We start from the raw sequence: 57671 nt of genomic DNA on the forward strand, positions 1-57671 counted from the left end.
AAGGTATTGTTTACGATGTGCAGTATATCCCGTCATGGAAAGAGGTGCACCTGAAAAAGCTGATGCAGGAACGTTATAACATCCCTGTGTATGTGAATAACGATGCTAATTGCTTTGCCGTAGGTGAGTTGTATTTTGGAAAGGGAAAAAGTGCAGATAGCATGGTTGGAGTAACCCTTGGCACCGGCCTTGGCACAGGCATTATCACCAATGGCAAATTGTATGCAGGTTATAACTGCGGTGCCGGTGAAATTGGCTTGTTCCCTTATATCGATAATATTTTAGAGTACTACTGCAGCGGTTCGTTTTTTCATAATGTATACGGCTTGGATGGTGTACAAGTATTTAAGGATGCACAAGCTGGTGATGAACGTGCTTTGCAATTATACACCGAATTAGGGAACCATATAGGAAACGCAGTAAAAATGGTGATGTATGCCTACGATCCGGAATTGATCATTTTAGGCGGATCCGTAAGCCATGCCTTTGAATATTTTAAAGATGCCATGTGGCAGCGGGTGAAAACCTTTGCCTATACAAAAACACTTGAGCGTATAAAAATTGAGATCTCTGAGCTGCAAAATAGCGGCATTATTGGTGCGGCTGCCTTGTATTACGATAACCAGAAATAAACCAGATCTACCATGAAAAAAATATTATTAATGTCGGCAATAACCCTGTTTAGCGCAGGGGCATTTGCGCAGGGGCGGCAGGAAAATTTTAACTTGCTATTGAAAGATGAGTGGCAAATGCAATCGGCAGTTACAGCACCATCTGCGGCAACTGAGATCTCTAAAGAGAAATTTGATACGCAGGGCTGGTATAAGGTTAGTGTGCCTTCAACTATTTTAGCAGGTTTACTGGCTAATCATGTATATAATTTCGACCCTTTTATGGGCAAGAACCTCGAAAAACTGGCCGATCCGAAATTGGACAAACCATGGTGGTTCAGAAAAGAATTTACGCTGCCTGCTGCCGAAAATGGAAAGAATGTGATCCTTCGTTTGCACGGTATCAATTACAAGGCTAATGTTTGGTTCAACGGCGTTAAAATAGCCGATTCAACCAAAATAAAGGGCCCATACCGGATCATTGACCTTGACCTTACTAAAAATATCAATTACAGCGGTACCAACACACTTGCTATTGAAGTGTTGCGGCCTTTTACCCCCAACAAGCGCGATGGCGACCTCGCTATTGATTATGCCGACTGGATCCCGTACCCGCAGGATTATAACGGTGGTATCATCAACAACGTAGAGGTGAAAACCTACAACAAAGTAGGCGTGAAATTCCCGTTGGTTACTACTGATTTTGATTTGCCTTCGCTTGCTGTTGCTCATTTAACGGTAGATGCCCAGGTGACCAATTACACCAGTAAAGCACAGGATGCAGTGATCAAAGGGAAGATCAACGAAAATGTTTCCTTCGAGAAAAAGGTGCACCTGTTGCCTAATGAATCAAAGAATGTTAATTTCTCGCCTGCTGAATTTAAGCAGCTTAATATCAAAGATCCCGCAATCTGGTGGCCATGGCAATACGGCAAGCCCAATCTTAACCGCATTGAAGTTGCTGCTGTTGTTGATAAAAAGCTAAGTAATTCGGTATCCGAAAACTTTGGCATCAGGGAATTTACGTCTAAAATAATTGATGATAACCAATCGCGTGAGTTTATTATAAACGGGAAGCCTATTATGCTGAGAGGTGCGGCTTGGTCGCCTGATATTTTTCAGCGCCGCTCAACTGAAAGGCAGGAGCAGGAGATCCGTTTAGTACGGGATATGAATATGAACATCGTGCGCTCAGAAGGTAAAATGGAAGATGACAACTTTTATGATCTGTGTGATAAATACGGTTTAATGGTGATGAACGGCTGGATGTGCTGCGGTACCTGGCAACACCCCGAAAAATGGGATGCTGCGGAGCGCAAGGTAGCTATGGCGTCAGACAGTAGCGTAATGTACTGGCTGCGCAACAAAGCCAGCCTGTTTGTATGGCTCAACGGCAGCGATATGCCGCCAACAGATACTTCAGTTGAACGTGATTACCTGAAAATTGAAAAGCAATTGAAATGGCCAAACCCGTTGCTGGCAACGGCTAATGAAGGTAAGTCAAAAGTATCGGGCTATAGCGGTGTAAAAATGGCCGGCCCATATGAATGGGTGCCGCCTATTTACTGGGAAACTGATGCTACCAAAAAGTTTGGCGGTACTTACAGTTTCGCAACAGAAATTTCACCGGGGCCATCAATTCCACCTTATGAAAGCCTGGTGAAATTTATCCCTAAAGATTCATTAAACGTAACCTCGGCCGATTGGAACTACCATTGCGGTACAGGCTCATTCGGTACAACCAAAGTTTTTACTAAAGCACTTTACGGCCGTTACGGCGAAACTGCATCTATCAAAAATTATGTAGCCAAAGCGCAGGCCCAAAATTACGAAGCTCACCGCGCCATGATGGAAGCCTACGGATTAAACAAGTATCAGACAGCCACAGGTGTAGTACAATGGATGCTGAGCAACCCATGGCCGGGTATTATCTGGCATACTTATGATTATTACTTATATCCTGCAGGTACTTACTTCGGTATGAAAAAGGCCATGGAGCCGTTACATGTGCTGTACTCATACAAAACAAACGAGGTAGCAATGATCAATTCATACTTAAAAACCTTTACTGGTTTAAAGGTTAAGGCAGATGTTTATAATCTGGATGGTTCAAGCAAATTCAGCAAAACCACTACTGCTGATATTGGTGCAGATGCATCAAAAAGATTATTCGCGCTGCCTGCTATTACGGGCTTATCTGATACTTATTTACTGCGTCTTGAACTAAGCGATAATGCCGGCGAAACCAAAAGTATTAACTGGTACTGGCTGTCAAAAAAGGGCGACGAGCTGAACTGGAAAAAATCAAACTGGTTTACTACACCGCAATCCGCTTATGCTGATTATTCAGCATTGCAATCTTTGCCTAAAACCAAACTGGCCTTTAGCCAGACCAGTAAAACCGAGGGGGATAGTACCTCAAACACCGTAACTATTAAAAACACCGGCAGCGCGGTAGCTTTCTTTGTGCACCTACGTGCTTTAAAAGGCCAGGGTGGCGATGATATTTTGCCGGTGATCTTTAGCGATAATTATATTTCATTAGCGCCGGGCGAAACCAGGGTAATTAAATGTACTTACAGTAGCAAAAATGCAGATAGTGCTGCACCGTATTTCCTAACCTCGGCCTGGAATTTAGATACTGCCGGAAGTACCGGAGGTAGCGGATTTGAGGATGGATTGCCGAAAGAGTAATTATCCAACCTGTAAAAGGAACTGGTAGAAAAATACGACGTTGAAAAAAATAAAGTATTTTTTGTAGAGGCGCATCACATGCGTCTCCCAACGGACAAGCCGATTTAAGAGGTCTATAATCCATCGGAAATTGCAAGCGGGAGACGCATGTGATGCGTCTCTACATCTCAATTAACGAATTGAAGACCTCCGAACAGACTAACATCATACAAAAAACGGCCAGGCAATTTGCCTGGCCGTTTTACTTTCTTAGGGGAAAGGATTTATTTTAATTCAAGTGTTACTACAGATTTTGCTGGCAAGCTAACAACTAATTTGTCACCATCTTTTTTAGCACCGGTAAATGCGTTGAGGTGGATCTTGTTGGCATCTTTAAAAGTATTAACATCGGTTAACTTAGCCGAGGTCAGTACCTGTCCGCTAACGGTTTGCCATTTTACGTCGCTAAGAGCGGTTGTAATAGTAATGGTATTGTGCGGATCGAGGTTCACTAAAGAGATATGTACCTTACCAGATGCATCCTGTGAGGCAGAGGCATTAACTGCTTCAATTTTTTTACCGTCAACCTCGTAATCAGGTACGTTTAATTTAATAGGCAGGTATTTAGCATCCTGGTGCACCTTGTACATATCAAATATGTGGTAAGTAGGGGTAAGCACCATTTTTTCTTTATCGGTTAAAATTAATGCCTGCAACACATTTATAGTTTGTGCAAGGGCAGCCATTTTAACACGGTCGCTGTGGTTATTGAATATGTTCAAAGTTGTTCCGGCTATCAAAGCATCACGCAGGCTGTTTTGCTGATAAAGGAATCCGGGGTTTGTACCTGGTTCAGGATCTGTCCAAACGCCCCACTCGTCAACAACAAGGGCTACTTTTTTTTCCGGGTCATATTTATCCATGATAGCCGAATGTTTGGTAACCAGCTCTTCCATTTTAAGACAGTTAACCATGGTGCCAAAATATTCTTTCTCGCTAAAATCAGTTGCTGAACCTTTTTTACCCCAGTTACCAGTTGGTATGGTATAATAGTGCAATGACAAGCCCGACATCATTCCGCTCGAAATATTTTTCATACAAACTTCTGTCCAGTGGTAATCGTCAGCATTTGGTCCGCTGGCTATTTTCTTAAGTTTAGCGCCCGGATAATCTTTGGCAAATGATGCATAACGTTTAAAAAGATCAGTATAATATTCAGGGGTCATATTGCCGCCGCAGCCCCAGCTTTCGTTACCTACACCCCAAAATGTTACTTTGTACGGAGCAGGGTGCCCATTCTTTTTGCGCTGTTGTACAACAGTGCTGGTACTGTTTGAGTTTAAGTATTCAATCCATTTAGACATTTCATCAACCGTACCGCTGCCCACGTTACCCGCTATGTAAGGCTCACAACCCAGTAAATCGCACAGTTCCAGAAATTCGTGTGTGCCAAAGCTGTTATCTTCGGTAACGCCGCCCCAGTTGGTATTTACCATACGCGGGCGTTGCGCAGTTGGGCCAATACCATCGCGCCAGTGATACTCATCGGCAAAGCAGCCGCCCGGCCAGCGCAGGTTGGGGATCTTTATCTTTTTCAGGGCGTCAACAATATCAAGCCTGATACGGTCCTGTTTTTTTACAGGCAGGGTTTTATCAACCCAAAAACCGCCATAAATGCCGTGCCCCAAATGTTCGGCAAACTGACCGTAAATATGCTTGCTGATGGTTGTTTTTGAATCGGTACTGATATTAAGTGTACCTGTTTGCCCGAAAGATGCCGAGCTCAAAAAAGACAAAGCGATTACGCCGAGTTGTAAAAACGGGTTCTTTTTCATTGAAACTTAGGATTTAACTGATTGTGCAGTAAAGAAAAGAAAAAAAAGTTAATAAGTGTTAAAATAACAATAAAAAAATAACCGATGATTTTGAGGGGGATTACGTTGATTTCGCTGATGCTTAGCGGGAGGCTGATGACTTACTAAAGAATTTACATGGTTAGCTAATCAAAATCAATCTGATGAAACCGTCAAAACATCAGCGAAATCAACGTAATCAAACAAATCAACGGTTCTCCTGTATAAACTCTTCAAACTTCTTACTGCTATAATCAGCAACGCCGGAGTGCTTGTAAATAAGCTTGCCGTTTTTATTAAAGACAAGGGTAGTAGGGATAGTGCCGTCAAGCAAGGAATCGGGTACATTACTGACTTGGTTGTATAACGGCATTTTGTAGCCGTTTTTGAGCATAAAGGCTTTGGCTTTAGGGAAATCGTTATCTACATCAACCAAAAGGAAGACTACTTTAGGATCGTTCCTGAATTTCTTGTACAACTCGTTAACTTTAGGCATTTCGGCTATACAGGGTGGGCACCAGGTGGCCCAATAGTTTATGAATATTACTTTAGGTTTTAGAGTACTTAACGAGGTAACGTTACCGCTGGTATCTTTAAATTGAATATCGGGAATATTGGCAAAACTTTCGTGCTGTTTATATGCTTCCGGATCCGGCTGGAAAAAGCCAACTGACATTAGCCCTCTGATCACATAACCTTTAACATTTGGATTGAAAATGACCAACAGGGCAAATGCCACAAAGAGGCTGCTGAAAATGTTTGATGCCGATATCTTTTTCCGTTGGATCATAAAAATGATATTTAAAAGCTTTTAACCTGAGCCAAGCTTATTGCTGAAATCTTTGCGTCTTAGCGCCTTTGCGCGAAATTAATTCACTGAGGCAATTTGTCCCTTACTGCTCCATAAACCCAGGTGCCCAAAATGGCACTCAAAAGAGTAACAGAAGTAACTAAAAAACCACTACCTATCTGCGCAAACAATGGGCCGGGACAGGCTCCCGTAATGGCCCATCCCAAACCAAATATCAATCCTCCGTAAACATTGCCCCAGTTAAATTTTTTATCAGGGATAACAATAGGTTCTCCTGAAAGGGTTTTGATATTGAAACGTTTAATGATCAAAACGGAGATCATCCCTACTATAATAGCACTGCCAATAATGCCGTACATATGAAACGATTGCAGCCTGAACATCTCCTGGATCCTGAACCAGGAGATCACCTCCGATTTTACCAGCACTATGCCAAAAAGCAGGCCTGCAAACAGATATTTGATATTGCGCATATTATAAATGTAAAAGGTAAGGTAAAATAAACCAGGTCATGATAAAGCCGCCAGCCATAAAACAGCAGGTGGCTACAAGTGATGGCCATTGGAGGTTCGAAATACCCATAATAGCGTGGCCCGATGTGCATCCGCCGGCATACCTGGTGCCAAAGCCTACCAAAAAGCCACCAATTACCATGAAAATAAAGCCTCTTAATGTAACCAGTTGATCAAAGCTGAAAACATCTTTGGGTAATAAACCACTGAAATCTTTAATCCCCTGCTGTTGTAACACCGCGCGGGTTTGATGGTTAATATCAACAGGATGATTGGCCGCCAGGAATTGTGCCGCAATAAATCCGCCTAAAACAATGCCGGCAACAAAAAACAGGTTCCAGCTTTCGTTTTTCCAGTTGTATTTAAAGAATGAAATATTGGCCGGGATACATGCTGCACAAATGTGCCTCAGTGATGATGAGATGCCAAAAGTTTTATTGCCGATGACAAGAAGGGCAGGCACGATAATACCTATCAATGGGCCCGCCACATACCAGGGCCAGGGCTGGGTTATCAAATCCATAGTTTACGGGTTGATTATCCCGCAAATATACCGAATGTAATTTGGCAAAATCTTAACGGCGCAGTCGTTTAATTGTGATCTGTACAATTTAACTTTTTATTTGTTTTAACAATATTGTTACATATATTTACTGTCAATTATATACCCTAACAGTAATTTCTTTTGGTGAAAAAGTTTATAGCGATACTACTATTAAATGTACATCTGTTCAATTTGGGCGGGTACAATTTAGTATTTCAGTATTTTATTCACCGGTCTGAAGTGCAGATTGTAAAAGAAATTTATGAAAACAAGGTTGATGCCACCAAGCTTGTTGAGATTAAAATACCGGTACATCTTCCCAAAATTCACAGTTGGAATGGCTATGTGCATGATCAGGGGCAACTGCAGCTAAAAGGTGTTTATTACAATTACCTGCGTTATAAGGTTACCCAGGATACGATGTCGTTCATTTGTATAGCCAATAGTGTTAAAACACGTTTGGTTAATGCCAATCTCATTATTGCCAAAGAAATATGCGATGTGCCCTTGAGTAAAAAAGGAGCGCATGATTCATCGCAAAAGAAAATAAACACTGTTGGTGAATATAGCTTTCAGGTTATGCACTATCAGTTCCTGTCTTATGGTAAAATATTAAAGGTACAAATGCGCCCTATAACCTACCATGTAAATTCACCTTTCATTGAGTCGCCTGGCAAACCGCCAAACTCTATCTGCTGATTATTGCCTGTAAATTATTATGAGTTAAAATGATTTGTGTACCTGTATTTTAAGGATGCAAACCGCTTTTATCATTTAGCTGTTTTAACCAGTGCATTTTTTGTGCTGCCCTGTTTAGGGAAATAGCTTCTTTTTATGGCTTTGATCATGCTCCTTAATGCTGATGTATTATCAACAAATCGGTGGTTAAGCGATTTTAGTTGATAATGTTGATCCGGCTTTTGTTTTGCCATATTTATTAATAATTATTACCCTTTATTTAAACGTAATGAAATTTATGTCGCTGTATTTTTACAGATGTTGTATTGTAGTTTCTTTTTTATTGGCTGTTACGCAATGTGCTAAAGCCCAAACCGATGCTGATGCATTGATGATCCCTAAAAATTATTTTTGTGCTGCCGCAGTATATTCCCATGGGAGTTGGGACCATTACTGGGAAGGTACTTTTAAACGGGATAATCAAAATTTGGGCACAGTAAGTACTAACGTTTACAGCCTTGGGGGTAATTATGGTCTTTCAAACCGGATCAACCTGCTATTTATGGTGCCTTATGTAACCACCAATGCTTCGGCAGGTACTTTACGCGGCGAAAAGTCATTTCAGGATCTTAGTGTGTCTTTTAAATGGATGGCAGTAAAAGAGGAGATCGGCAGCGGGTTATTTAGCGTTCATGCTATTGCTACGGGTGTTTTGCCCCTGGCCAATTACCAGGCCGATTTTTTACCTCTATCTGTAGGTTTGCATAGCAAAAGCGCTGCGTTGCGCGCCTTGCTTAATTACCAAACAGGCAGGTTCTTCGTAGCCGGTTCGGGCCAGTATATCCGCCGCGACAATATTACCATCGACAGAACCTCATACTACACTACCGAAATGCACTATACCAACGAGGTTCAGTTGCCAAATGCTACCAACTTTATGTTTAGCAGCGGCTACCGCAGTCTTAAGTTTAATGCAGAAGCTACGTTTACAAAAATTACAAGCACAAGCGGCTTTGATATCCGTAAAAACGATATGCCGTTTCCAAGTAACCGTATGAACAGTACCGCTGTTGGTTTGATACTTAAGTATAGCTTCCAATCGGTAAGCGGACTTGAATTTACCGCAGGTGGTAACTATGTTTTAGACGGACGTAACGTAGGGCAAACCCGCTCGGCCTATGCAGGTGTTTACTATGTGTTTAGTACCAAAAAGGAGAAGTAATAATAGGTTGCACAATCAATGATCAAAGAAATGAAAAAAACTATACTTAATATATTTACAATCACAGCGCTGGCAGCAGCAACTTTTAGCTCGTGCCGAAAGGATGTTTTAGATCGCACTTCACTATATCCTGCACTTAAACCCTCAAATCTGGACCTTAACGCCGATACCTGGAAACCGGTGTTGGTTACAGATTTTAGCACGCTGAATGTAGCTGCTCCTGATGCCTTGACATCGCCTGCTTACGTGGCCGATTTGAATGAGATCAAAGCATTACAGAAAAGCCTGAGCAGTGATCAACAGGCAAAAATTCAGTATTGGAGCGCTGGCTCCGTATTGAGATGGAATGAGATATTGCGCGAGCTTGTAGCCAAGCATAATTTGCCGCCATATCAAAATCCCGATGGTACCTATCCGGCACCAAACTCAGCCAACCCCTTTAATTATCCCGAGTTTCCGTTTTCAAACCCGCCTTATGCTGCACGTGCCTATGCTTATGTTAGCGCAGCGCAGTACGACGCGCTTATTGCTGCATGGCATTTTAAAAACACGTACAAACGTACCGCGCCATATAAAAATGACTCGGGTATAAAAGCGCTGATACCAGCTTCTGAATTGCCATCATATCCATGTGAAGATGCCGTTATTTCCGGCGCTACATCTGAGATTATGAAGTTATTATTTCCGGCAGATGTAGCTTATATTCAACAAAAGGTTGATGAAGAAAGGCTATACAGGATCTCATCCGGAGCTAACACCCGTGGCGAGTTCACCGCAGGCGAATCATTAGGCAGGCAGGTAGCAGCAATATTTGCCAACCGCGCCCGTAATGACCGTGCAGGCAAAGCAATTGGTACCCCCGATATTTGGAAGAACTTTGAAACCATCACAGCAGCCAAAGGCGAACAATTTTGGGTGAGCCTGGAAACCCCCAAAAGGCCGCCAATGTTGCCGTTGTTTTCAAAAGTTCTTCCTTTTTTGTTTGATACGCTTACTGTAGTAGCTATCAGGCCTCCGGCTCCATATGCAACCAACTCTCCCGAATTTAAAAAGGAAACGGAAGAGGTATTGTCGTTCAGTAAAGATCATAGCCGCGAACATGAAGAGTTGGTTGCTTTTTGGGCTGATGGTGTAGCTACTTATACACCTACTGGTCACTGGAACGCCATTGCTGCAGATGAATTTGTAAAACAAAACTACAGCGAGGTACGCTGGGCACGTAACTTAGCATTGCTGAACATGGCCGAAATGGACGCTGCTATTGTATGCTGGGATACCAAATATTTTTACTTTAACCAGCGCCCGTCGCAGGCTAACCCCAATATTAAAACTTTAACCGGGGTGCCTAACTTTCCTGCCTATACATCAGGCCACTCTAACTTTAGCGGAGCAGCGGCAACGGTATTAACTTACTTGTTACCGGATAGGGGGAGCAAATTTACCGATATGGCACATGCGGCGGCTATGTCAAGGCTATACGGAGGTATACACTACCGCAGCGATTGCGAAGTTGGCCTTGTAACCGGCAATAAAGTTGGCCAGTACGCAGTTAACAGAGCTAAGGCCGATGGTGCCGACGCAAAATAACAGGATGTTGAATTGAGGACGAATAAATAATGCGCAGCTTAACAATCGATCAAAAAATATATTACACGCTCAGATTGGCAGCGGCCATGTGCTTTATCGGTCATGGTGCTTTTGGAATCATCACCAAACAGATCTGGTGCAACTATTTCGGCGTTTTTGGGATAGGCAAGGAAATGGCCTATACCCTGATGCCTTATGTAGGTACCGTTGATATTTTGATGGGGATTTCTATGCTGGTTTATCCAACCCGCGCTATAGCCGCGTGGCTGGTGGTTTGGGGATTGGCTACTGCATCTATGCGACCATTGTCGGGCGAGCCTTTTGCCGAGTTTATTGAACGTGCGGGGAATTATGGAGCTCCGTTTGTTTTGCTGTTAATGCAGGGCGGTTTCAAAATCGACAAAAAACAATGGTTTGCACGTATGGACGATAATGTTATTATCAATGCCGATATTTTAGCCAAAGTTATTACTTGGCTAAGGGTATTTGCATTTATGTTGTTGATTGGCCATGGTTGGCTTAACCTCATTCAGAAACAAGGATTGTTGAACCAGTATCACGCACTTGGTTTTGCTGATCCGGCAAAAATGGCGCAGATAGTTGGTTTGTTTGAGGTGTTGGCTGCGCTAATGGTACTTATTCGTCCCTTTAAAAATATACTCCTCGTTTTTATCATATGGAAAATATCCAGCGAGCTCTTCTATCCCAAATATGAAATGTTTGAGTGGATAGAGCGCGGTGGGAGCTATGGCGTACTGCTGGCCCTTTGGTTTGCAGTTAAAAAAGCACCCGCTGGATCTATACTTTGGCCTTTTAAAAAAGCACCGCATTTAAAAGTAAGTTAAGCCATTAAAAACATATAACAATTATTGAACAGGGGCCTGATATGTCCTTGTTTGTCTAAACTATTATCTGAACAATCGCAAAATGCTAAAAAATACCAAACCCAATACTATGAAAAACTTTACTTTGAAACTTCTTTGCACTACCGCAATCGTCATATGTACTACCTATGCAAAAGTAAATGCACAGGGCTGTGTAGCCATCAAAGCCGATGGCCCGTTCAGCAACATGGAGCATACTACGCAGGATACCTTAAACAAAGGCTGGGAACTTACCGCATCGTGGCGCTATTTTAAATCGTTTCGCCACTTTAAGGGCACTGATGAACAAAAACAACGCCAGGTAATAGGTAATGAGGTAATTAACCACCAGCATACTATTGATATCAACCTCACACGTAATTTTAACCAGTATTGGTCAGTTTCAGTTGGTATACCATATCTGGTAAATACCCGCTCGTCATTATATGAGCATGGCGGTAAAGAACGTCATAAATCATATTCAGAAGGTATCGGCGATTCACGTATCATTGTTAACCGCTGGTTGTTTGATAGTCGTAAAAGCAATGGTAATATTCAGGTTGGCTTAGGTATTAAGTTACCTACCGGCGATTTTAATTATAAATCCCATTTTTATAATGTGATCCCATCCGAGCGTCCTGTTGATCAATCTATCCAGTTGGGTGATGGCGGCGTTGGCATTATTGCCGAAGCAAATGGCTACCTGGGCTTTGGCAGCGGATTTAGTGGCTATGGTAATTTATATTACATGAGCAATCCGCGCAATACTAACGGTACGCGCACATATCGCGAAACATTGAGCGCAACGCTTGCTAATGAAGCTATTTCGAGCGTGCCTGATCAGTATTTGGCCCGTTTAGGCGTTAACTATACCATAGCCAACGCATTCACTATATCTGCAGGTGGCCGTATTGAAGGTATTCCCGTTCATGACCTTATTGGCAAAAGCGACGCTTTTCGTCGTCCGGGATATATCATTTCTGCAGAGCCGTCATTGAGCTATGCATTTAAAAGGATGAATATTTTTGCCAGTGTACCAATCGCCCTTAAACGTGATCGTACACAAAGCGTTACCGATAAAGAAAACTCGATAGCTACCGGTACCTATGTTATAGGTGATGCTGCATTTGCAGATTATGCTATCAATTTTGGTGTGTCGTTTAAATTTTGAGATTATATATTCTACTTAGTTGATTTGGTTAAAGCCGGGAGTGAGATCCCCGGCTTTTTTTATTAAACACTAATTCTCACAAATTGAATCGGATTTGCACTAAACATGCTGTTTGAGTAGCAATTTTAAGTACGGTTTTTTGAATTTTAGCTATTGAAATTCGTGTAATTCAAATAAATTCTCCCCGGCTTACAGCATTCGTGCAAAAATATTTTTTTTGATACTTTTTTACTTAAAAACAATAGTTTTACGTTCATGAACACTCCCGAAGAAAACTTTGCAGCGTTAGGTTTAAACCTGCCGCCTGCCCCAAAACCGCTTGGCGTTTATAAACCATGTTTAGTTGATGGTAAATACCTTTATCTGTCGGGCCATGGCCCTGTACAGGATGATGCATCGCTAATAATCGGTCGCGTTGGCGACACCGTAAGCCAGGAAGATGGTAAACTTGCAGCACAACAGGTAGGTTTAACTATGTTAGCTACAATTAAAGCAAACATTGGCAGTTTTAATAAAATTAAGCGTGTTATCAAAGTATTGGGTATGGTAAACTGCACACCTGAATTTGAAAAGCACCCTTTCATTATTAACGGCGCGAGCGAACTATTTGCTAAAATTTGGGGCGAAGAGAATGGTATAGGCGTACGCAGTGCGGTAGGTATGGGATCATTACCTGATAATATCCCGGTTGAGATTGAAGCGCTATTTGAATTAGAATAGATCCGTAATCCTTATTCTGCAGAGGCGCATTACATGTGCCTCTCGCTTGCAAAGCCACATTCCAGGTGGCTCTGTATATTTGGAGACGTATGTGATGCGTCACTACCTATAAAAAATATATAAACCATGACCCCTAACTGGTATATTATAAACGATATCGACAAGTTGGACACCCCGGCGCTGGTGGTTTATCCCGACAGGGTTAAAACAAACATAGCTACGCTTACCGGCATGATCGATGATGTTGCCCGTTTGCGCCCGCATGTTAAAACCTACAAGAATGCTGAGGTTACGGGTTTGTTGTTAGCAGCAGGCATCCGGAAGTTTAAATGTGCTACCATTGCCGAAGCAGAACTCCTGGCCATGAGCAAAGCGCCCGATGTTTTGTTGGCTTACCAACCCGAAGGCCCAAAACTGCACCGTTTTATCAGGCTCGTCCATGCCTATCCGCAAACTCATTTTTCTTGTTTGGTTGATAATTCATCATCGGCAACGGAGATCTCTGAGGCCGCGCTAAGGTTTAAAACCAATATCGATGTGTATCTTGATATGAATGTCGGCATGAACCGCACAGGTATAGCACCTGGGTTTGATGCCCTGCAGCTTTATATGGATTGTGGGGTGTTGCCGGGTATAAATCCGGTTGGCTTGCATGCCTATGACGGCCACATTCATGATGTTGACCTGCAGAAACGGGCCGACAGGTGCAATTTTGCGTTTGATCCGGTAATGAAACTCCAGCAAACCATAAAAAGTAAAGGCTATCCAGAACCGGTTATTGTTGCCGGCGGTTCGCCTACTTTTCCAATTCACGCCAGGCGTAAATACGTTGAATGCAGTCCCGGTACTTTCGTTTACTGGGATAAAGGTTACCAGATGGGCATGCCCGAGCAGGATTTTTTACCTGCAGCATTGGTAGTTACAAGGGTAATATCGCTGCCGGCTGCAACAAAGCTTTGTTTGGATGTTGGTCATAAGTCGATATCTGCCGAGAACGAATTGAGCAAACGTATTTACTTTTTAAACGCTCCGGAGCTTTACCCTGTAAGTCAAAGCGAGGAACATTTAGTGGTGGAGGCCGGTGCTAACCATAAATATAAAGTGGGCGATGTGTTCTATGGTATTCCGCATCATGTTTGTCCTACGGTAGCGCTGTATGAGCGTGTTTACACTATAGAAAAAGAAAATATTAGCGGCGAATGGCTTAACAAAGCCCGCGACCGCAAGATCACTATTTAATAGCCAAATAATATGTTTGTTGTAGATGCTCATTTGGATTTAAGCATGAATGCCCTTGAGTGGAACCGCGACCTTACGCGCCCGCTTGCCGAAGTAAATAAACGCGAAGATGGTTTAACTGATAAACCTGACCGAGCCAAAGCTGTTGTTACCTTGCCCGAATTGCGTAAAGGAAATATTGGCCTGGTGGTAGCTACACAAATAGGGCGTTACGTAGCACCTGATAATCCTTTGCCGGGCTGGCACTCGCCGGAACAGGCCTGGGCCCAAACCCAGGGACAGGTAGCCTGGTACAAAGCCATGGAAGATGCCGGGGAAATGGTGCAGGTGAACGATCTGGCATCTCTTGAAAAACATCTTCAATTTTGGAATGACGGTACACCGACCGAGAAGAAACCGGTAGGGTATATTTTAAGTTTGGAAGGGGCTGATTCGATAGTAACTGTTAAGCACCTGGAACGGGCCTATAACTATGGCCTGAGGGCTGTGGGCCCGGCACATTATGGCCCTGGCAGGTATGCTCAGGGTACCGATGCTACCGGCTATATGGGCCCCAGGGGGCATGAACTGCTTAAGGAAATGGAGCGCCTGAATATCATTTTAGATGCTACCCACCTTTGCGACGATAGTTTTTGGGAGGCACTTGATCATTTTAACGGCCACGTTTGGGCCAGTCATAACAATTGCCGTGCGCTGGTAAACCATAACCGGCAGTTTAGCGATGAAATGATTAAAGTATTGATTGACCGCGGAGCGGTGATTGGCGCTGCTCTTGATGCCTGGATGATGGTACCGGGTTGGGTGAGGGGAGTATCCACACCCAAAGGAATGAACTGCAATATGGAAGTTATGGTTGATCATATCGATCATATTTGTCAGATAGCCGGCAACGCCCTGCATGTAGGCATGGGTACCGATTTGGATGGCGCTTTCGGTAGGGAACAATGCCCTTATGATCTGGAAACCATTGCCGATCTTCAAAACGTTCCTGATCTGCTAAAAAAACGCGGTTATACCGATGAGGATATCCAAAATATGATGCACGGCAACTGGCTGCGGTTTTTAAGGAGTGCCTGGGCATAAGTTCAGTTTGCAGTTTTTGGTTTGCAGTGGGCCGCAGTCTTTCCACAGAGAATGACAAAGCGGTGAAGACTTACGAAGTTTTAAAAACTTCGTAAGTCTGGATTCTTAAGCTGGTCGAAGTTTAGTGATAGCGTAACATCGATCAGGAATCGGGTTTTTGACCAATCATCTTTCATTGGTATTTTATGAGAAAACTTTTCCTGCTGATTCTTGCTGTAGTATTTGTTAGCTGCAATAAGCTTACACCAGCCGGATTCTGGAAAAATTTTGACACCGATCATATCATTGAAAACAGCAGCGACCAGGGACCGCGGGGGTGGACACCGTACTATTACATGGAAAAATCAAACCAATATTTATAATGGTGCAGATGTAATCGGATTTGCCGAAAGTAACGGCTGGAAGTTATCAAATACAGAAATTATTGATACGCTTGCAGATAAAAATGTCTCTATAAAAAATGGAGGTAATAAATTACCGGAAGATGCGGATTTGGCTATTTATGGAGGTAACACTGACGGCGATTTAAGATTTTCGGGTTGTGTTAATGGCGGCTGCACGTTATATGAGTTTGATTCGGGTTGGACGAAGGTAGAGGAGGATGAAACAATAAGCGCAAAAGGCTATATATTAATCAGTGCCAATAGAACCCGGATGGCAATGTTTCATTCGTGGGGTGAATAGTTGTGAGTCCGCAAGTAGGAGGTCCGACAGTCTTAAGCTGGTCGAAGTTTAGCGGTAGCGTAACTTCGACCTAAAAACCGTGGAAGCATCCTGCTTCCGTATCAGGGTTGTAAGCTAATTGATGCCAATCGTCATCGGGTATCTCGGTTAAGCTTTCAGCTTAACCGATTTTGGGACGAAGTTACGCTATCGCTAAACTTCAACCAGGAATGGGACGAAGTTACGCTATCGCTAAACTTCAACCAGGAATGGGACGAAGTTACGCTATCGCTAAACTTCGACCAGGAATGAGCGTTAGGCTTAGCGGATACCGGCCCGGATCGTAAGGCCTGCAGGCGTATGAGCGGATAGCCCGCCCGTTAGCTAACGGGAACGCCCATATTACATAAGTGCTTAATATTTTGAAAGACAAAATATCCCTACCGAGCTACTTTTTGTACTCACTATAGCTAAACGAATAAACAACGTTCAAATCCAGCCTATTATTCATAATATGGTAAAACAAACCTTACGTTAACGTATTTTTAACTAATTAAATCTACTTTGCAAAACGCTTACCTTAAATGGGGATAGTGTAAATTGCCATCTATACTATGAATGCAGAACAATCAAGGTTAAAGGATACAGGCTGGAAAAAGTGGGGGCCTTATGTAAGCGACCGCCAGTGGGGGACCGTACGTGAAGATTACAGTGCAAATGGCGACGCATGGAACTACATTACACATGATATGGCCCGCAGTAAAGCTTACCGCTGGGGTGAGGAAGGTATAGCCGGCATTTGCGACAGGCAGCAATACCTTTGCTTTGCAATTGCATTGTGGAACAAGAAAGATCCTATTATTAAAGAGCGTTATTTTGGCCTCAGTAACCCGGAAGGCAATCATGGCGAGGATGTGAAGGAGATGTACTATTATTTGGATAGCACACCTACACATTCGTACATGAAAACGCTGTATAAATATCCCCAAAACGAGTTTCCATACAGCTGGCTTGTTGATGAAAACAAACGCCGCAGCCGTCAGGAGCCCGAGTTTGAGATCATGGATACCGGTATTTTTGATCGTAATGAATATTTTGATGTTTTTACAGAATATGTCAAAAATGCACAGGAAGATATCCTGATAAAAATAACCATTCATAACAGGAGTGATAAAGATGCACCGCTTAATGTAATGCCCACTTTATGGTTCCGAAATACCTGGGGCTGGGGATATGATTCGCGCAAACCGGATCTTTGCAGCTCGTCGGAAAAAGTGATCAGCATTTTTCATAAGGACCTTGGCCAGATGTGGTTGCATACAGACGGAGAGGGGCAATTGCTGTTTTGCGACAACGAAACAAACTCGCGCAAGCTTTACAATTATGACGATGGCCGTAAATATTATAAGGATGGTATAAACGATTATATTGTTCATGGTGCAGACTCGGTAAACCCCAAAAATACAGGGACCAAGGTTGCCGTTAACTATGATCTGAATATTCCTGCCGGCAAAAGCGTAACCCTGCGCCTGCGCCTTTCAGAAGATGCCAATTATAGTTTTGAAGATTTTGACGAGGTTTTTGCGGTGCGCCAAACCGAAGCCGACCAGTTTTATAATGATATCCACGGTGCTACCATGAACCCCGACCGGCGTCTTATCCAACGGCAGGCTTTTGCGGGGATGCTTTGGAACAAACAGTTTTTTTATACCGATGTACGCCATTGGCTTAGCGGTGATAAAGGAATGCCCCGGCCGCCTGCTCAAAGGCTTAATGCCCGCAACAGCAAGTGGACGCACCTCAACACAAGGGATATTATTTCTATGCCGGATAAGTGGGAATATCCATGGTTTGCTGCCTGGGACCTGGCCTTTCACTGCCTGCCGCTGGCAACCGTTGATATGGCTTTTGCCAAAAATCAACTCATCCTGCTTACCCGCGATTGGTATATGCATCCTAACGGTCAGTTGCCTGCTTATGAATGGGATTTTGGCGATGTTAACCCTCCGGTACATGCTATGGCTGTATGGAATGTTTATAAAACAGATAAGGAAAATAACAATGGCAAAGGGGATACTTATTTCCTGGAGCGGGTTTTTCATAAGCTGATGCTCAATTTTACCTGGTGGGTTAACCGTAAGGATCAATCGGGTAATAACATTTTTGAAGGTGGTTTCCTGGGCATGGATAATATTGGTGTTTTTGATCGTAACATGCATTTGCCTTCGGGGCAACATTTGGAGCAGGCCGATGGTACCAGCTGGATGGCCATGTATTCGCTTAACCTGCTGCGCATTGCTACCGAGCTTACAGAAACTGATAACGCTTATGCCGATATCGCTTCCAAGTTTTTTGAGCATTTCATTTATATAGTTGGTGCTATGTCAAACCTCGGCGAAAACAACGAAGGGCTTTGGGATGATGAGGATGGCTTTTTTTACGATCAGATCCGTTTTCCGGACGATGGTTCTGTAAAAATGCGGGTGAGAAGTATAGTTGGGTTGATCCCCTTGTTTGCTACCGAAGTGCTTGATGAAAAAGATATTATGGAAAGCCCGGTTTTTAAAGACCGCATGAAATGGTTTGCCGAAAACCGGCCTGATCTTGCATCGCTGGTTTCACGTTGGAATGAGAAGGGAAACAACGGCAAGCACCTGATAAGTTTGCTGCGTGGTTACAGGATGAAATCGTTGCTTAAATACATGCTTGATGAAAATGAATTTTTGAGCGACTATGGCATCCGTTCTCTGTCAAAATATCACCTTAAACATCCATATCATGTTTCTGTCAATGGCGTCGAATTTGGCATTACGTACGTGCCCGGCGAGAGTGACAGCGGCCTTTTTGGAGGTAATAGCAACTGGCGAGGACCTATCTGGATGCCGATCAATTACCTGATCATTGATAGTTTGCACAGGTTCCATATGTTTTATGGCGATGAGTTTAAAATAGAGTGCCCAACCGGTTCGGGAAACTTTATGAACCTGAAAGAGATAGCAAATGAGCTTTATGCCCGGGTTTCCAAACTATTTATGAAAAATGAAAATGGTGAGCGGCCCGTATATGGCAAAAATTCCAAATTACAAACCGATCCGAATTTTAAAGATCATATCTTGTTTTATGAGTTTTTTGACGGCGATACCGGTCTTGGGCTGGGTGCTGCCCACCAAACCGGCTGGACGGGGCTAATAGCAAATTGCCTGTATTTGGAGTAACGTTTGTGAGTTCCTGGTATTGATAATTGGAAGGCAATTAACCTGAAAATAACCTAATTTTATAGGTCTAAAATGAAACCAATGGCAAACCACCAGGAAACGCTACCACAAAAGGCTTCGGACGTAGCAGATATAGATTTAGGTATTGAAACCTTACTAAAAGTTACAGCCAGTACCGATCAGCGCCTGAGCGATATGGCGGATAACAAGGCGCAGATCCTGATCACGGTTAATTCCATTATCATTTCGGCCATTATAAGTCTGGTGCTTCGAAAGCTTAAGGATAATTCTTTTTTGATACTGCCATCGTATTTATTGCTTACGGTTAGTTTGGCCACTATGATTTTGGCTATTTTATCAACGCGTCCGTCGATACCGAGGGGGAAGTTCAGCACCAAAGATATTGACGATAAGAAAGCCAATCTGCTGTTTTTCGGTAATTTTTACCGTATGAAACTGGATGACTTTGCTGCTGGTATGAAAAACGTACTGCACGATAAAGAATACCTGTATGATAGCCTTATAAAAGATATCCATACACAAGGCGTGGTGCTTGGCCGCAAATACCGCCTGCTAAGGGCAGCGTATAATGTTTTTATGTTTGGATTGATCATCGCCATTATAACTTTCATTGTATCGTCAATGGTGCATAACAGTCTGCCTGAGATTGTTTGATCAATGTCCTTACAATAGATGATAGTTTATTATTTTAATCCGTTTTTTGCGTTAGGGATAGTAGCGGATACCGGCCCATGAGCGTAATGCCTGCAGGCGTATGAGCGGATAGCCCGCCCGTTAGCTAACGGGAACGCCCATATACTTATTTAAAAAGCAATATCCCGAAAATCGCGAATTGCCAATCTGTTTGAGTTGTGTACCTCCGGCACACTAAAAAATGATTTATTTTATCTACAAACCTTTTGCACCTCTGGTGTAATTTATGGGATTTTAATTAACGCTTTTGTACAGTAAACTAATCATTACGGCTACGCCAACGAATACAACTATTCCTCACATGCAAGCCTTAAGCTTTCCGTATCACGCCTTTGCCAGCTTTGAGCTTTAAAAACTATTGTGTAAAAAAGACACAATAAAATTTCTTTGCTCATCATTAATTAGTTAGCTTTACTGTACCAGTTAATTATTAACCATTATCAGCATGATTTACAGCAGAAGAAATTTTATTAAAGGCACCGGCGCATTGGTGCTTGGCGGCATGGCCTTATCGGGTAAGGCAGCAAGTTTTTTGAGTAATATGGAGCACCATCCTGTAGGGCTGCAATTGTTTACTTTTTTCGGCATTATTGATGAAGATGTTAAGGGCACGCTAAATAAAATTGCTGCTATAGGCTACAAGGAGCTGGAGTCGGCTTTTAGCAAAAAAGGCGGCTACTACGGGATGAAGCCTAAGGAATTTAAAGCGTCGGTAAATGATATGGGCATGAATTGGGTTTCGCATCACGTACTGGGTGCCCCGTTTAAATTACCTCCTGGAGCAAAAATGCCCGTTGGCGCTGATGGCAAACCAATGGTACTGCCACCGGTGCTGAACCTGCGCGATAATATGCAGCAGGTGGTAGATGAAGTTGCCGAGGGTGGTGTTAAATACCTGGTTTGCGCAAATTCACCTACTGCTACACTTGACGAAATAAAATCGACCATTGAGGTATTGAACAAAACAGGGGAGGCCGCAAAAAAGGCGGGTATTCAGTTTGCGTACCATAACCATGATATGGAATTTCATGCTATTGATGGCAAAGTACCCTATGATATGTTGCTAAGCGAAACTGATGCAAATAATGTTAAAATGGAGCTTGATTTGGCCTGGGCCGTTAAGGCCGGTAAAAACCCGGTTGATATGTTTAAGGAACACCCGGGTCGTTTCCCGCTGTGGCATGTAAAGGATCTGGATGCTGCAAGGGAAAATATACAACCCGTAGGTGGCGGTAACATTGATTTTAAACCAATTTTTGCAGCGGCAAAATCGGCAGGCATGCAGCACTTTTTTGTAGAACATGATATGCCTAAAGATGCTTTTGCCAGTATTACCGCCAGTATGGCTTATCTAAAAGATAAGCTGATGGTGTAAATAAATATTAGTACCCCTAAATTACTAACTATTGATTGTTTTTTAATAAAACAACAGCCGGTAAACAAGGTTTTTATCGGCTGTTTTATTTATGGCCGATCTTTTTAGTTTTGATTTTGGTCTGTTTTTATTTTTACTAATTGTTTATGGCATAGTTTTGTTGCAAATCACTGCTTCTTTTGGAAAAACCATGGCTTAACAATTACATAACGCGCCATAATTTTGATTTAACCTGCCTGATGAGTAATTTAAGGCGATAAAACATTATCTATATCGAAGGCCCATGGCAGAAACAGGCACCGAGCAGCTAAAAAAGGTTTTAAAACCTATTCATTTATGGGCAATAGCAGTCGGTCTTGTTATTTCCGGTGAGTATTTCGGGTGGAATTTAGGTTGGGCTGTTTCGGGTACGGTTGGCCTGTTGATAGCTACACTGGTTATCACCTTAATGTATATTACCTTTATTTTTAGTTACACCGAACTTACTGCGTCAATACCTCATGCCGGCGGTGCATTTGCATACGCATACAGGGCTATGGGGCCCTTCGGTGGCTTAGTAGCCGGTTATGCTACTCTTGTGGATTTCCTGGTTGCTACGCCTGCGGTAGCGGTTTCTTTGGGCAGTTATCTTCATTTTCTGTATCCGGCTATTCCGATAACGGAGGCTGCCATGGGTTTTAATATCCTTTTTATTATGCTTAATATGCTGGGTGTAAAGGAATCGGCTACATTCTCGGTATTTATTACCATACTTGCCGTAGTTGAGCTGATGCTTTACCTGGGTATTGTTTCGCCGCACTTTAAAATGGTAAACTACTTTACCAATCCTATGCCTTTTGGCTGGGCCGGTGTGTTTGCGGCATTGCCTTTTGCCGTATGGTTTTACCTGGCTATTGAAGGTGTGGCCATGGTGGCCGAAGAAGTTGAAAATCCGAAAAAAAACATTCCACTCGGCTATATTTCGGCAATTATAACGCTGGTAGTACTGGCTCTTGGCGTAATGGTTATAACCGGCGGCCTTACCGACTGGCGCAAACTAAGTAATTTGGATTATCCATTGCCCGAAGCTATTGGGATAGTGCTGGGTAAAGGTAATGGCTTAACCAAAATATTTGCCAGCATAGGCTTGTTTGGGTTGATAGCATCCCTGCATGGCATTATCCTTGCCTCATCGCGGCAGGTGTTTGCTATGGCGCGCAGCGGGTATTTGCCCCGGATGCTGTCTGATATCAATCATAGATTTAAAACGCCGCATTGGGCGCTTGTAGTGAGCGGAGTGGTAAGCTCTATTTTTATTTATAAGTTTAAAACAGATCAGATCATCATGCTATCGGTACTTGGTGCCGTGGTAATGTACATTATGAGCATGCTGAGCCTGTTTATACTGCGCAAAAAAGAACCTCGTTTAAGCAGGCCGTTCCTGGCCCCGGCATATCCGGTTTTCCCTGCGATTGCTTTAATAATTTGTATAGTGTGTTTAATAGCAACAATATATTTTAATCCTGATATGAGCCTCATTTTTGCAGGAGGATTGGTAATTGTATTGTTAATTTTTACGGCTATGGGTAAACATAAAGTAGCTTTAACCGAGGATATGATGAACGCCCCTGCTGAAGAAGTCATTAATCATTAGGTCATTGAGTCATTTGTTTTACCTCTATGCAATAATGACCTAATGATGCAATGAAATAATGATATAAAAGAATGTACCGCCACAATATACATCACAAGGTTTATAAGTTTCCCAGCCTTAAAGCATTGCTGGGCAAAGCTTCGCCTTACCGCTCGGGCGATGAGCTGGCCGGGTTGTGTGCCGGCGGATATGAAGAACGTGTGGCTGCGCAAATTACCCTGGCCGATGTGCCGCTCAAAAACTTTTTGAATGAAGTGGTTATTCCATATGAGGATGACGAAATTACCCGGCTCATTATTGACCATCATGACGAAGTGGCGTTTAGTCATATCAGCCACCTAACTGTAGGCGAGTTGCGCGACTGGTTATTGAGCGATGAAACCGACTGCGCTACTTTAACAACTATAGCCCCAGGCCTAACCCCCGAAATGGTAGCAGCAGTATCCAAACTCATGCGGAACCAGGATCTGATAGCTATGGCCAATAAATGCCAGGTTGTTACGCGCTTTCGCAATACCATTGGATTAAAAGGTCATTTCAGTACCCGTTTGCAGCCCAACCACCCAACTGATGATCCGCGGGGAGTGGCGGCGAGTATTATTGATGGTTTGTTGTTTGGCAGCGGTGATGCTGTTATCGGTATTAACCCGGCAACTGATAGTCCGGCGGCGGTGAGCAGTTTATTAACGTTGATGGACGAGTTACGGCATCGGTTTGAGATACCGACACAAACCTGTGTATTGAGCCATATTACTACCACATTGCAACTGGTTAATAAAGCTGCACCGGTTGATCTCTGCTTTCAATCTATTGCCGGAACAGAAAAGGCCAATGCAAGTTTTGGGGTTAATTTAGGCTTGATTGAAGAAGCTTACCAGGCTACGTTATCATTAAAGCGGGGCACGGTAGGTAATAATGTTATGTATTTTGAAACGGGGCAGGGTAGTGCACTATCAGCTAATGCCAATTTTGGTGTAGATCAGCAAACCTGCGAGGTGCGTGCCTACGCCGTTGCACGAAAGTTTAACCCTTTGCTGGTAAATACGGTAGTTGGGTTTATTGGCCCTGAATATTTGTATGATGGCAAGCAGATCATCCGTGCTGCGCTTGAAGATCATTTTTGCGGTAAGCTTTTGGGCCTGCCCATGGGTGTTGATGTTTGCTACACCAACCATGCCGAAGCCGATCAGGACGATATGGACAACCTGCTTACGCTGCTGGGTGTAGCAGGCTGCAATTTTGTAATGGGCATTCCCGGGTCGGATGATATTATGCTTAATTACCAGTCAACCTCATTTCACGATGCCTTATACCTGCGTAAGGTGCTTGGATTGAAGCCTGCGCCCGAGTTTGAAGCCTGGCTGATAAAACAGGGGATAGTTGATGATAAAGGGAATATGCTGCCGGTGAGTGAGCACGGGTTGTTGGGGGGATTTTATTAGATAAGAAGATAAAAATATGTCATTGCGAGGCACGAAGCAATCGCACGTAAGTATATCGACTCTGTATAGCAAGCGATTGCTTCGTGCCTCGCAATGACATGGTCTTCAATTAGTAAACTGTTAAATGAAACGAAACATCCCACATGAAATTGGGCCATTGAAGGCTTTGCAGGAGTTTACTTCTGCAAGGATAGCTATTGGCCGGGTGGGGACAAGTATCCCGCTGAAGGAGTCGCTTGAGTTTAAATTGGCGCATGCACACGCACGGGATGCTGTATACTCGGAATTAGATTTGGGCAAGCTAACCGATGCCCTCAAACATTTCGAACTGCCTGTTTTGCAACTGCACAGCCGGGTAACAGATCGCCGGCAATACCTGCAACGCCCAGATCTTGGGCGTAAGCTAAATGAAGCTTCCCTGAACGAATTAAATGGTTATAGCGCAGAAAGCGATGTTGCTATCATGATGGTTGATGGGCTTTCGGCAACAGCGGTAAATGAAAATGCTGTTGGGTTGCTGGATGCACTTATTCCCCTATTGGTTGCCAATGGTTTAAAGCTGGCACCCATAAGCCTTGTTGAACAGGGTAGGGTGGCTATAGGCGATGATATAGGCTATGGGCTGAATGCCAAACTCTCACTGATCCTTATCGGGGAGCGCCCGGGCTTAAGCTCCGCCGATAGTTTGGGGGCTTACCTCACTTATAAGCCCAAACCCGGCTTAACTGATGAATCGCGCAATTGTGTATCCAATATTCGTCATAAGGGCCTTACTTATAAAAAAGCCGCAAAAAAGATTTTCTATTTAATAAACGAAGCTTTCAAACGGAAGCTATCGGGAGTGGAGTTGAAAGATAATGCGGGGTTGATAGAGTCTTAAGTTTCAAGTCGGAAGTCATAAGAAGCTGTCTAATAATAAAAGCGTCATTGCGAGGTACGAAGCAATCCCCGATTGGCAGAGCCGCTATGCAGTTCTCTCTGTATAGTTTGGGATTGCTTCGTACCTTATAATGACGATTCTTCGTAATACTTTCTGACTTTATACTTAAAACTTCGTACTTAAGACTTATTTCCTCCTCGCTTCAATATACCCGTTAAATGATATCGGATCGCGGTTGGTACTGGTTACCTGCAGTGAGCCAAAACCATCATGGGAGATACTTAAGTTGAATGTTTGAACATCGCGCCAGTCGGCCATGTTTTTTTCTTTGGGCTTGATCGTGATATTCCAGCCGCTTCCCTTCTTTGCCGATGAGTAGCTGAATTTTGTGGTATTTACCTTAATACCACCATCAGTTGTTCCGGGAGGAGGAGCTACGTAAGCCCGCCCGAAATAAGGCAGGAATGATACAATGGTATCTTTCCCAACAATCAAATCATAGTCGGAGGTTAAAGGGCGCGTTCCTCCCCGCATAGGCAAGGCAAAAGTTGCTTTAAAAACAAAGTTTTGCGCTTCAACCATTTGTTTTATTTCGGCTTGCTTAGCTGCTTTCTTTTCGGCTTTGGTTTGAGCATTTGTTACGTTAACCCCAATAAATATGAATGCAGCCAAAAGGCTTATTCTGTTTAAGATCTTCATGATATAAATGTTTAAGTGGTTAGACGATAAAGAGTTATTTAGGTTTAAGTACACTCAAATTTAAACAATCTTTTAAATAAAAAGCCCTGTGGGTAATTCGGTAGATTTAAGCACTAAAAAGATATTGGAAAAATTATGTTCCAGCTATTTAACAGAAAAAAATTAAAGCGCCCTGTACAGGATTGGGAATTGGTGCTTACGAAAACGGCGATTTTATCGGGATTGAAAGTAATGGTCAAATCTGCAAAATAACACACGACCCTTTGGAAATTATACCACTTGAAGAAAGCTTACAAGAAATACTTTTAATGTAAAAAGGCCATCCGAAACAGATGGCCTTTAAATAACTTCCTGGTTATTCTTATATCAAACTAACGCTGCGTTTAACAAATTCGGTTAATTCAGCGCCGGTTAATAAACCTTGCGACAGTAAAGCAAGGTCAAATGCCTGTTTTGAAAGCTGCGCTTGTACGGTTTCGTCTTCTTCCTGTAAAATGCGGCTTACCAATTTATGGTTGCCATTCACAATAACTTTATAGTTATCAGGCATATTACCGTAGAAACTCATGCCGCCACCCATAGCTGCCATATCTTTCATACGGCGCATAAACTCGTCCATAGTTACGGTAACCGGTAACTCGTCCGGGTTAAGACTTTCAATTTGAACGCTATAAGCAGGTTTGTTAATGGCCTTATCAAAAATGCCTTTTACTTTGGTTGTCTGCTCTTCGGTTAATACAATTTCAGGGGCATCATCCTTTTTAATCAGCTTGTCGGCTACATCAGCGTCAACGCGTTTTAAGGATGTTTTCTCTAATTTCTGCTCCAACTGACTGATGAAGTGATTATCGATAGGCGAGTTCATCACCAGCACATCATAACCCTTTTTATTGGCCGATTGGATAAATGAATCCTGTTTTGCCGGATCGTTGGTGTAAATATAAACCAGCTGACCGTCTTTATCTGTTTGGTTGGCTTCAACTTTATCCTTGTATTCGGGCAGGGTGAAGTTTTCTTTTTCTGTATTGGTCACCAACACAAAATCTTTGGCTTTGTCATAAAACTTGTCTTCGCTCACCATGCCGTATTTAACAAACAGGCCAATGTCTGTCCATTTTTCTTCATAAGCTTTGCGGTCGGCTTTGAAAAGTTCTGACAATTTATCAGCTACTTTTTTGGTGATATAGCTGTTGATCTTTTTAACGTTACTGTCGGCCTGTAAAAAGCTTCGTGATACGTTAAGTGGAATATCCGGTGAATCAATAACACCATGTAACAGCATTAAAAATTCAGGAACAATATCTTTTACCTCGTCGGTAATAAATACCTGGCGGCTGAATAATTTGATCTTGTTTTTCTGGAACTCGAAATCGTTTTTCAGCTTAGGGAAGTACAGCACACCGGTAAGGTTGAACGGATAATCAACATTAAGGTGGATCCAGAACAATGGATCTTCGCTGAATGGATAAAGCTGTTTGTAAAAGTCAAGATAATCTTCGTCTTTTAATTCAGACGGTGCTTTTGTCCAGATAGGGTTGGTAGTGTTGATGATGTTATCAACCTCAACTGAAGTATATTTTGGTTTGCCTTCTTCGTCAACGCCATCTTCTTCAGATTCTGTTTTTGTGCCGAATTTAATAGGTACAGGTAAAAACTTGCAATATTTATCAAGGATCTCCTGAAGCCTGTGCTCGCTTAAAAACTCAGCCGATTCGTCATTGATAAACAGGGTGATCTCGGTGCCGCGTTCTTCTAAAATGCCTTCACCGATTTCAAATTCGGTGCTGCCATCACAAACCCAGAAAGCAGGCTCTGCGCCTTCCTGGTATGACAGGGTTTGGATCTCTACTTTATCAGCTACCATGAAAGCCGAATAGAAGCCTAAACCGAAGCGACCAATGATCTCGTTGGCATCTTTAGCTTCCTTGAATTTCTCCATGAACTCGGTAGCACCTGAAAAAGCGATCTGGTTGATATACTTTTTGATCTCTTCGGCGGTCATACCAAGACCGTTATCGCTAATGGTGATTGTCTTTTTGTCTGCATCAAAAGCTACCTCAACGCGCAGGTCGCCAAGTTCGCCAGTGTATTGGCCTAATGAAGCTAAACGTTTAATTTTTTGGGTAGCATCTACCGCGTTTGATACCAGCTCGCGCAAAAATATCTCGTTATCAGAGTATAAGAACTTCTTAATGATCGGGAAAATGTTCTCGGTGTGGATCGAAATGCTGCCTTTTTCTTGCATAACTATATTTTAATATGGTTGATTTAATGTTTATTGCAATTGCATCATCAATGTATGTTCCAATTGTTAATGTATTGTCAAAATGGCAGGCATCTCCGCTCGTCATTGCGAGGCACGAAGCAATCCTTAACTTTAAGGAGCGACTATGCAAATGCCTCTGCACTGTTCGCAATTGCCACGCTGCGCTCACAATGACGGTCTTTTGATAAAGCCACTCTTAACAGCTTCTGAGACAAAAAAATAAGGGATAAACATTTAAGCTTATCCCTTACCATATAAAGATTGATTATATCGTTAACTGGCCATCATTTTAATAAATGAGGCTAATTTCTCTTTCATTTCTCTTCTGTCAACAATGAAGTCAAGGAAACCGTGCTCTTGTACAAACTCGGCAGTCTGGAAACCTTTAGGAAGGTCTTTTTTGATCGTTTCTTTAATTACCCTTGGGCCGGCAAAGCCTATCAGCGCGCCCGGTTCGGCAATATTGATATCGCCCAACATAGCGTATGATGCTGTTACACCACCGGTAGTAGGATCAGTAAGTAAAGAAATGTACGGAACTTTTGCCTGTGCCAGCAAAGCCAGTTTGGCCGATGTTTTAGCCATTTGCATCAGTGAAAATGCAGCTTCCATCATACGGGCACCACCAGATTTAGAGATCATCAGGAACGGAACTTTATGCTGAATCGAATAATCGATAGAACGTGCTATCTTTTCACCAACAACAGATCCCATTGATCCGCCTATGAAGTTAAAGTCCATACAGGCTATAACGATGTCCTGGCCGTCAATTTTACCAACGCCAGCCCTTATTGCGTCTTTTAAACCTGTTTTATTTTGAGTTTCTTTAAGCCTGTCTGTGTACTTTTTGGTGTCCTCAAAATGAAGTGGGTCGCCGGAAGTAAGGTCAGGAAAAAGTTCTGTAAACTCGTTATTATCAAATAGTACCGAAAAATATTCTTTTGAACCTATGCGCAGGTGGAAGCCACAGTAATGGCACACATATTGATTTTCTACCTGTTCTGAATAGTGTAAAGGTTTCTTACAATTAGGGCATTTATTCCAGATGCCATCGGGGGCTTCCTTCTTCTCCTCAGTGGTCGTAATTATCCCTTTCAACTCTCGTTTAAACCATGCCATATCTGTGTCTAACTCTTTCAATTGGGTACAAAGAAACAAAAAATATTAAACATGTGGTGCCGGTATATAAAAAGTTATAGAGCTGTAAATTGTTTGCTGAAATTTTAAGTACTTATTTAATGTTATTTTCGCAATAAAAGGATTGGATTATTAACGAATTATATCATATTTTTAAATTAAGCCTATTTTTACTATCGTTTTAATATACTTTGAACAATTCTTAACTCATTTCAATAAATTTTATAACTTCGAGCCCCAAATAAACGCTAATGGATTTAAAAAATTATAGAGGTGTTCTGCACGGCGATCAGGTGCAGGAACTATTTGAAGCAGCAAAAAAGCATCAGTTTGCTTTACCGGCAGTAAACGTTATTGGTACTAATACTATCAATGCAGTTATGGAAACAGCTAAGGCTGTTAACTCACCGGTTATTATTCAGCTGTCAAATGGCGGTGCACAGTTTTACGCCGGCAAATCATTGGATAATTCAAAACTTCAGGCCTGTATTTTAGGTGGTGTATCTGCTGCAAAGCACGTTCACCTTTTGGCTGAGCATTATGGCGTAGCAGTTATCCTGCACACCGACCATGCCGCTAAAAAATTATTACCATGGATAGATGGCTTGTTAGATCATGGCGAGAAATTTTTTGCTGAAACAGGCAAACCTTTGTTTTCATCACACATGCTTGACCTTTCGGAAGAGCCTATTGAAGAGAACATCGAAATTTCGGCCAAATACCTTGAGCGTATGGCTAAAATGGGCATGACCCTTGAAATTGAATTAGGTGTAACCGGCGGTGAAGAAGACGGTGTTGACAACTCTGATGTTGACAGCTCACGTTTATACACCCAGCCAGAAGAGGTTTCTTATTCATATGAGCACCTTTCAAAAGTAAGCCCTCGTTTTACTGTAGCAGCAGCTTTCGGTAACGTACATGGTGTTTACAAACCAGGTAACGTTAAATTACAGCCGGTTATTTTGCATAACTCACAAGAGTATGTTAAACAAAAATTTGGTTTAACTGCCGAAAAACCTATCAACTTTGTATTCCACGGTGGTTCTGGTTCAAGCCAGGAAGAGATCCGCGAAGCTATTTCATATGGTGCTATCAAAATGAACATTGATACCGATATGCAGTGGGCTTATTGGGAAGGCATTAAAGATTACTACAAATCAAAAGAAGGATACCTGCAAAGCCAGATCGGCAGCCCGGATGGCGAGGATTCTCCGAACAAAAAATATTATGACCCGCGCGTTTGGTTACGTAAAGGTGAAGAAAGCTTTGTAAAAAGACTTTCTGCTGCGTTTGAAGATCTTAACTGTATCGACGTTTACAGCAAATTATAATATTCATCAAAAACTAACAAAAGCGCTTGTACATTTGTTGTACAGGCGCTTTGTTGTTTAATGGCAGCAAGGCAGTCCCCCAAAAACAGTAAAAATCTGCTACCATGGTTAAAAACAAAAAAAAGAATTTATTTGAACGCTTTGCCAACTGGGCAACTATAGCCACCGGAAGTTCAGGTGCTTTTATCGGCGCTTTCGCGGTGATCATTGTTTGGGGGATAACAGGGCCTTTATTTCATTATTCTGACACATGGCAGCTGGTTATCAATACAGGTACCACCATAGTTACCTTCCTGATGGTTTTTTTGATCCAGAAATCACAAAACAAAGATTCAAAAGCTATACATTTGAAACTGAACGAACTGCTTGCATCGCACCAGGGAGCAAGCAACCGTATGGTTGATATTGAGGATATTACCGAAAAAGAGCTTGATCAGCTCCATAAGTTTTATGTAGAACTGGCCGATCTTGCCGAGGAAGAGGATGATATCACCTGCACGCACTCGATAGATGCCGCAAGGGAAAACCATACTACTAAACTTAATAATTTTAAAACGAAACCGCATTACATCAATGCCCGCAAAAATCATAGTAAAAAAAGTAACGGAGCAAGCCGAACTTGATATAGTACATGCCATTAGGCACGAAGTATTTGTTGTTGAACAAAACTGCCCGCCTGAGTTAGAGTATGAAAACGAAGATGTATCACATCATTTTTTAGCTACTGTTGATGAAGAACCTGCCGGTGCATGCCGCTGGCGTAAAACCGAAAACGGGTATAAGCTTGAACGCTTTGCTGTATTGAAAGCTTTTAGAGGGTTTGGCTTAGGGGCAGAAATGGTGAAAGCTGTTTTAGCCGATTTACCAGCTGATGCGGATTATATCTACCTTAATTCACAAACTCAGGCTGTTCCTTTTTATGCAAAACTGGGCTTTGAGGCATCAGGGCCGGAGTTTGAAGAAGCTGGCATCAAGCATTACAAAATGGTGAAGAAGTAAGAATGTTGCTATTTCTTTAAGGATAGAAAAAACGTCATTGCGAGGTACGAAGCAATCCCCTATAAGCAGGTCCGCCCTGTATAGTTTGGGATTGCTTCGTACCTCGCAATGACGATTCTTTGTAATTCTGTTGAAGGTTGGTAGCTCCCGAGAAAGAAATTATTTACTTTTCCTCTTTTCAGAAGCCTTGGCCATGGGGTTAAATTCAAGGCACAGGTTTATCCAGTAGTTCAAATCTTTGCTGGTTTGCAGGTTGAAATCTTCAACATAAACATACCCTTTCATTACCCGTTCACCGCTTAACATTTGATTGCAATTGCCTTTCTCAAGTTCAACCTGTGCTTGTTGTTCGCCAATCCGGCATAGAATATCATTGTCGCGCACACAAACGCACAGTTTGTCATCAACCATAAAACAAACGCCCTGAAACATTTTCTTTTCTTCCACTACGGGCAGATCCATCAATGCTTCGCGGATACGATCGGCCATTTTTTCGTTGTAAGCCATAGGATATATTATTTCACGCAAAGGCGCTAAGCCGCAAGGTTTAATCGACTACGGTGCCTTTGCGTGATGCAATTGTTGTTAGTTTCTATCAACGAATTTATAATTAGCCTCATTGTACCTGTCGCCGGTATTTGGGTACTTGGCTAAAACAGTTTCAATATCCTGCAAATCAGCTGCTGTCAATTCTACATCAACTGAGCCTGCGTTATCCAGCAAGTATTTTCTTCTTTTTGTTCCGGGGATGGGGATAATGTTATCGCCTTGTGCCAAAACCCATGCAAGTGCAAGTTGAGCAGGTGTACATTGTTTTTGAGCGGCAAGCTGTGCAAATTCATGCGCCAGGCCCATATTGTTTTCGGCATTTGCATCCTGGTAACGGGGAAGGCTTTTCCTGAAATCGTTATCAGCCAGTTTGGTTACGTCCAATGCATTGGTTACCAGGCCACGTACCAGCGGGCTAAACGGCACAAACGAAATACCTAACTCTTTGCAAACAGGTAATATTTCAGCCTCAACATCGCGGGTTAATAATGAATATTCGCTTTGCAAGGCGCTGATGGGATGTACCGCATGTGCGCGACGAACGGAGTTGGCCGAAGCTTCGGACAAACCAAGGTATTTTACTTTACCTTCTTTTACCAGGTCGGCCATGGCACCAACCATTTCCTCAACCGGTACATTGGGATCAATACGGTGTGCATAGTACAGATCGATCACATCTGTTTTTAAGCGTTTAAGGCTTTTTTCAACTGCTGTTTTGATATAAGCAGGAGAGCCGTCAAATTCGGTAAGTTTGCCGTCTGCACCAGCCCTGAAGCCAAACTTGGTAGCAATGAAGATCTTATCACGATTTGGCACTAATACCTTTGATACCAGCTCTTCATTGCGGCCGTTGGCATACACATCGGCCGTATCCCAAAAGTTAATGCCTATTTCTATCGATTTTTCAAGGGTTGCTATTGATTCATCATCATCCGGCTGGCCATAGGCATGGTTCATACCCATGCAGCCCAATCCAATAGCCGAAAGCTCAACTTCGGTGTTTCCTAATTTTCTGTATTTCATGATGTGGTAGTGTAATGTATAATGTAAAATTAAGTTAAATAGATTGTTGAAATCAAGGTAGTTTTATGATAGAATTGTAAAGTATTCATTGCAATTGATGAGTTCAATTCATATTTTCTAATTACTTTAATAAAAAAATCACGCGCCTGTCCAATTCCGGTTAGCCTGATCGTCTTTTGGTTTTTAACCATTAAATTCAAGAAACATGAACGAGTTCTTATTGATCTTCAGAAGAGATGTAGAAGCCAGCGCGGCACAACGGTCGCCGGAGCAAATGCAAACCATGATGAATTACTGGCGCGAATGGATTGGCGGTATTGCAGCACAAAACAAACTGGTTGCAGTTGGCAACAGGTTGGATACTAACGGCAGCGTAGTTAAGCCAGACAATGTGGTAACCGACGGTCCCTATGTAGAAGTTAAAGAAGCGATAGGCGGTTACAGCATTATTAAAGCGTCATCGCTGGAGGAAGCCACCGAGCTATCAAAAGGCTGCCCGATATTATCGGTAGGGGGTAGCGTTGAGGTTCGTCCTATTATCCCAATGGAAATGTAGAATGATTTTGCAGCCTTCCATACACGGGAGGCTGCTTGCTTTATGATGCAGCAAGATCAGCTTTTACCACATTTATTCCGCTCCGAATATCAAAAGATAATAGCAGTGTTATGCCATTATTTCGGCTTTGAACATATAGAAGCAGCCGAAGATATTGCCAGTGACACTTTTCTCACAGCTGCCGAAACATGGGGGATCAGGGGCTTGCCGGATAATCCCAAAGCATGGTTATATACCGTGGCCCGTAACAAAGCAACAGACTATGTAAGGCGCGGTTCAAAGTTTAAGCAAAAGATAGCCGAAGGATTTGCTACGGAGAATGATTGTGACGATACTCAGATAGATCTTTCCGATCAAAACATCAGCGACAGCCAGCTGCAAATGATGTTTGCCATTTGTCATCCAAGCCTTTCGGCCGAAGCGCAGATTGGCCTTGCGTTAAGGATCCTTTGCGGTTTTGGGATCGATGAAATTGCCGAGGCTTTTTTATCAAATAAGGAAACCATCAATAAACGCCTGTTCAGGGCAAAGGAGAAGCTTAGGGAGCAAAAGGTAAAGATAGTTTTTCCGGAGCCGGCCGATATTGTTAACCGGTTGGGCATTGTACTCAAAACTTTGTACCTGCTGTTTAATGAAGGCTATTATTCCAGTTGCCAAAGTGCCACATTGCGTAAAGACTTATGTTTGGAGGCCATGCGGCTTAACTATCTCCTAGTAGAAAATAAGCAAACCAACCTGCCCGAGGTAAATGCTTTATTATCATTGATGTGTTTTCACGCTTCACGTTTTGATGCCCGGATAGATGATAACGGCGAAATGATCCGTTATGATGACCAGGACAGGAAGCTTTGGAATGATGAGCTGATAGCAAAAGGTAAACACTACCTCAACCTTGCATCTAAAGGTAGCGAAGCAGGCAAATATCATATTGAAGCCGCCATAGCCTATTGGCATACGGTTAAAACTGATAATGCCGAAAAATGGGAAAACATATTGATGCTCTACAACAGATTGCTAATTGCTGCTTATTCGCCTGCGGCGGCGTTGAACCGGGCGTACGCGTTGGCAAAGGTAAGAGGGAAAGAAAAAGCGATTATTGAGGCCGAAAAGTTAAAGCTGGATAGTAATCACCTGTACCATGTATTATTGGGCTATTTGTACACTGATGTTGATAATGAAAAAGCAGTATCGCATTTGAAACTGGCTTTAAAATTAGCAAAGACCCCAGGAGATAGGAGCAGGATAGGGAAGGATTTGGACAGCTTGTTATCAAATGACTGTAAGTAGCCGAAGCCTTGGATTTATATTCTGTTCATCGGGTGGAAAACAAAAAAGCGTCATTGCGAGGTACGAAGCAATCCCAAACTGTACAGGGCGGACCTGCTAATAGGGGATTGCTTCGTACCTCGCAATGACGCTTTTATATAACTATTTCTTTAAACTGCGTCTTAATTAGCTATTTTAAAATCAGCTACCAACTTTTCGTCGGCCGAACTGCTGCCCAATACCAGCTTATAGTTGCCTGGGTAAAGTTTCCATTTATGGGTTGTAAGGTCCCATTTTTGAAGGTCCTGAACGGGGATCTTTAAAGTAACTGATCCTTCTTTATCCTGCTCCAGGCTGATGCGTTTAAAGCTTTTTAACTCTTTAACCGGCATCCTGTCGATATTTGGATACTTGATATAAGCCTGTACCACTTCATCGCCGTTAAACTTACCCGTGTTTTTAACATTTACGGTTACAGCAACAGTGTCTGCTTTTTTATAAGTGGTTTTTAATTTGCTGGCAAGGGTATAGTTAAAGCTGGTATAGCTTAAACCGAAACCAAATGGATATTGCACCGGGCCGGTGTAATAGCGATATGTACGCCCTTTCATATTGTAATCGCTGTAATCGGGCAGGTCGCTCATGTCTTTGTAAAAGGTAAGCGGCAAGTGACCAGACGGAGAAACATCGCCGAAGATAATATCAGCCAATGCGTTACCGCCTTGTTCGCCGGGGTACCAGGCAAATATAATGGCATCGGCATAAGGCTCAATGGCCGATACATCAACATCGCTGCCTGCAGTAATTACAGCTACAAGGGGTTTATTTTTTACGCTTTTACGCAACTCTTTCATAAACGCAATTTCGCTGGCTGGCAGGCTTAGTGTTTTTTTGTCGCCTCCGCTTTCGGCCAGGAACGCATCACCCGCTTCGCCTTCAAGAACAGGGGAGAGGCCAATTACTGCGATAGTTGCATCGGCGTTTCCGGCTGCCCAAGTACCGCCAAAATGGGTGGTATCTTTATAATCGCAACCCAAATCATACTCAACACGGGTAGCTTTATCAACCGCGCCGGTAATGCCTTCAACAAAATTGATCACCTTGCTGCTGGTGCCATGGTAGTTGGCTATCATAGCATCAAGTGAAGCTGCATTTGGCCCAACTATCATAATGCTTGAGTAGTTGCTTTTTTTGAATGGCAAAACATTGTTGTTATTCTTTAACAATACCATGCTTTGCTGAGCGACTTTACGTGCCAAAGCCAAATGTTGTTCATTATGAACGCTGTCGGCACCGTAGCCGTGGTATGGGTTAGCGGCTGGATCATCATAAAAGCCCAGTTTAAATTCGGTGCGTAATATGGCGCTCAGGGCTTGATCAACATCTTTTTCGGTAAGGAGGCCCTGTTTAATTGCTTTGATACCGTCGTTTTGCAAAATAGACGAACAATCCAGGTCAACGCCGGCTTTGATGGCAGCAGCAGCTACTTCAACGGCGGTTGGCAGGGTTTTGTGGGTAAGGTACACATCATCCAATGCGCCACAATCAGTAACTACATGGCCGTTAAAGCCCCATTCTTTCCGCAGGATATCGGTTAGCAACACTTTATTGATAGAGTTTGGTACGCCGTTAACACGGTTGTATGCACTCATTACCGATTCAACGTGGTTTTTAACCAGCTCGTGAAAAGCATACAGGTAAGTTTCACGCAGGTCTTTTTCGTCAACCTTGGCGTCAAATTTGTCGCGGGTAGCTTCGGGGCCGCTATGTACGGCAAAGTGTTTTGCTGTGGCCGATGCTTTCAGGTATTTAGGATCATCGCCTTGCAAGCCTTTAACAAAAGCCGAACCCATACGGCCTGTCAGAAAGGGGTCTTCGCCGTAAGTTTCCTGGCCGCGGCCCCAGCGTGGATCACGGAAGATGTTGATATTAGGTGTCCAGAAAGTGAGGCCCATGTATTGCAGGTGCCTGTCCTGCGCAATGGCCAGGTTATATTTTGCACGGGCTTCGGTTGATATGGCGGTTGATACCTGCTTTAACAAATCATCATTAAATGTAGCCGACATGCCAATGGCCTGCGGAAATATAGTAGCCTCACCGGCTCGGGCTACACCATGTAATGCCTCGTTCCACCAGTTATAAGCGGGGATACCTAAACGGGGTACGGCCTGGCTGCGGTAGCCTAACAGAGAGATCTTTTCTTCGAGCGTCAATTTTGATAAAAGGTCTTTCACGCGCAAGTCAATCGATTGCGAAGCGTCTTTGTAAAAAGGGGCCTGGGCTTTTACGGTCGAAAAATTCAATAGTACCGTTAATAATGCCAAACAGCGCAGGGTAGTTTTTTTTATGGTGGATGCCATTTTTAAAGTGATTTATTTTTTGAGTTTAAAGTTAATATTTATTCCGTAAGTGTGCGTAGGAGGCAGGCTCGCCCCCTCTATTCCTGCATATTTAATATCCGGCGAAAAGCCCGATTCCGGGTCAATATTGTCGGTACGTTTCATAATAGTCCACAAATTTCTTCCAACCAATGAGAAGGTTATACTTTCAAATGGCGTATTCTTTAAGAAATCCTTTCCGAAATTATAGCCAAATGTAACCTGGCGCAATTTAATAAACCTCCCATCTAAAACATTCAATGCCGATACATTTTGAGCCAAAGCCTGGTAATAAGCCTGCGATTGTGCCACTACCATATTTTTTTCGCCGTTTTCATTTACGCCATCACCCAGCACCCCGGTTTCGCGGCCTGCTAAAGTTAATTTATTAAAGCCCCGGTAAATACTGTTATAGTTAGTTGCCGAAAGTATCTTGTTTCCAAACCTGTAATCGATCAGAAAACTCAGGTTGAAATTTTTAAATACGAAGTTATTATTTAAACCGCCATAAATATTGGGTACGGCACTGCCCATTGGTACGCGCGGCCCCCCCATGGGTAAACCGTTTCCATCAAAAATGATTTGTCCCTTGTCATTTCGCAGATAGTCGTTAGCCATAATTTGCGGGCCAGGTAAGCCCTTAACCAGCGACGTAGTGGCATTCAGAGGGCGGTAAGTTCCAAAACTTATATTAGCTGATTCAGGAGTGCCATCTGTTTGAAGGATTTTGTTTTGCACATAGGTGAAATTAAATGAAGGCGACCAGTTAAAATTAGCCGTTTTAAATGGCGTGCCGTTTAATTCAATTTCAATGCCGTTGTTTTGAGTTGAGCCTGTGGGTATAAACCGCCGTGCAAAACCGGCTGCCAGGTCCAGGTCGCCTTTAATAATCTCATTTCTTGTTCGGCGATGGAAATACGCTACATCCAGGCCCAGCCGGCCATTTAAAAATTTCAAGTCCGTACCTATTTCGCTTTCTGTAAGCGTATAAGGTTTAAGAAACAGGTTTGGCAGGCTATCGCTAAAACTGCCTATCGAAACTCCATTTATTGAATTATTAGTTGTATAATACTGTGTTGTTACATAGGCATCGGTAGGTTCGCCACTTGTTTGTGCGTATGATAAACGCAGCTTACCAAGGCTGATAAACGGAATATGGATCAGATCGGTAAAAAGTAAACTTGCAGATACTGAGGGTGTAAAAATACCCCGGTTGTCGCTTGGAAGCGTTGAGTATGCATCGTAACGCCCTGTAGTTGAAATTGTAAGGTAATCTTTCAGCGAAAAATCTATCGAATAATAACTTGAGTGGGTTTCGGTGCTTTTATAGCTGTAGCTACTGTTTTTTATACTCAAGTTATTGAAGCTGTAAAAATTAGGGATTATAAATGGCCCTCCAAATAACCGGGTATATTCATACGTGTTTTTTCTGACATTGGCCCCGGCAGAGAGGTCAAAACTTAAAAGATTTTTTATTAGGTCGTGTTTTACGCCAATCAAAATATCACTGTTAAGTTCAGATCGTTGTGTGCTTGATTGTTCGTCCAATCCCCCCATGCCGCCAGGATAATATGCCGTGCCCGTAGGCGTAATTGTTAATCTTTTATCGTACAAAATATCATCGCCTATTCTGAGTTGTGCGTACAGCCAATTAGTTAGGTTATACTTTGCACTTAATGCAGATATTAAACGGCTGCGGGTGGTATTATTAACAAATTTATTTACAGTGAAGTATGGATTTGTAGTATAAGTATCTCCGTTCCACCTTAATTCGGCACCATCACTGGTGTAGCCGGGTTGTAAAGTGGCCTGGCTCTCGTTGGCAGCAAGATATTGAATGTTGTTTGCGTTAAAAGGGCCATCACTAAGATTAGGTTTCAGGTTAGATGATTCGTTAATATAATTTGCTACAACATTAATCTCAAGCTTTGAGGTTACGGACTGGGTGGCCGTAATATTAAAAGTTTTACGGTTAAGTCCACTATTACGAATAATCGATCCGTTTGAAAGATCAGAAGCAGACAAACGAAAACTACCGGTTTCATTACCGCCGCTAAATGCTACAGTATTGGTATAGGTGTATCCGCGCCGGTAAAATTTATCTATATTATCGGTAACGGCCGAGTAAGGGTAATATTTTCCGTCAAACTGTATAGTTGGTTTGCCATCAAGTTTTTCGCCCCAGCCAAAGTTACCGGAGCTGATAGCACTGGTTACAGTTGTGGGCCTGATGCCGTACAGGCCCTGGCCATACTCAGTTTGGTAATCAAAAGTATTAATGGCTTTATCTGTTTGGTAATTGGTATTAAACTCAACCCCAAACGCCGAGTTTTTTTTTCCTGTTTTTGTTGTGATCAGGATAACTCCGTTGGCTGCCCTCGCTCCATAAAGAGCTGATGCCGCCTGGCCTTTTAATACAGTCATACTTTCAACATCATCAGGATTGATGTTGCTTATCCCGTCGCCAAAATCGGCTCCGCCCCATTCATTGGCTGCACCGCGTTGGGTGTTATCAATAGGAATGCCATTAATGATAAATAAAGGGGCGCTTGCGCCAAAACTGGTAACCCCTCTGAGTAAAATGCGTGCCGATAATGCCGGCCCGCCATTAACGCCATTTATGCTTAAACCAGCCACACGGCCTTCAAGGGAGTAAGCTATATTTGATTCTTTTGCTTTATCAAGCACGTCGCCACCAACAGTTGTTACCGAATAGCCAACTTTTTTTTCGTCCTTCTTTATACCAAGCGCAGTTACAACAACTTCGCTTAAAATATTACTTGCTGTAAGCGTAATTTTAAGAGGATCTGCCCCCGATAGTTTTACTTCTTTTGTAATGTAGCCAACAAAACTTATCAGCAATGTTGACTGGTCAGGAGCTTCGAATGAAAAGGCACCCTGCTGATCTGTAGGAGCTCCCATAGTTGAGCCTTTAACCCTAACTGTAGCACCAACAAGCGGTGCCCCATTTTCGTCGGCAACAATCCCTGTCACTTTAGCTATGTTAACTATTTCGTCAACAGGGGCAATTACAATCAGGTGATTGGCAAGTTCGGTATAGGCAAAGCCCGAGTTGGCTAAAATTTTATCTAAAATGCTTTTAACATCTTCGTTATCAACGTTTAAATCTACCTTGCTTAAAACGGGGATCTTCCTTTCGCTGTAAACAAAATGATAAATGCTTTGATGTTCAATAGTTGATATTATCTTTTTAAAATCGGCTGATTTTAAATTAATAGTGACACGGGTTTGTGAATATACAGTTAATATAGCCAGTAAATTGAAGATTAATATTAACGTAAGCCGTATTTTCATTTATACCAATAACCTAAACCTGTCGTCAACACCTATTAGGGGTGTTTAAATTTACATAAATTTTATAATTAGAACAGGTAATAGTGTAAAATGAACGAATTGGTGTATAACAATTATGAATATTGTAAAGCGAAGTTACAGCTTACTTGACTAAGTAACAGTTAGTAAATATAAATAGCGGAGTTTTTCACTTTGTAGTGAAAATCTTCGGTAATGCGCAAAGCGTCGAGTGCCTGGGTAACGGTTTCTTTTTCATAAGTACCGGTAAAACGGTACTTCTTCATTTCATCATTTTTAAACTTGATATTGACACCATACCAGCGTTCCATCCTGATGGCCAGATCGGCAAAGCTCTCATCTCTGAAAATAAGTTTATTTTGTGTCCAGGAAGTTTCTAAAACGGCACTATCATCCTGATGAAGACGGGTAAAGCTTGTTAAAACATATTGCGTACCCGCACTGCTATCGGTAGCCGGCGAAAGTTTGTCCTGTTTTTTACGTACAGTGGTAAACGACCCTTTTTTTACGATTAGTTTTTCGCTTGGCTTCAAAATAATCCTGTCCGACGGTCGGTCGTCAAGTGTAACTTCAATAGCACCCCTGATCAGGGTTGTTTCGCTTGATGGGTCATCAGGGTATGATTTAACATTGAAAGCGGTACCCAGCACCTTGATGTTCATTTTTTCGGTGTGGATAATGAACGGATGTTCATGGTCTTTGTGTACGTCAAAAAAAGCTTCGCCACTTAAATAAACTTCGCGGGTTTTACCTGTGAAGCTTGTTGGGTACCTTAACGAACTTTTTGAGTTAAGCGTGATACGAGTGCCGTCAGACAGTACAACCGCTGATTTCTCGCGGACAAAGGTATTTTTATTTTGCCATGTACTGGGCGATGTATTTGCTATTTCATGGCCCGATACAACCGTTTTTGTATAAAAGAGATAAGCGCAGCCTGCTATCAAAACAACAGCTGCCGCTGCGCGCCAAAGGTAATAGATGGTGCCCTTTTTGCCAGGGGTAATATTAGTTGAAGGCTCGGTAACTTCCTGTGCCTTAATTTTTGATTTTATTTTTTGAAAGCTGAGGGCATTATCGGTATACGCGGTATCGTTGTGTTTCCAATAAGTAGAAAGTGCTTCATATTGCTCGCGAAGGGAAGCATCATTTGCCAGGCAACGCTGAAGTTCGTCATGTTCATCAGAGCTGATCTCATTTGACAGTTTTTTGCCCGCCAGCTCTATAAATTTATCATTGCCCATCTTAAAATTGCATCCTTTTTTATGATAGGACAACTTATTTAGATTAATTACCTACAAGTGTAAAAAAAATAATTGAAAAATTGCAATTGTTAATCCTAAAATGTTGATTTCTTTGGCTTTAGATGTTTGTTCGTTGTGTTTGTTGTATTGTGTCAAAACGACACTAAGTTTCTTGATTGCACGAAACAATTGAGTTTGTACGGTGCGGGGCGAGATATTGAGAATTTCTGCCACTTCTTTATATTTCATACCATCCTCTTTGATTAACCTGAAAACGATACGACACTGCTGCGGAAGGCCGGCAATAGCCTGATCCATCCGGAAAATGAGCTCTTTGTTTTCTATTTCCTTTTGAGGGTTGTAGGTATTTACAAATTCAACCGAATTGGTTTCTTCGATTTGTACAAGATGAATGGAAGAATATTTTTTAATATGGTTTAATGATTGGTTTTTTACGGCTACAAATAGATAGGTTTCGGGGTTTTGAATTTCGGTGAGGTTTTTACGGTTTAGCCAGCATTTAATAAATACGTCTGAAACTATTTCTTCGGCAATTTCGCGTTGATGCACATACAGCACGCAAAATTTAATAAGCGAGTTATTAAGCACATGGAAAAACAGTTCAAAGGCATTCTCATCATCATTGTTGCAGATGAGTTTCCATAACCTTAGCGTATCAACTTTTCTGTCTCTCAAACCGACGATTTTTAATTAATCAACTAAATTTAAAACTTAATATTGGTGTAACAATAATAATATATTAAAACCGAAAAATAAAAATTTTATGATGTAAGTTGCGATGTTTTTTAAAATATTTTAAAAAGTGTGTAGGCAATACACCATATAAAATTGTCAGTAATTTATAAAATAAAAGCTTGATGAAACGATTATTTACAGCATTTCTTTTGGTTTTTGGTTGCTTTAAAACATTTGGGCAACAGCATAATATGTCAAAGCAATATGTTCCTGCCGGCGACCCAGCGGTTGAGCAAAAAATTGCAAACTGGCAGGACCTTAAGTTTGGTTTGTTTATGCATTGGGGCACCTACAGCCAGTGGGGAGTAGTTGAAAGCTGGAGCATTTGCCCCGAAGACGAAGGTTGGACGCAACGCCGCGGCCCCTATGGAGCCACCTATAACGGCTACAAGGCAGCTTATGAAAACTTGCAGACCACCTTTAACCCGACAAAGTTTAATCCCGAAAAATGGGTAAAGGCAGCAAAGGATGCCGGGATGAAATATGTGATCTTCACTACCAAACACCATGATGGTTTTTGCATGTTTGATACTAAAGAAACCGATTATAAGATCACGAGTAGCAAAACGCCTTTTTCAACCAATCCAAGAAGTAACGTAACCAAAGAGATCTTTAACGCTTTCAGGAAAGATAATTTTATGATAGGGGCTTATTTTTCAAAGCCCGACTGGCATAGTGAAAACTATTGGTGGCCATACTTCCCGCCAAAAGATCGCAATGTAAACTACGACCCTAAAAAATATCCTGAGCGCTGGCAGAAGTTTAAGGATTTTACCTATAACCAGATCAGCGAGTTGATGAGCGATTATGGCAAGGTTGATATTTTATGGCTTGATGGGGGATGGGTACGCCCTAAAAGCAGTGTTGATACAACTATTGACTGGCAGCGCGGGATCAAGTTTGACCAGGATATCGATATGCCAAAGATTGCTGCCATGGGGAGGCAAAAACAGCCAGGTTTAATAGTTGTTGACCGCACTGTAGCAGGCAAATATGAAAACTATACTACGCCCGAGCAGGAAGTGCCTGAAGTTCCGCTTGATCATCCATGGGAAAGCTGCATAACTATGGGTAACTCCTGGAGCTATGTTCCCGGCGATCATTATAAATCGGTACAGCAAATTGTACAGCTATTGGTGAAGATCGTATCACGCGGCGGTAACCTGTTAATGAACATCGGCCCCGGCCCTGACGGTGATTGGGACCCCGTAGCTTACGAACGTTTGCAAGGCATCAGCCGCTGGATGAAGATCAACGGCGAAGGGATCTATTCCAGCCAGTCGGTAGCACCGTATTCAACAGGTAATATATACTATACAAAAGCAAAAAACAGCAACACTATTTATGCCTTCGCCCTGAGCGATCAGGAAAAAGTGGTTTTACCAGCAACGGTATCTGTAAAACTAAAGGATATTAAAAAGGTAAAAAAAGTTACCCTGCTTGGCAGCACACAAAGCCTTAAATGGAAACAGGTGGCTGATGGTATTGATATCAGCATCCCTGCAAAACTGCAACAGGCAAGCGGCCTTAATGAAGCAGCAGGTTTTAAAATAGTTTATTAATAAGTTATTTAGATACTTTAATTATAAACGTCATTGCGAGGTACGAAGCAATCCCCGATTAGCAGGTCCGCCCTGTATAGTTCGCGATTGCTTCGTGCCTCGCAATGACGGACGTTCAATCAGACAAAATCACACATAATATAGCCAAGTTTTTACAGCTAAATTGATTTGGCAGTTTTTAATTTTGATCATTCATCCAATCCAAATAAATGACAACAACCCGTTCGGCAGGCAGATCTGCATTGTTTAAATTTTCATTAGTGTTATCAATCATTGCTTCAGGCGTTTATCAGAACGCGGAGGCGCAAACCGGTTATGAGCTTAATAGCGGCTGGAAATGCACCTCAATGAATAGTGTTAAGGATAACGGCGCAACTATATCCCAACCAAATTACGATTTGGCTACCTGGAACCCTGCAGTTGTTCCCGGCACTGTGCTTACAACCCAAGTTGCTAATAAACAAGTGCCCGACCCTTTTTACGGCATGAACAATGAAAAGATCCCTGACATTTACAAAGTAGGCCGTGATTATTATACCTATTGGTTTGCTAAGGATTTTAAGGAAGTTGCACCAACAGGCAGCAATCAAACATACCTTAACTTTCGTGGTGTAAATTACAGTTGTGATGTTTTCCTGAACGGGCACAAATTAAACAACAAACTGCACAAAGGCATGTTTTTGCGTCAGAGCTATAACATTACCAAATGGCTGAGCAAAAATGGCAATAACCGTTTGGCTGTAGTTGTTTACCCTCCAGATGTTGTTGGTAACCCTAACGGAGGTCAGGGCGGCGATGGTACCATTGCCCGTGGTGTAGGCATTCAATATACAGCAGGCTGGGACTGGATCCAACCTATTCGTGACCGTAATACCGGCATCTGGGATAAGGTAACTATTGAACATACCGGCGCTGTGGTTATTAAAGATCCGCATGTAATTACGCTGGTTCCGGGCATCCGCCAGCCGGAAGGCGCACAGCAGCCTGCTATTGTACAGGTATCTGCTGAAGTTGAAAATGCTACAGGTGCTGCTGTGAGCGGTACTTTGCAGTATAACTTAGATGGTAAACTGGTATCTCAGCCTGTTACCCTGAAAGCCAACTCAAAACAGGAAGTTAAACTGGCCGATTACAGCCTGAAAAACCCTAAGCTTTGGTGGCCAAATGGCTACGGTCCGCAAAATTTGTATAAGCTTAATTTGCAGTTTGTAGCCGGAGGTAAAGTATCCGACCAAAAAAATATTGAAGTTGGTGTACGCCAGATCACTACCGAATGGAATAACAAAACTGAAAGCCGCCAGGTTAATGTGAACGGCCAAAAGGTATTTATTAAAGGCGGTAACTGGATCATATCTGATCAGATGCTGCGCTTTACCGATGCCCGTTATGATGCCGAAGTTCGTTTTCACCGTGATATGAACCTGAACCTGATCCGGGTTTGGGGTGGTGCGTTGATTGAACGTCCTGAGTTTTATGAAGCTTGCGATAAATACGGTATGCTGGTTTTCCAGGATATGTGGGGTTCGGGTGATTGTAATGGTCGCTGGATCGATCCAATGAAAGCTGATGACCAATGGACCCGCCGTAAATATCCTGATGATCATGATTTGTATCTAAAATCAGTTGCCGATCAGGTTAAACTGGTACGTAACTTCCCGTCGCTGGCTATCTGGTGCGGAGGTAACGAGATTACACCTCCCGAAGATATTTTTGCAGCCCTGCGTGATACCATTATGCCTAAGCTGGATAATACCCGTTGGTTTATCCCGTATTCAAACTCCGAAGAAATGTCGCGTAATGTGCAGGGTGGCAATGGCGACGGCCCTTACGGTATCCAAAGCCTTGCAACTTTTTGGGATTATAGAACTTATCCGTTCAACTCGGAAGTAGGTTCGGTTGGTGTAAGCGATTATGAATCGTTAAAGCGCTTTATCCCTGCCGAAAACATGGTTCTTCCTCAATATGATGCCTCAACCGGGAAAACAACAATGGATCCTGTTTGGGATTATCATAAATATATTGGTTATGATGGCTCTATTGATAAATATGGCAAGGCCAAAAATGTAGAGGACTTTGCAACCAAGGCTCAACTGGTAAATTATGATCAGTACCGTGGCCTCATGGAAGGCTTTAGCTCGCACATGTGGGATTGGTACACCGGTACCATCATCTGGAAAACTCAAAACCCATGGACAGCCATGCGCGGCCAGATGTATGATTATTATCTTGACCCTAACGCCTGCCTTTACGGTTTACATAATGGCAGCGAGCCTTTGCACATCATGTACAATCAAAGCGATGGCATGGTGATGGTGGCTAATAATACCTTTAAAACGCATAGCAATATGCTGCTGGTAGCCAAAACTTATGATATGGACGGCAAAGAAAAGGTATTAACGCAGGTTTTTGCCGATGTAACGCCTACCACAACCAAGCGCTATCTATCGCTGAAAAAAGAAATTGAGAAAGAAGCTAAAGACAAAGGGATATTCCTTTGCCTGCAATTGCTTAAATCTGATAAAGAAGTGATCAGCGAAAATATCTACTGGTTGCCCGATGCCAATGGTGATTTTTCGGGTCTGCAAAAAATGCCTGCCGGTAATTTGGGTGCCACGGCCAAATACCTAAAAAATGGCAAGGTTGAAGTGACCCTGACAAATGAAGGAAACGGTGCTTTGGCATTTTTTAACCGTTTGTCATTAGTTAATGCTGATAGCAAACAACGGATCCTTCCGGCGTTTTACAGTGATAACTACGTAACGGTATTACCTGGCCAAACCAAAAAAGTGGTTATCGACCACAATCCTGGCGCTGATAAAAACCTTGCTGTAACCATCGGCGGCTGGAATGTAGCTGAAAGAACTATATCTATCGACAAATAACAAACAGAAGAGAATGAAAAGTATTTCAAAATATTTGTCGGTGGCGGCGTTAATGCTTACCTGTGTTGGTGGCGCTACTGCCCAGGAAACAGCGGCAAAATTTCCGTTGATCCCATATCCCGCGCAGTTAACTGCAGGCGAAGGCTCGTTTATAATCAACGTGCAAACCGGAATTGTAACCTCCAATGCTTTTAATACGGAAGCTTATGCCCTGAAAGATCTGCTTCGTAAAGGCTTAGGTAAACCTGTTGACGTGAGCAAGGTAAAAAAGGCGCATGCCATTAACCTGGTTTATGATGCAAGCATAACCACTCCCGAAGCTTACCGCATGAGCGTTACTAAAGAGCAGGTTGTAATTCGTGCAAAAGACCCTGCCGGTGTGTTCCACGCGGTAGAAACTATCCGTCAATTATTGCCGGTTGGTATTGAAGCCGGTATTGTGCAAAAGCAGCTTTCGTTGCCTGTTGTGGTTATTGATGACGCACCGGTTTACGAATGGCGCGGGATGCACCTTGACGTATCGAGGCACTTCTTTTCTGTTAGCTACCTGAAAAAGTTTATCGACAGGATGGCCTTGTACAAGATGAACAAGCTGCACCTGCACTTAACCGACGACCAGGGCTGGCGCATCGAAATAAAAAAATATCCACTGCTTACTGAAGCCGGTGCGTGGCGCACTTTCAACAACCAGGATTCGGCGTGTATGAAAAAAGCTAAGGATAATCCGGATTTTGTGATTGATAAAGAGCATATCATCCAAAAAAACGGTAAAACCATGTACGGCGGTTTTTATACCCAGGAGGAAATGAAAGGCGTTGTGGCTTATGCAGCAGCACGTCACATCGATATTGTTCCTGAAATTGATATGCCGGGGCATATGATGGCAGCCATCAACTCGTACCCGTTTTTAACCTGCGATGGCGAAAACAAATGGGGCGACCTGTTTACCAAACCTATCTGCCCTTGCAACGAAACAACCTTCGAGTTTGCCGAGAATGTATTCAGCGAGATCATGCAGATCTTCCCGTCTAAATACATTCACATTGGCGGTGACGAGGTTGACCGTACCAATTGGGGTAAATCGGATGCCTGTAAAGCCTTAATGGCCAAAGAAGGTATCAAAGATTTGGCTGGCTTGCATAGCTATTTCATTAACCGCATGGAGAAATTCTTTAACTCCAAAGGCCGTAAGCTGATTGGTTGGGATGAAGTAATTGAGGGTGGCATCAGTCCGACGGCTATTATTATGTACTGGCGTACCTGGGTGCCTGACGCGCCGGTAAAGGCTGTAAAGAACGGCAACACCGTGATCATGACACCGGGCGAACCGCTTTATTTTGATAACCAACCCGATCAGTATTCGATAAGCAAGGTTTATCATTTTAACCCTGTGCCTAAAGTACTGAATGCCGAAGAAGCGAAATCGATCATCGGCGCACAGGCTAACCTCTGGTCGGAAATGATCCCTTCTGAAAAACGTGCTGATTACATGTACATGCCGCGTTTAACCGCTTTATCTGAAATGCTGTGGACACACAAGGAAGGTGAATATGATTCATACCTTAAACGTTTGACTGAGCAGTACAAAAGGATGGACGCCCTGAAGATCAACTATCGCCTGCCTGATCTGCCTAATTTGCTCAATGAATATGTGTTTACAAATGAAGGTAAACTGAGCATAGCATCTCCGCTATCAAGCCTTACCATTCGTTATACTACCGATGGCACTTTGCCGGATGTTAAATCACCGGTATTGCCATCACAGTTAACAATCACTAAGTCAGAACTGGTAAGGGTTGCCGCATTTACCCCGGCTGGTACCCGTGGCGATGTTTACAACCTGAACTATACGCAACAACAAATGCTTGGTCCGGTAAAAATTGCCCCGCCAAAACCTGGTTTAAATGCCACTTACTATAAAGCGTTTTTTAAACAAACGGCTTTAATGAAGGATGCTAAAGTTGACAGCACATTTACAACCGATAAAATTGAGGTGCCTTCAACAGTAAAAGCCCCATCATTTGGTATCACTTACAAAGGCTATATCGATGTGCCAACCGATGGTATTTACAGCTTTTATTTAACCTGCGATGACGGCGGTATGCTGTACATTGGCGACAAGGTTGTTGTAAATAATGACGGTAACCACTCGGCTCAGGAACGTAGCGGACAGGTTGCACTAAAAATGGGTGCGCATCCGTTTAAGCTTGATTTTATTGAAGGTGGTGGCGGCTTTAAGCTGTTGTTGAAATATAGTGTTAATGGCTCGGCCCCGCAGGATGTGCCGTCCTCATGGTTCAAAAACTAATAACCAATTATGAAGAAATTTACAGGCATAGCCTTATTGTTACTAATGGCCGGCTTAAATGGCTTTAGTCAAACTGCGCCTAAGCCATACGGTGCATTGCCCACGCAGGGGCAGCTCAACTGGCAGGAGACCGGTATGTATTGCATTATCCACTATGGTGTTGATACGTATACCAACAAAGAGTGGGGCTACGGCGACGAAGACCCGAAGATCTTTAATCCATCACAATTCAGCGCGTTGCAGATCGTAGCCGCCGCAAAGGCCGGTGGCTTTAAAGGTGTGGTAGTGGTTGCCAAGCACCACGATGGTTTTTGTATCTGGCCTACCAAAACTACTGAACATAATATCAGCAAAAGCCCCTACAAAAACGGTAAGGGCGATATGCTGAAAGAGTACCGTGAGGCTTGCGATAAGCTGGGCATGAAACTGGGTGTTTATTGCTCACCATGGGACAGGAACAATCCAAACTACGGCACCGCCGAATATGTAAAGATCTATCGCGAACAGCTGAAAGAGCTGTACACCAACTATGGTCCGCTGTTTATTTCATGGCATGATGGTGCCAATGGTGGTGATGGCTATTACGGTGGCAAACACGAAGTAAGGAAAATTGACCGCTCTACCTATTACGGTTGGGATACTACCTGGGCCATTACCCGTAAGCTGCAACCCAATGCCGTATTGTTTGGCGATGTTGGCCCCGATGTGCGTTGGGTAGGCAACGAGGAAGGCCATGCAGGCGAAACCTGCTGGGCTACCTATACACCTCATGCACCGGATGAAGGAAAAATCCCGGCTAACGGTTATGTAAAAGATTACGAAGGCACAGAGGGTACCCGTAACGGTAAATACTGGATGCCTGCAGAATGCGACGTGTCATTGCGCCCCGGATGGTTTTATCATAAGACACAGGATGAAGGTGTAAAGTCGCCATATACTTTGCTCGATCTTTACTACAAAAGTGTAGGTCGCGGCGCAGCGCTTGATCTGGGTTTATCGCCCGATACGCGTGGTATTGTTAACGAGATAGATGTTAAAGCATTAACTGAGTTTGGTAACCTGCTGAAACAAACCTTCGCGGTTAACCTGGCAAAGGGTGCTACACTTACTGCAAGTAATGTACGCGGCGGTAACAAAGCCAAATTCGGTCCGCAGTTTTTAGTGGATGACAACCGTTACAGCTATTGGGCTACTGACGATAAAGTAACCACGCCAACTTTAACTATCGATCTGCATTCGCCAAAAACATTCAATGTGATTCGCCTGCGCGAAAATATCAAGCTTGGGCAGCGTATTGAAGCTGTAGCTGTTGATGCCTATTTAAATGGTAAATGGGAGCAGATAGGGGAGGCTACCAGCATTGGCGGCAACAGGCTGATCCGTTTAACACAAAATATAACTGCGGGTAAATTAAGGTTGAGGATCACCGCATCGCCGGTGGCTATTGCTTTGAGCGATTTTGGTATCTATAAAGAACCTGTGCACTTAACAGCGCCAAAAGTTTCCCGCAACAAAAAAGGCGAAGTAAGCATCACCACCGAAGCTCCGGTGAGTGCTATCCATTATACGCTTGACGGACATGAGCCTACTTTGAGCTCGCCTGTTTACAGCAAGCCATTTACATTGAACGAAGGCGGGGTGGTTAAGGCCCGTAGTTTTGAGGGTAAGGATCAGCAAAGCGAAAGCACTTATGTTTCTTTTGGATACGCTAAAACCGACTGGAAGGTACTGGATGCTACAGCCGCTAACGACGGCTGGGGAAAAACAGAAAACGCTTTTGATGAAAATACCGGTAGCCTTTACAGCACGCTGAAAAAAGAAGATGCGCAATTCCCGCAGCAGATCAGCGTTGATCTGGGTAAAGAGCAAAAGATAAAAGCATTCGGCTATTTACCAAGGCAGGACAAACAGGCCGACGGTATAGTGGACAGCTATGTGTTTTACGTTAGTAAAGATGGCAAAGCCTGGGAAAAGGTAGCTTCGGGCGAATTTGCCAACATCAAATCGAACCCTATTGAGCAGCCCGTTGTATTAAAACAGGAAGTATCAGCAAGGTATTTTAAATTTGAAGCCGCACATGTAATTGCAGGGAATGGAATTACAGTGGCCGAATTAAGCGTATATTAATAATCTATTAAGTATTGAAGTTTACTTTGCAGGCAATATAAACCTCAATACGTCATTTAAATAAAGAATGAAAAAACAACTCGTTTTGGCCGGTTTACTGGCCCTGGTTAATTTAAGCTCCCAGGCACAAAGGCACCAATCGCAGCCTATGAAAAAGGCAGCTGGTTTAACCCAATATGTCGATCCGTACATCGGTACCGGTTTCCATGGTCACGTTTTTGTGGGTGCCAGTGTGCCATTCGGCGCGGTGCAGTTAGGCCCAACCAATATTTCTGAAGGCTGGGACTGGTGCTCAGGCTACCACATTTCTGACTCAACTATCATCGGCTTTCAGCATACTCACCTAAGTGGTACGGGTATTGGCGATTTAGGTGATATCTCTTTTATGCCAACAACCGGCCCGATCAATGTATACAAAGGAACAGTTAAAGATCAAAAGAGTGGTTACGTATCACTATTCAGCCATAAGGATGAGGTTGTGAAACCCGGTTACTATAAGGTTATACTCAAGAAATACGATATCGGCGTTGAACTTACCGCCAGTACCCGTGTTGGGATGCATAAATACACTTTCCCTGCAACAAAAGATGCTCACATCCTCGTCGATTTGCAGGAAGGCATAGGCTGGGACAGGCCAATGGAAACCTATATTAAACAGGTAGATCAAAATACCATTTGTGGTTATCGTTTTTCAAAAGGCTGGGCAAATGATCAACGTATTTATTTTACAGCGGTGTTTTCAAAGCCTATTAAAACATTTAATGTTTATGATAGTACCGCCAGCGCAAAAGGTACCGAGCTTAAAGGTGTAAAAGTAAAAGGTGTTATCAGCTTTGCTACCACCAAAGGCGAAGTTGTTTATGCTAAAGTTGGTATCTCACCGGTGAGCGCGAAGAATGCCCTGCTTAATATCGAAACTGAGATACCAGGATGGGATTTCAATAAAGTGGTTGCCGATGCTGATGCTGCCTGGAACAAACAGTTTCAGAAAATTGTGATCAAGGCCGATTCATTATCGCAGATGAAGAAGTTTTATACCGCTTTTTATCATACCATGATAGCGCCATCTATCTTTAACGATGTGAACGGCGAATACTGGGGAACCGATAAAAAAGTACACAAGAACGAAGGTTTCAACAACGTAACTACGTTTTCGTTATGGGATACCTACAGGTCAAATAACCCGCTGTCAACCATTATCCACCCGGAGCATGTGAACGATATGATCAACTCTATGCTGGCCATTTATCAGCAGCAGGGTAGTTTACCAGTTTGGCATTTAATGGCTAACGAAACCAATTGTATGGTGGGTTACAGCGCAGTACCGGTTGTTGCCGATGCTTTGTTAAAAGGTTACAAAGGCTTCGATGCTAATTTAGCATACGAGGCCATGAAAACCACAGCAATGGGCGATGATCGCGGTATCAAATACGTAAAAAAATACGGCTATATCCCGGCAGATAGCAGCCGCGAATCGGTTTCGATGGGCCTTGAATATGCCATTGACGATTGGAGCCTGGCGCAGGTAGCCAAAAAGTTGGGCAAAACTGAAGATTATGCTTATTTCAGCAAGCGTGGTGCCTACTACAAAAACTATTACGACGCGAAAGCAGGCTTTATGCGTGGCCGTTTATCGCAGGATGCATGGCGTACTCCGTATAGCCCATTCATTTCTATCCATGAAACCGGCGACTTTACCGAAGGTAACGGCTGGCAGTATACCTTCCTTGTTCCGCAGGATGTGGAAGGTTTGATAGATATGCTGGGCGGCGTTGATAAATTCAATACTAAGCTCGATTCGTTATTTATTGCGCAGGGCGATATGGGTAAATTTAAATCACCGGATGTGTCAGGTTTGATTGGTCAGTACGCTCACGGCAACGAGCCAAGCCACCCGATGAGTTATTACTACGCTTACTCAGGCAAACCATGGAAGACTGCCGAAAAGGTGAGGTTTATCCTGGATGATTTTTACACTGATAAACCGGATGGCATTATTGGTAACGAAGACGTAGGGCAGATGTCGGCCTGGTATGTGTTATCGGCGGTTGGTTTTTACCCTGTTAACCCGGCCAACGGTCTGTACGTATTCGGCAGCCCGGTAGTTAACGAGGCTACACTCCAATTGCAGGGGAATAAAAAATTTCATGTGGTGGTTAAAAATAATGGACCTAAAAACAAGTATATCCAGGCTATGACGCTTAACGGCGCTAACTATACCAAAACTTATATTAAACATACCGATGTAATGGCCGGTGGTGAACTGGTAATTACCATGGGCGACAAGCCTGGTACCGTTTGGGGTGTTGGTGATGCTAATAAGGCAGTTTCGGTGTTAAAGTAATTCCCCTGATGAAAGTACGCTTCCCCCATGTCATTGCGAGCGCAGCGCGGCAATCGCACGTAAGCAGAGCCGTTCTGTACGACCGCCCTGTATAGCATGCGATTGCTTCGTGCCTCGCAATGACATAATTATATCAATAAAAAAGGGATGCCCGTCGGGCATCCCTTTTTTATTAAAGAGACTTAAGGCAACAATCTAAAATATCCCGATAAGATAAATCCCTAATTAAAACTTAATCTCTCCTCCGCATGTTATCTCCACATGAACCGTCTCCTCAAAAAGCTCGAAAAAATTGGCCGCGACCCTAAGATCACCGCAAAGGCAGTAGGCCTGCGCTATGTGTCTGACTCATCTCCGGGGTATACCCGTAAAAAATCGGGTAAAGGCTGGAGCTATTATGATGCGGACGGCGCTTTGGTAAAAGATAAAGAGCTGATCACGAGGTTTAATAAACTGGTGATACCGCCGGCATATACCAACGTTTGGATCGCGCCCTACGAAAACGGTCACCTGCAATTTACAGGTACGGATGTTGCCGGCCGCAAGCAATACCGTTATCATACCCATTGGAACCAGATCCGGAACCAATCCAAATATCACAGGATGCAAACCTTTGCGGCGCACCTGCCTGCTATTCGTGAGCAGGTTGATAAAGATCTCGCACGGCGTAATCTTGACCATGAAAAGGTGGTGGCGCTTGTGGTAAGGCTAATGGAGCTTACCAGTATCAGGGTAGGGAATGAATCGTACAAAAAGCTTTATGGCTCATTCGGCTTAACAACCTTACAAAACAGGCATGTTAAAGTTGAGGGCTCGAGTTTGAGGTTTGAGTTTAAGGGTAAGAAGGGTGTGTTTCACAAAGTACAGTTACAAAGCCGCAAACTGGCCAGGTTGGTGAAGCAATGCAGGGATATCCCCGGTAAAGAGCTTTTTCAATATTACAACGAGGATGGTACCAGGTGCAGCGTTGGTTCGGGGGATATCAACAGTTACCTGCACGAAATTACCGGTGAAGATTTTACCGCCAAAGATTTCCGTACCTGGGCTGGCAGCGTAAGTGCGCTATATGCTTTTAAAGAGGCCGGAGAGTTTGACAGCATTACGGAGTGTAAAAAGAAGATAGTAAGTGTTTTGGATGAGGTGGCCATAAACCTTGGGAACACGCGTACTGTTTGTAAAAAGTACTACGTGCACCCATCGGTTATTAAAAGCTATGAGGAGGGAACCATTTTTAAATATATCAGCGGCCTTGATGAACGCGAAGATGTAAAAGCCGCCGAACTTAATATTGCTGAGAAAGCGTTACTCAACCTGCTGGAAACGGAAAAACTGGCCGAGGCCAGTTGAAGATTGATCATGTTTAAGGTTGCCTAAAAGAGTGGTTATTTCTATTTAATTATTGACTGATCTTATCGAAATAAAACTATTCACCTGATACAACCTGATCAATCAATTACTTTTTACGGGTTCCTATAATGAGTACACCGTCTTTAGCTTTATCGCCATATTTTTTTGTGGCATCATCGCCTTTTAGTATGGAAATGCTCTCTATTTTATCGGGATCAAGTTTTTTCAGTGCATCTATGGTGCTGTTTTTCCCATCTATCACAACAAAAGGGTCTTTATCGCCATTGGTTACAATGCTCATCCCATTCACCTTTATTGCTTTAACGTTTGCTTTTTTGCCGTAACCGGTAACAACAACATCACCGCCGTTTGCAACCACTGCATCATTGTCGGATGTTATAGAATAGGTGTACGATGTTGGTTTTGATTTTACCCCGTTAATGGTTACTGTACTGCTACCGCTGGCACTGGTGCTTGTTGAGTTGCGGCCTTTTACAACAACCACGTTTTTTACGTTTTTAACATCAACGTTTTTGTCGTCTGGCTTTAAAACAAAGCTGACGTCCTCATTCATTGGCAGCTCTTCTCCAGTCGCTTTATTAACAAGTACTGTTTTAATGCGCAGGTTTTTAGAAATGCTTTTATCACCCGGGCCTACAGCCATTACATTAATATTGTCATTGTCATTAAATACAGTATAGTTGCTTAGGCTTGAGCCAACCTTTTTAAAGGTAATGCTTGGTACGCTTTTTTCGAGCTCGTCCTTATTGGGGGCATCTTTAGTAATTATATAGGCCACTTTAACTGGCTTGTCCTCTTCAGTTTTTACAAACTTCCGTGCGTTGTCGCCTGTTAGTATATACATGTTTTCGATTTTTGTTGGGTCGAGGTTTTTACCGGTGGATACCACGCCATTTACAACAAATACCAATGAATCTCTGTTAATGTCGCTTATTATCCTGAGCTTTTTGCTGGTGTCATTTAGTGCGGCTAATGGAGCAGCAGGGGTAAGCGGAGCTAAGGCTAACTTTGGAAGCGCCACCGGTGCAGCAGCAATTGCAGCTTTAGGCGACTTTGTTTTTAAAGGTGCTTTTGGAGTTTTGGCAGTTTTGGCAGCTTGTTTAACATCTTCGTCGGGGTTGATGTTAATGATCCTGGCCAGCGGCTGTACTGCATTGGCAAGGGTGATCCTCACAGGTTTAGCAAAATCAGCTTTTGAAATGCTGAATACCAATAACAGGGCCATCACAGCCGGCACTACAAAAGCGTAGCGGGTGAGGTTAAGTTTCGACGATCTCTTCGCGTTCATCATGATTATCCGTTTTTTTATGGTTGAAATATTGAAATGGTTTACAATGCCGGGTTGGGTGTTGATAAGGCTCACGTTCACCAAACTGTACTGGTAAGTTTTACTGTCCACACCGTTTTTAAGGATCTTGCGATCAGTAATAAACTCGATGTTTTCCCTTACCGCTTTTTTGATAAGCCAGATACCGGGGTTAAACCAATAAAAAATACTGCTGAGTTCGGCTAACAAAATATCAGCAGTATGCCACTGGTTTACGTGTACCTGCTCATGCAGCAGGATTGATTTTAAATCCGCAGGTTCATGTTTGGCAGGGTTTACATAAATGCTTCGCCAAAAGGAAAATGGTGCGGCATCTTTGTCCATTACCCTAACCAAATGTTCGCCTATGTACTGAGGTTTGGAGTTTTTATACAATCGTAACAGGGATAAAAGCTGCAAGCCCAGGCGGATGAGCAGCAAGCCCGCACCCGTCCAGAAAATAATGCTCAGCCAGTACCAGTAATCAATAGCCTGGACGGGTTGATTCACCAGGTGTGCCGTCGATTGCCAATTGATGGCTACCTGTTCCATGGGTTTGGCCAGTTCTTTGTGCCGCTGCACAAAGGCCGAAAAGTTGATCTGTGGATAGATGCTCGCAAACAGAATAGCCGCAAGCAGATAGATCCGGTTAAGTGTATAAAAAGTAAGGTGCCTAAGTACAAGGTAATAGCCCGCACAAAACAATAACAGGGCTATGTTAACTTTTAATAAAAAAACAAATGTAGCCGGC

At 43.0% G+C, this 57671-nt stretch carries 43 protein-coding genes (2 of these 43 only partly in view); 28 read left to right on the forward strand and 15 right to left on the reverse strand.

Annotated features, from left to right (window positions below):
* Together MTO98_RS12555 and MTO98_RS12560 are read left to right on the forward strand one after the other, a co-directional pair.
* Positions 1 to 632, forward strand: the 3' portion of a protein-coding gene (locus MTO98_RS12555) for an ROK family protein (RefSeq protein ID WP_243487000.1). 223 nt of this gene lie to the left of the window's left edge; 632 of the gene's 855 nt are visible here — the last part of the coding sequence; its start codon lies beyond the left edge, outside the window; its stop codon occupies positions 630 to 632.
* A gap of 12 nt (positions 633 to 644) precedes the next feature.
* On the forward strand, positions 645 to 3305 hold the full coding sequence (locus MTO98_RS12560) for a glycoside hydrolase family 2 protein (RefSeq protein WP_243487001.1): 2661 nt from the start codon (positions 645 to 647) through the stop codon (positions 3303 to 3305).
* A gap of 263 nt (positions 3306 to 3568) precedes the next feature.
* Here MTO98_RS12560 and MTO98_RS12565 read toward each other — a convergent pair whose 3' ends face one another.
* The 4 genes from MTO98_RS12565 to MTO98_RS12580 all read right to left on the reverse strand — a co-directional run bounded on the left by MTO98_RS12565 (position 3569) and on the right by MTO98_RS12580 (position 6983).
* Complete coding sequence (locus MTO98_RS12565) at positions 3569 to 5119, reverse strand: alpha-N-arabinofuranosidase (RefSeq protein WP_243487002.1); 1551 nt, start codon at positions 5117 to 5119, stop codon at positions 3569 to 3571.
* A 226-nt stretch (positions 5120 to 5345) separates the two neighbouring features.
* The gene (locus tag MTO98_RS12570; RefSeq protein WP_243487003.1) at positions 5346 to 5927 is read right to left on the reverse strand and encodes a TlpA disulfide reductase family protein; all 582 of its coding nucleotides are present in this window, start codon (positions 5925 to 5927) and stop codon (positions 5346 to 5348) included.
* An 83-nt stretch (positions 5928 to 6010) separates the two neighbouring features.
* The gene (locus tag MTO98_RS12575) at positions 6011 to 6421 is read right to left on the reverse strand and encodes a DUF6691 family protein (protein WP_243487004.1); all 411 of its coding nucleotides are present in this window, start codon (positions 6419 to 6421) and stop codon (positions 6011 to 6013) included.
* A gap of 1 nt (position 6422) precedes the next feature.
* Positions 6423 to 6983, reverse strand: coding sequence for a YeeE/YedE family protein (locus MTO98_RS12580; RefSeq protein ID WP_243487005.1), 561 nt, complete (start codon positions 6981 to 6983; stop codon positions 6423 to 6425).
* Between the two features lie 165 nt (positions 6984 to 7148).
* Here MTO98_RS12580 and MTO98_RS12585 point away from each other — a divergent pair, with 165 nt between their 5' ends.
* Entirely contained in the window at positions 7149 to 7703 is a 555-nt protein-coding gene (locus MTO98_RS12585) for a hypothetical protein (protein ID WP_243487006.1), read from the forward strand.
* 71 nt (positions 7704 to 7774) lie between these two features.
* On the opposite strand, the gene MTO98_RS12590 is transcribed toward MTO98_RS12585, so the two are convergent.
* Positions 7775 to 7936 carry a hypothetical protein gene (locus MTO98_RS12590; protein WP_243487007.1) on the reverse strand — a complete coding sequence of 54 codons (162 nt, stop codon included), beginning with the start codon at positions 7934 to 7936 and terminating at the stop codon, positions 7775 to 7777.
* A 44-nt stretch (positions 7937 to 7980) separates the two neighbouring features.
* Here MTO98_RS12590 and MTO98_RS12595 point away from each other — a divergent pair, with 44 nt between their 5' ends.
* From MTO98_RS12595 to eutC, 14 genes are all read left to right on the forward strand, one after another.
* Positions 7981 to 8904: a transporter gene (locus MTO98_RS12595; RefSeq protein ID WP_243487008.1), complete on the forward strand. Its 924-nt coding sequence runs from the start codon at positions 7981 to 7983 to the stop codon at positions 8902 to 8904.
* A gap of 30 nt (positions 8905 to 8934) precedes the next feature.
* Positions 8935 to 10491: a phosphatase PAP2 family protein gene (locus MTO98_RS12600; protein WP_243487009.1), complete on the forward strand. Its 1557-nt coding sequence runs from the start codon at positions 8935 to 8937 to the stop codon at positions 10489 to 10491.
* Positions 10492 to 10520: 29 nt separating this feature from the next.
* On the forward strand, positions 10521 to 11336 hold the full coding sequence (locus tag MTO98_RS12605) for a hypothetical protein (protein ID WP_243487010.1): 816 nt from the start codon (positions 10521 to 10523) through the stop codon (positions 11334 to 11336).
* A 109-nt stretch (positions 11337 to 11445) separates the two neighbouring features.
* A complete protein-coding gene (locus tag MTO98_RS12610; RefSeq protein ID WP_243487011.1) occupies positions 11446 to 12525 on the forward strand; it encodes a hypothetical protein in 1080 nt (359 codons plus the stop codon).
* A gap of 255 nt (positions 12526 to 12780) precedes the next feature.
* Positions 12781 to 13245: a RidA family protein gene (locus MTO98_RS12615; RefSeq protein ID WP_112572265.1), complete on the forward strand. Its 465-nt coding sequence runs from the start codon at positions 12781 to 12783 to the stop codon at positions 13243 to 13245.
* A 126-nt stretch (positions 13246 to 13371) separates the two neighbouring features.
* Positions 13372 to 14484, forward strand: coding sequence for a D-TA family PLP-dependent enzyme (locus MTO98_RS12620; protein ID WP_243487012.1), 1113 nt, complete (start codon positions 13372 to 13374; stop codon positions 14482 to 14484).
* Positions 14485 to 14496: 12 nt separating this feature from the next.
* On the forward strand, positions 14497 to 15567 hold the full coding sequence (locus MTO98_RS12625; protein ID WP_243487013.1) for a dipeptidase: 1071 nt from the start codon (positions 14497 to 14499) through the stop codon (positions 15565 to 15567).
* Positions 15568 to 15852: 285 nt separating this feature from the next.
* Positions 15853 to 16251, forward strand: coding sequence for a hypothetical protein (locus tag MTO98_RS12630; protein ID WP_243487014.1), 399 nt, complete (start codon positions 15853 to 15855; stop codon positions 16249 to 16251).
* Positions 16252 to 16844: 593 nt separating this feature from the next.
* Positions 16845 to 19445, forward strand: a complete 2601-nt coding sequence (locus tag MTO98_RS12635) for a glucosidase (RefSeq protein WP_243487015.1) — start codon at positions 16845 to 16847, stop codon at positions 19443 to 19445.
* Between the two features lie 72 nt (positions 19446 to 19517).
* The gene (locus tag MTO98_RS12640) at positions 19518 to 20120 is read left to right on the forward strand and encodes a Pycsar system effector family protein (RefSeq protein ID WP_243487016.1); all 603 of its coding nucleotides are present in this window, start codon (positions 19518 to 19520) and stop codon (positions 20118 to 20120) included.
* A 484-nt stretch (positions 20121 to 20604) separates the two neighbouring features.
* Complete coding sequence (locus tag MTO98_RS12645) at positions 20605 to 21534, forward strand: sugar phosphate isomerase/epimerase (protein WP_243487017.1); 930 nt, start codon at positions 20605 to 20607, stop codon at positions 21532 to 21534.
* Positions 21535 to 21817: 283 nt separating this feature from the next.
* Positions 21818 to 23167, forward strand: a complete 1350-nt coding sequence (gene eat / locus MTO98_RS12650; RefSeq protein WP_243487018.1) for an ethanolamine permease — start codon at positions 21818 to 21820, stop codon at positions 23165 to 23167.
* 71 nt (positions 23168 to 23238) lie between these two features.
* Entirely contained in the window at positions 23239 to 24609 is a 1371-nt protein-coding gene (locus MTO98_RS12655) for an ethanolamine ammonia-lyase subunit EutB (protein ID WP_243487019.1), read from the forward strand.
* A gap of 124 nt (positions 24610 to 24733) precedes the next feature.
* On the forward strand, positions 24734 to 25489 hold the full coding sequence (gene eutC / locus MTO98_RS12660; RefSeq protein WP_243487020.1) for an ethanolamine ammonia-lyase subunit EutC: 756 nt from the start codon (positions 24734 to 24736) through the stop codon (positions 25487 to 25489).
* Between the two features lie 186 nt (positions 25490 to 25675).
* On the opposite strand, the gene MTO98_RS12665 is transcribed toward eutC, so the two are convergent.
* The 3 genes from MTO98_RS12665 to accD form a co-directional block, all read right to left on the reverse strand.
* On the reverse strand, positions 25676 to 26188 hold the full coding sequence (locus tag MTO98_RS12665) for a DUF4251 domain-containing protein (RefSeq protein ID WP_243487021.1): 513 nt from the start codon (positions 26186 to 26188) through the stop codon (positions 25676 to 25678).
* Positions 26189 to 26549: 361 nt separating this feature from the next.
* On the reverse strand, positions 26550 to 28433 hold the full coding sequence (htpG, locus tag MTO98_RS12670; protein WP_243487022.1) for a molecular chaperone HtpG: 1884 nt from the start codon (positions 28431 to 28433) through the stop codon (positions 26550 to 26552).
* A 294-nt stretch (positions 28434 to 28727) separates the two neighbouring features.
* Positions 28728 to 29573: an acetyl-CoA carboxylase, carboxyltransferase subunit beta gene (gene accD, locus MTO98_RS12675; RefSeq protein WP_243487928.1), complete on the reverse strand. Its 846-nt coding sequence runs from the start codon at positions 29571 to 29573 to the stop codon at positions 28728 to 28730.
* A 269-nt stretch (positions 29574 to 29842) separates the two neighbouring features.
* Here accD and fbaA point away from each other — a divergent pair, with 269 nt between their 5' ends.
* The 3 genes from fbaA (at position 29843) to MTO98_RS12690 (ending at position 31921) form a co-directional block, all read left to right on the forward strand.
* On the forward strand, positions 29843 to 30922 hold the full coding sequence (fbaA, locus tag MTO98_RS12680) for a class II fructose-bisphosphate aldolase (RefSeq protein ID WP_091220701.1): 1080 nt from the start codon (positions 29843 to 29845) through the stop codon (positions 30920 to 30922).
* A gap of 104 nt (positions 30923 to 31026) precedes the next feature.
* Entirely contained in the window at positions 31027 to 31545 is a 519-nt protein-coding gene (locus MTO98_RS12685; protein ID WP_243487023.1) for a low affinity iron permease family protein, read from the forward strand.
* Complete coding sequence (locus tag MTO98_RS12690; RefSeq protein WP_243487024.1) at positions 31496 to 31921, forward strand: GNAT family N-acetyltransferase; 426 nt, start codon at positions 31496 to 31498, stop codon at positions 31919 to 31921. The genes MTO98_RS12685 and MTO98_RS12690 overlap by 50 nt, the downstream gene beginning before the upstream one ends.
* Positions 31922 to 32080: 159 nt before the next feature.
* Here MTO98_RS12690 and MTO98_RS12695 read toward each other — a convergent pair whose 3' ends face one another.
* Positions 32081 to 32428, reverse strand: a complete 348-nt coding sequence (locus tag MTO98_RS12695; RefSeq protein ID WP_243487025.1) for a TfoX/Sxy family protein — start codon at positions 32426 to 32428, stop codon at positions 32081 to 32083.
* Between the two features lie 78 nt (positions 32429 to 32506).
* Positions 32507 to 33493, reverse strand: coding sequence for an aldo/keto reductase (locus MTO98_RS12700; RefSeq protein ID WP_243487026.1), 987 nt, complete (start codon positions 33491 to 33493; stop codon positions 32507 to 32509).
* A gap of 205 nt (positions 33494 to 33698) precedes the next feature.
* On the opposite strand from MTO98_RS12700, the gene MTO98_RS12705 reads away from it, so the two are divergent.
* Both MTO98_RS12705 and MTO98_RS12710 read left to right on the forward strand, forming a co-directional pair.
* Positions 33699 to 34049 (forward strand): YciI family protein, encoded by a 351-nt coding sequence (locus MTO98_RS12705; RefSeq protein WP_243487027.1) that lies wholly within the window; start codon positions 33699 to 33701, stop codon positions 34047 to 34049.
* Positions 34050 to 34091: 42 nt separating this feature from the next.
* Entirely contained in the window at positions 34092 to 35336 is a 1245-nt protein-coding gene (locus MTO98_RS12710) for an RNA polymerase sigma factor (protein WP_243487028.1), read from the forward strand.
* 161 nt (positions 35337 to 35497) lie between these two features.
* Here MTO98_RS12710 and MTO98_RS12715 read toward each other — a convergent pair whose 3' ends face one another.
* The 4 genes from MTO98_RS12715 to MTO98_RS12730 form a co-directional block, all read right to left on the reverse strand.
* Positions 35498 to 37675 carry a glycoside hydrolase family 3 protein gene (locus tag MTO98_RS12715; RefSeq protein WP_243487029.1) on the reverse strand — a complete coding sequence of 726 codons (2178 nt, stop codon included), beginning with the start codon at positions 37673 to 37675 and terminating at the stop codon, positions 35498 to 35500.
* A gap of 12 nt (positions 37676 to 37687) precedes the next feature.
* Positions 37688 to 41008 carry a SusC/RagA family TonB-linked outer membrane protein gene (locus MTO98_RS12720; protein WP_243487030.1) on the reverse strand — a complete coding sequence of 1107 codons (3321 nt, stop codon included), beginning with the start codon at positions 41006 to 41008 and terminating at the stop codon, positions 37688 to 37690.
* A 161-nt stretch (positions 41009 to 41169) separates the two neighbouring features.
* Positions 41170 to 42267 (reverse strand): FecR family protein, encoded by a 1098-nt coding sequence (locus MTO98_RS12725; RefSeq protein WP_243487031.1) that lies wholly within the window; start codon positions 42265 to 42267, stop codon positions 41170 to 41172.
* Positions 42268 to 42318: 51 nt separating this feature from the next.
* Entirely contained in the window at positions 42319 to 42963 is a 645-nt protein-coding gene (locus MTO98_RS12730) for an RNA polymerase sigma-70 factor (protein ID WP_243487032.1), read from the reverse strand.
* 182 nt (positions 42964 to 43145) lie between these two features.
* Between MTO98_RS12730 and MTO98_RS12735 the strand changes: the two genes are divergently transcribed.
* The 6 genes from MTO98_RS12735 to MTO98_RS12760 all read left to right on the forward strand — a co-directional run bounded on the left by MTO98_RS12735 (position 43146) and on the right by MTO98_RS12760 (position 55593).
* Positions 43146 to 44585: an alpha-L-fucosidase gene (locus tag MTO98_RS12735; protein WP_243487033.1), complete on the forward strand. Its 1440-nt coding sequence runs from the start codon at positions 43146 to 43148 to the stop codon at positions 44583 to 44585.
* Positions 44586 to 44794: 209 nt separating this feature from the next.
* The gene (locus MTO98_RS12740; protein ID WP_243487034.1) at positions 44795 to 47467 is read left to right on the forward strand and encodes a glycoside hydrolase family 2 TIM barrel-domain containing protein; all 2673 of its coding nucleotides are present in this window, start codon (positions 44795 to 44797) and stop codon (positions 47465 to 47467) included.
* Between the two features lie 13 nt (positions 47468 to 47480).
* The gene (locus tag MTO98_RS12745) at positions 47481 to 49775 is read left to right on the forward strand and encodes a family 20 glycosylhydrolase (protein WP_243487035.1); all 2295 of its coding nucleotides are present in this window, start codon (positions 47481 to 47483) and stop codon (positions 49773 to 49775) included.
* A 9-nt stretch (positions 49776 to 49784) separates the two neighbouring features.
* Positions 49785 to 51902 (forward strand): alpha-L-fucosidase, encoded by a 2118-nt coding sequence (locus MTO98_RS12750; protein WP_243487036.1) that lies wholly within the window; start codon positions 49785 to 49787, stop codon positions 51900 to 51902.
* 67 nt (positions 51903 to 51969) lie between these two features.
* Positions 51970 to 54246: a GH92 family glycosyl hydrolase gene (locus tag MTO98_RS12755; RefSeq protein ID WP_243487037.1), complete on the forward strand. Its 2277-nt coding sequence runs from the start codon at positions 51970 to 51972 to the stop codon at positions 54244 to 54246.
* Positions 54247 to 54507: 261 nt separating this feature from the next.
* Entirely contained in the window at positions 54508 to 55593 is a 1086-nt protein-coding gene (locus MTO98_RS12760) for a DNA topoisomerase IB (RefSeq protein ID WP_243487038.1), read from the forward strand.
* Between the two features lie 106 nt (positions 55594 to 55699).
* On the opposite strand, the gene MTO98_RS12765 is transcribed toward MTO98_RS12760, so the two are convergent.
* Positions 55700 to 57671, reverse strand: partial view of a M56 family metallopeptidase gene (locus MTO98_RS12765; protein ID WP_243487039.1) — the 3' portion only. The gene runs 2 nt beyond the window's last position; 1972 of the gene's 1974 nt are visible here — the last part of the coding sequence; the start codon is cut by the window's right edge — 1 of its three bases falls inside, at position 57671; it ends in the stop codon at positions 55700 to 55702.

The sequence above is a fragment of the Mucilaginibacter sp. SMC90 genome (assembly GCF_022811725.1).
Lineage (GTDB): Bacteria > Bacteroidota > Bacteroidia > Sphingobacteriales > Sphingobacteriaceae > Mucilaginibacter.

Bases quoted from the DNA above. Each gene is read 5' to 3' on its own strand.
- MTO98_RS12560 (WP_243487001.1), top strand. From the start codon at position 645: ATGAAAAAAATATTATTAATGTCGGCAATAACCCTGTTTAGCGCAGGG.
- MTO98_RS12565 (WP_243487002.1), bottom strand. From the start codon at position 5,119: ATGAAAAAGAACCCGTTTTTACAACTCGGCGTAATCGCTTTGTCTTTT.
- MTO98_RS12570 (WP_243487003.1), bottom strand. From the start codon at position 5,927: ATGATCCAACGGAAAAAGATATCGGCATCAAACATTTTCAGCAGCCTC.
- MTO98_RS12575 (WP_243487004.1), bottom strand. From the start codon at position 6,421: ATGCGCAATATCAAATATCTGTTTGCAGGCCTGCTTTTTGGCATAGTG.
- MTO98_RS12580 (WP_243487005.1), bottom strand. From the start codon at position 6,983: ATGGATTTGATAACCCAGCCCTGGCCCTGGTATGTGGCGGGCCCATTG.
- MTO98_RS12590 (WP_243487007.1), bottom strand. From the start codon at position 7,936: ATGGCAAAACAAAAGCCGGATCAACATTATCAACTAAAATCGCTTAAC.
- MTO98_RS12595 (WP_243487008.1), top strand. From the start codon at position 7,981: ATGTCGCTGTATTTTTACAGATGTTGTATTGTAGTTTCTTTTTTATTG.
- MTO98_RS12600 (WP_243487009.1), top strand. From the start codon at position 8,935: ATGAAAAAAACTATACTTAATATATTTACAATCACAGCGCTGGCAGCA.
- MTO98_RS12605 (WP_243487010.1), top strand. From the start codon at position 10,521: ATGCGCAGCTTAACAATCGATCAAAAAATATATTACACGCTCAGATTG.
- MTO98_RS12610 (WP_243487011.1), top strand. From the start codon at position 11,446: ATGAAAAACTTTACTTTGAAACTTCTTTGCACTACCGCAATCGTCATA.
- MTO98_RS12615 (WP_112572265.1), top strand. From the start codon at position 12,781: ATGAACACTCCCGAAGAAAACTTTGCAGCGTTAGGTTTAAACCTGCCG.
- MTO98_RS12620 (WP_243487012.1), top strand. From the start codon at position 13,372: ATGACCCCTAACTGGTATATTATAAACGATATCGACAAGTTGGACACC.
- MTO98_RS12625 (WP_243487013.1), top strand. From the start codon at position 14,497: ATGTTTGTTGTAGATGCTCATTTGGATTTAAGCATGAATGCCCTTGAG.
- MTO98_RS12635 (WP_243487015.1), top strand. From the start codon at position 16,845: ATGAATGCAGAACAATCAAGGTTAAAGGATACAGGCTGGAAAAAGTGG.
- MTO98_RS12640 (WP_243487016.1), top strand. From the start codon at position 19,518: ATGAAACCAATGGCAAACCACCAGGAAACGCTACCACAAAAGGCTTCG.
- MTO98_RS12645 (WP_243487017.1), top strand. From the start codon at position 20,605: ATGATTTACAGCAGAAGAAATTTTATTAAAGGCACCGGCGCATTGGTG.
- eat (WP_243487018.1), top strand. From the start codon at position 21,818: ATGGCAGAAACAGGCACCGAGCAGCTAAAAAAGGTTTTAAAACCTATT.
- MTO98_RS12655 (WP_243487019.1), top strand. From the start codon at position 23,239: ATGTACCGCCACAATATACATCACAAGGTTTATAAGTTTCCCAGCCTT.
- eutC (WP_243487020.1), top strand. From the start codon at position 24,734: ATGAAACGAAACATCCCACATGAAATTGGGCCATTGAAGGCTTTGCAG.
- MTO98_RS12665 (WP_243487021.1), bottom strand. From the start codon at position 26,188: ATGAAGATCTTAAACAGAATAAGCCTTTTGGCTGCATTCATATTTATT.
- htpG (WP_243487022.1), bottom strand. From the start codon at position 28,433: ATGCAAGAAAAAGGCAGCATTTCGATCCACACCGAGAACATTTTCCCG.
- accD (WP_243487928.1), bottom strand. From the start codon at position 29,573: ATGGCATGGTTTAAACGAGAGTTGAAAGGGATAATTACGACCACTGAG.
- fbaA (WP_091220701.1), top strand. From the start codon at position 29,843: ATGGATTTAAAAAATTATAGAGGTGTTCTGCACGGCGATCAGGTGCAG.
- MTO98_RS12685 (WP_243487023.1), top strand. From the start codon at position 31,027: ATGGTTAAAAACAAAAAAAAGAATTTATTTGAACGCTTTGCCAACTGG.
- MTO98_RS12690 (WP_243487024.1), top strand. From the start codon at position 31,496: ATGCCCGCAAAAATCATAGTAAAAAAAGTAACGGAGCAAGCCGAACTT.
- MTO98_RS12695 (WP_243487025.1), bottom strand. From the start codon at position 32,428: ATGGCTTACAACGAAAAAATGGCCGATCGTATCCGCGAAGCATTGATG.
- MTO98_RS12700 (WP_243487026.1), bottom strand. From the start codon at position 33,493: ATGAAATACAGAAAATTAGGAAACACCGAAGTTGAGCTTTCGGCTATT.
- MTO98_RS12705 (WP_243487027.1), top strand. From the start codon at position 33,699: ATGAACGAGTTCTTATTGATCTTCAGAAGAGATGTAGAAGCCAGCGCG.
- MTO98_RS12710 (WP_243487028.1), top strand. From the start codon at position 34,092: ATGATGCAGCAAGATCAGCTTTTACCACATTTATTCCGCTCCGAATAT.
- MTO98_RS12715 (WP_243487029.1), bottom strand. From the start codon at position 37,675: ATGGCATCCACCATAAAAAAAACTACCCTGCGCTGTTTGGCATTATTA.
- MTO98_RS12720 (WP_243487030.1), bottom strand. From the start codon at position 41,008: ATGAAAATACGGCTTACGTTAATATTAATCTTCAATTTACTGGCTATA.
- MTO98_RS12725 (WP_243487031.1), bottom strand. From the start codon at position 42,267: ATGGGCAATGATAAATTTATAGAGCTGGCGGGCAAAAAACTGTCAAAT.
- MTO98_RS12735 (WP_243487033.1), top strand. From the start codon at position 43,146: ATGAAACGATTATTTACAGCATTTCTTTTGGTTTTTGGTTGCTTTAAA.
- MTO98_RS12740 (WP_243487034.1), top strand. From the start codon at position 44,795: ATGACAACAACCCGTTCGGCAGGCAGATCTGCATTGTTTAAATTTTCA.
- MTO98_RS12745 (WP_243487035.1), top strand. From the start codon at position 47,481: ATGAAAAGTATTTCAAAATATTTGTCGGTGGCGGCGTTAATGCTTACC.
- MTO98_RS12750 (WP_243487036.1), top strand. From the start codon at position 49,785: ATGAAGAAATTTACAGGCATAGCCTTATTGTTACTAATGGCCGGCTTA.
- MTO98_RS12755 (WP_243487037.1), top strand. From the start codon at position 51,970: ATGAAAAAACAACTCGTTTTGGCCGGTTTACTGGCCCTGGTTAATTTA.
- MTO98_RS12760 (WP_243487038.1), top strand. From the start codon at position 54,508: ATGAACCGTCTCCTCAAAAAGCTCGAAAAAATTGGCCGCGACCCTAAG.